We start from the raw sequence: 57,671 nt of genomic DNA on the forward strand, positions 1-57,671 counted from the left end.
TCCAGTCGCGCGCCTCGGTCACCAACGGCACGGTCGTCTTGCGGCGGCCACCGAAGAAGATCGCCGAGATCGGCACACCCTTGGGGTCGTAGTACTCGTCGGCGAGGATGTCGCACTGCTCGATGGGGGTGCAGTAGCGGCTGTTCGCGTGGCTCGACAGCTCCTCGGAGTCCGGCGTCCAGTCCTGGCCCTTCCAGCTGGTGGCGTGGGCCGGGGTGTTCTCCAGGCCCTCCCACCAGATGTCGTTGTCGTCGGTGAGCGCCACGTTGGTGAAGACGGAGTTGCCCTTGTTGATGGTCTTCATCGCGTTGGGGTTGGTGTGCTCGTTGGTGCCGGGGGCGACGCCGAAGAACCCGAACTCGGGGTTCACGGCATACAGGCGACCGTCCTCGCCGAAGCGCATCCAGGCGATGTCGTCGCCGAGGGTCTCGACCTTCCAGCCCGGGATGGTCGGGGCGAGCATGGCGAGGTTGGTCTTGCCGCAGGCGCTCGGGAACGCGGCGGCGACGTAGTAGACCTGCTGCTCGGGCGAGATCAGCTTGAGGATGAGCATGTGCTCGGCGAGCCAGCCCTCGTCGCGGGCCATCACGGAGGCGATCCGCAGCGAGTAGCACTTCTTGCCCAGCAGGGCGTTGCCGCCGTAGCCCGAGCCGTAGGACCAGATCATCCGCTCCTCGGGGAACTGGACGATGTACTTCTCCGGGTTGCACGGCCACTTCACGTCGGCCTGGCCCGGCTCGAGCGGGGCCCCGACGGAGTGCAGGGCCGGGACGTACTTGGCGTTCTCACCGAGCTCCTCGATGCGGCGCAGCACGTTGACGCCGGTGCGGGCCATCACGCGCATCGAGACCACGACGTACTCGGAGTCGGTGATCTCGACGCCGAACATCGGGTTCTCGGCCTCGACGTGACCCATCACGAACGGGATGACGTACATCGTGCGGCCCTTCATGCAGCCGGCGTAGAGCCCGCGCATGAGGTCCTTCATCTCGTGCGGGTCCATCCAGTTGTTGGTGGGCCCGGCATCCTTCTCGTCCACGGAGCAGATGTAGGTGCGGTCCTCGACCCGGGCGACGTCGGTCGGGTCGGAGGCGGCGTAGAAGCTGTTCGGCTTCTTCTCCTCGTTGAGGCGCACGAAGGTGCCGGCCTCGACGAGCTTGTCGGTCAGTCGGGTCCACTCGGCTGCGGAGCCGGTGACCCACTCGATGTGGTCGGGGGTGGTCATCGCTGCCACCTCGTCGACCCATGCCTGCAGGCCGGCGTGCGTGGTGCCCCCTGCGCGCTGGTCGGTGTGCGTCGCCTCGGTCGTCATGTGATCGGCCGTCCCTTTCGTCCGGGGCGGTGCTCCCCCGGATCATGAGGTGATGCGTCCACGCCGACCCGGGTCATCCGACCGCGTGTCCACATGGTGAACGCTCCTGATCTGGCCAAGGTACGCCCCCCTACGCGCCAGTAGATACCGCGCACGGTCTAGACCGCTCGTGAAAAGCCTCACAACCGGGCAGTAGGAATCGATCGCTTGCAATCTTCTTGCAAGGGTTGCAAGAAGACGGCGGATTCCGTTGCGTTTCTTGCCTTTCGGCTCCGCCGCCCTGGGCCGACCAACCCTGGGCCGGGTCGCCTCGGCGCCGTGCTCGACCCGCCACGGCGAGAGGTATGCCGCGCGGCCGGCTGCGCCGGGCGGCATACCGATTTCGTGGGCGCGGGGTCGAGCCGGTAGTCTTTCCCGTCGTTGCTCTGGGCGATCCCACAAGGAATCTCAGGGCGACATTCGCGCCCGTAGCTCAACGGATAGAGCATCTGACTACGGATCAGAAGGTTAGGGGTTCGAATCCCTTCGGGCGCACTCTGTGTTGAGACAGACGTTTGGGGCCCTGACCTGCGGAGACGCGGTTAGGGCCTTACTCGTCCCTGGCATCGCTCGGGCTGCCTTGGTCGTCCGATGGGCCCAAGAATGGGCTCAACAATGAGACCTCGGCGGCTCCGGTCGCTTCGGGAGACTGGTGGTGTGCACCAGTCCTCGGGGGTCCTAGACGCGGGATCTGTCGTGCCCTCCCGTGACCACCAGACGGCTCCGGTCTGGCGTATTTCGGCATGAACACTGCAACTGCCCAGCGGGCCACCGAAGACACCCAGCCCACACTTCTGTTGACGCTTGGCGAGGTCGCATCGCATCTGCGGTGTACGCGGCGCAGCGTCGAGCGTGAAGTAGCACGCCATCACATCCACGTTGTTCGCATCGGCCGTTCCGTCCGAGTCGAGCGACGCGAGCTGAACCGCTACCTTCAATCCCTGAGGGACCCCGATGAAGGGTAGACGGCGACTCTCCGCCGAAGAGACCACCTCGTCCAAGTACCGGGGAAAGGACGGTCGGTGGCACGCGCGGGTGACCATGGGGACGCGGTTGGATGGCCGTCCTGATCGCAAGCACATCAGTCGAAGCGCCAAGGGCGAACTCGACCGGGCCGTCCGCGCGATGGAACGGTCACGGGACACCGGCCAGTACACATGGACCGAGTCCGACCCCACACTTGGTCAGTGGCTCGAGCACTGGCTCGAGAACGTCCTGCCCTCCACCGTCCGATGGAAGACGCTGTCGACGTACCGAAGTCAGATGGGAGTGCACATCGTTCCTGCGTTGGGTTCCGTTCGACTCAGCTCGTTGCGACCGGAAACCCTGGAACAGCACTATCGGCGAATGCTGGACGCCGACCATTCGGCCAGCCTCGTCCACGCCGTCCATCGTGTGCTCCGATCCGGGCTGAATGAAGCGGTACGGCGGCAGCGTCTTTCGTCGAACCCAGCCATGATCGCTCGACCACCCCGCATTCCCAGGCGCGAGGTCCAACCGCTCACCAGGGACGAGTGCGTGGCGATCCTTGACGTCGCTCGCACTCGCAGAAACGCTGCACGCTGGTCAGTCGCGCTGTCTCTTGGTCTACGACAGGGCGAGGCCCTCGGGATCCAGTGGCGTGACATCGACTGGGACAAGGGCACCTTGCGCATCCAGCGAGCGGTGCAGCGTCAAACCTGGGAGCACGGGTGCCGCCTGGCAGCTGGCGGTTCCCAGCCCTCGTGTGGCCGGAAACGGGGGGCTGACTGTCCAAGTCGGCGAAACGGTGGCATCCGCTTGGTAGAGACGAAGACCAACGCCTCCAGGCGCTCCATTTCCCTTCCCCCACCCCTGATCGAAGAACTGCGGCTTCACCGTCGTCTCCAAGTAGAGGAAAGCCTTCGCGTCGGCTCAGCGTGGGAGCGGGACCTCGATTTGGTGTTCCCGGACGAAACTGGTCGTCCTATGGACCCGGCCAGAGACTGGCGCGAGTGGAAGGCAATTCTGGGGGTCGCGGAGGTTCGCGATGCGCGACTGCACGACGCCCGCCATACGGCAGCGACCTTGCTCCTGGTGCAGGGCGTGGACCTTCGAACTGTCATGGCCATCATGGGATGGACGGAGATGGCGACTGCTCAGCGCTACGCGCACGCGGTCGACGAACTGCGGATCGAGGCGGCGCGCAGAATGGGGGCGGCCTTATGGGCCCAAACGCCGAGCGACGCCCTCGAGCCAGGTCGCGACGCGTTCGGACAGCGGGACGTCCGGACCTCGGAACGCTAGAACGCCGTCTGCGCCACTCGGGACCACCCGGCAATAGGGTGTGCATCGATGCCCGCAGACCCTCTTGTCGATCCCACGGCTTTGCGTGCCGCCCGTGAGAGGGCTGGACTTACTCAGCATGAGCTCGCGCGGTTGATCGGCGTGGCTGGCGGGGAGCGGGTCTCGCGTTGGGAGAGAGGCGCCTCGGAGCCGCGTCCGGAGGTCCTGCAACGGATCGCGGGCGTCCTGAAGGTGCGGACAGTGAATCTGCTTGCGGCGCCTGACGGGGCTGCAGACCTGAGGCGGTTGCGGGTTGTCGCCGGCCTCAGCGCGCGCCAAGTGGCTGAGCGTTCCCATGTGTCACTTCCGACCTATGCGCGGTGGGAATCGGGCCAGACGATGGCTTTGCCCCCGGCGTCGTCGTTGGACGCGCTGGCCGAGATCTTGGGCGTTAGGCCTGCTGAGGTGGCGGCCGCGCTCATGGCTGCTCGGCGCGTCGCAGAGTGAACAGGCCGGCGGTCGTGTGCTGGTCGAGGAGCACGATGTTCGCGACTATCCCTACCGTCATCCAGCCGCCGCCTTCTGCGGCGAACCGTAGTTGCCCGGTAGTGCGACCGGTGCGCATTGAGTCCGAGAGCATCTGAGCTGCCTGCTGGTCCTCGGGGTGGATCCACCTGGAGTCCGGGTGGGCCGGGTCGAGGGTCCAATGAAGGTCCGGAAGTGGGTCGTCGAGCCAGCGCAGGATGCGAAGGGTCTTCAGGTTGAACAGGGCGCGGTGCTCGCCTGGTTGGGCGATGCTTTCGAGTACACGGTGTTCGAGGACGACAGGGGGAGGGGCGGCCGGGGTCGTTTCCGCCGGGCCAATGTCATGGGTTATGCCGCGCAACACCACCTCGCTCTCGCCTTCGCGGCTTTCTGCCACTGCCCGGCAGGACAGGTGACCCGCTCGCATCTCCCCGTCATCGCGTCGGATTGCCCATACGGCCTGGTGCTCATCGCCGGGACGAGATCGGATGAGCAGGGCCAGCGCAGCGGCGCCATCGGTGTTCGGTACTAGGCGGGTGAATGCCTCCGCCGTAGCCCTCTCGGTCTGACGCTGCTCCGGCTGGACGCCGTATAGATCGAGCAGGTCGTCGCTGCCGCCGATCGTGTCGGTGGTGAGGTTGAAATGCCACGCACCTGCCAGGTCGCGTGGGGGCGGCTCTTCGTCCACTCGACCAACCCACGCCCAGACCCCGTGAACGTCACCCCGGTAGGAAATCAATGGGTCCGCTACCACGCGACGCCGCTCATCTCTGGCATGGAACACTTCCGGCGAGCCCGTTGTGATCACCTTGGCCACTGCTGCCTCTACGGCCTGCAGCGATCGGCCGCGGCCAAGAATCGTGCGAAGCGGCACCATGCGTTTTGGCGTCGCACCCACGCCGATGACGCTCGGCGGCTGGTCCCCGCCGAACGTTTCGATCAACAGCCAACGATCCGACATCGGAGGCCCTCCAGCCGCGGTGCGTTCCGGCAAGAGTCTAGGCGGGCCCGGTCCCAAGCCGCCGAGTCAGAGCTTGGTATCGGGCGCCGGTGAGCCGAGCCAAGGCGTCGGCGGCTCGCGCGTCGGCGCCGACCATGATGCGGCGCCGGCCCTTGGCCGAGCCGCGCAGTATCGCCGCCGAGGTCGCCTCGGGCGAGGTTCGCGCGATCAGGTCGTCGAACCGTTGCTGGATCCCCGCCCGATCCGCCGTCGAGGCGTAGAGGCCATTGCGCATGATGTCGGTGCGGACGCCACCGGGGTAGGCGCAGCTGACTCTGACGTGCCGGGGCACCTCCTGTTGCAGGGCTTCGGTGAAGCCCCTGACGGCGAACTTGGCGGCGTTGTAGGCGCTGTAGCCACTCACCCCCACTAGCCCGAAGGCGCTCGAGACGTTGACGATTCGCGCGCCGGGATTGCTGGCCAGTGCCGGCAGGAAGGCGTGGCAGCAGGCAATGGTTCCGAGCAGGTCGACCTCGACAACACGCCGGACGTCGTCCAGATCCGAGTCGATGAGCCGTCCGGCGTGGATCAGCCCAGCCAAGTTGAACAGTGCGTCCGGAGCGCCCAGCGTGTCGAGGACCTCCCGGGCCATTCTGGGCACGGCGCGCGTGTCGGCGACGTCGAGCTCCCACTGGGTGACAACGGCGCCTCGTGACTCGCACTGTGCCGCGGTGGCGGACAGGGAGGCTGGATCGTTGTCCACCAGCGCGAGAGCGCAGTCCGAGTCGGCGAGCTGGATAGCCAGGGCGCGGCCGATGCCTCCGCCGGCGCCGGTCACTACGGCGAGCTGGGGATGCCATCGCTTCAGTGCACTGGATACCGGCCGAAACATGGCATATCCTTTCCGCTACTGCGCCCGGGATGTTCTGCTCTCGGGATGGGCCTGCGCTCGGAGTCCATCGGCCTGGTCCCCTGCAACATAGCCGTGATCCGCGCCGCCTTCTCGTCGGCCGGACAGACGCCAGGGGACAGCACCTTGATTGCGCACATGGTCCGCTATCCAGATCCACGCCGCTGGGGCGGCGGTGTGTTTCGGGATGCGCTCGATGATACAAATGCACTAGTCTTACTGTATCGAGCGGGACACCACTGTCCACCACGGGGCCGCTACGGGCCTTAGTCCGATGACGTCGAGGAGAGACTGATGACGAACCGAAGCCGAGCGCGCGCAATCGGCCTGGCTGCGGCCACGGCCGCAGTGGTTCTGACCTCGGCCTGCAACGACCCCAAGCCGCCGGCAAGGACCTCGACCACTAGCACCACCGCCACGCCCACGTCGACGAGCAGTGTTACGTCGTCCCCGACGTCGCTCACTCCGGCTGAGAAGGACCTCAAGTCGGCGGAGGAGACAATCGGGCGCTATTGGGGAGTCCTCGACGAGCTGGCCGTCGATCCGAAGAAGAGCTTGAACGAAGTCACCACCGTGGCACGCGACCAGGCGGCGAACCAGTCGCGGATCGAACTGGGGACGCTACAGGCCAAGGGCTGGAGGCAGGTCGGCCAGGCAGTGGTGCGGTCATCGACCGCCACCACGAAGGACGGCAAGACCTTCTCGGTTTCGGCGTGCATCGACGTCAGCAAGGTCAACGTCGTTGACAAGGCGGGCAAGTCCGTCGTGCGACCGGGTCGCGCAGATCGTCAGCAGTACTCATACACCGTTGTGAAGGCGCCGCAGGGGTTCTTCGTCACCGTCGACACGCTCAAGGGGAAACCATGCTGAGAAGGTCGGTGGTCGTCCTGGCAGCCGTCGGAGTCTTGCTCGGGGGAGCCTTGCCGGCACTGGCGGCGGCCCCGCCGATCAGCTGCCCCCCAGGAACCGAACCATCGCCGAGGACGGGGGAGTGCATCATCGTCGTTACCGCCCCCGATGGCGGGGGCGGTGGAGGTGGGGGCCCCAGTCGTGACGCCGACCCCGTCTCCCTGCCAACGTGCGCGTGGACCTTGACCTCGCCGACGAAGGAGGTGCCCTGCTCCTCGTCGGATGGATGGTGGGTTCAGTCGCAGCAGTGCTACGCCAAGGTGTTGCAGCCGCAGCCACCGTTCAGCGACCCGGCCTGGGGTGGGCGCACGACCGGTCAGGTCTACGCCTGCACGAGGCCGGTGGGTACGGGTCCGGTTTCCGGGATCGCCTTCTGGCTCTGGCTGGCCACGCCACCGAACGGTGCGCCGCCGGACCCGCAGGTGCTGGCACGGCAGGCGGTCGCGCGGATGAACCTCCGCGCCATCAACATCGGCATCGTGCCGGAGCCGGGACCGGGGAGCGTCGGGATCATCGGCATGCCGACGTGGATGTGGGCCCAGAACCCCGGGGCGACGACGTGGGGGCCGCAGACGCAGTCCGCGTCGGCAGGTGGCTTCACGGTCACGGCCACCGCGAAGGCGGAGCGCACGGTCTGGACGATGGGCGACGGCGCCACGGTCACGTGCACCGGACCGGGCACACCGTATGACGACTCCTACGGCAAGCAGTCGTCCCCGACCTGCGGGCACACATACACCCGGCAAGGCACCTACACGGTGCGAGCCACCACCTACTGGGTCGTCACCTGGGCGGGCATCGGCCTGCGCGGCACGATCCCGTTGGACTTCACCGACACGACCACCATCACGATGGGCGAAGCCCAGGTGCTGAGCAGCTGAGCAGCTCGAGGGGGAACCGATGACGATGACCACCGAGACGGCCGACTCCGCCGCTGTGAGCGAGGGACGAGGCACGCGACCGGTCCGCCGGCGTCGATCCAAGGGCGGCGCCGACGGCGGTCAGGCGTCAGTGACGCCGGCGCCGAAGCTGCGTCGTCGACCGCTGTTAGTCGCCGCGTCGGTTGCGGCCGTCATCCTCGGCGCGCTGCTGGGGGCATGGACGTGGTCGTCGACGAGCAACACCCACGCGGTGGTGGCGCTGCGCCAAACCGTTACCCGCGGGGAGACGATCACCCATGGCGACCTGATGACGGTCCAGGTGGGGTTGGATCCCGCCTTGGAGAGCATTCCGGGCGAACGCCTGGGGAGCCTGGTGGGTCAACGCGCGGCGATGGACATGGCTGCCGGCAGCCTGGTCACGGCTGCAGAGGTGACCCCGGCGGTCCGGCCTGGGAAGGGCAGGTCGGTGGTGGGGGTCGCGTTGCCGCCCTCGCTGATGCCGGGGGAGACGTTGCTGGCCGGCGATCAGGTGAGGGTCGTGGCGACTCCGGGGCAGCAAGGCGAGGTGGGTCAGGAGCCGCCTGAGGCCATCTCCGCGACCGTGGTGGGGCTATACCCAAACGGTGAGAACGGGCAGACCGTGGTCTCCGTCGAGGTGCCGCAGGAGCAGGCCGCCGAGCTGGCGGCTCGGGCGGCGACCGGCAAGGTGGCGCTGGTCCTGGACAGCCGGGAGCGCTGAGCCATGGCCCTGATCGTGCTGTTCTCCGCCTCCGGGTCGCCAGGGGTCACAGCCTCGGCCCTGGGGCTGGCCCTGACCTGGGCGCGGCCGGTGCTGTTGGTCGAAGGCGACCCAACAGGCGGGTCGGCGGTTTTCGCCGGCTACCTGCGTGCCGAGTCGGCGCCGACGAACTCGCTGATCGATCTGGCGCTGGCGCAGCGCCACGGGCAGCTGAGCGAGGCGATCGCCGAGTCCACGCTGCGGATGCCAGGACCGCCCAACGCGGCGGTCACCCTGCTGCCCGGCACCCGCGCGCACGGGCAAGCGCGCAGCCTGATGCCGCTGTGGGAGAGCTTGGCGGCGGAGCTGAAGGCACTGGAGGCCACGGGCCAGGACGTCATCGTCGACGCGGGTCGGCTCGGCCTGGCCGGGAGCCCGGAACCACTGATCTACGCGGCGGATCTGGCCCTGCTGGTGACGAGGACCGACCTGGTGTCCCTGTCGGCGGCGCGGTCGTGGGCCGAGACCCTGCGAACCGGGTTCGAAGGCGTCGGCGGGACGTCGTCGTTGGGGTTGCTGCTAGTGGGGGAGGGGGAGCCCTACTCCGCCCGCGACGTTCAGAAGGTCCTGCAGATCCCGGTGATCGCCTCGCTGGCCTGGGACGTCGCGGCCGCCGACGTCTTCGCCAAGGGCGCCAAGGCGCCGCGCCGGTTCGACTCCTCCCGTCTCGTCCGCAGCCTCATCGCGGCGCGGACCTCGATCCAGTCAGCGGTGACCACCAACCGCGGCCAGCTCGCCACGCAGATCATCGGGGGGACGGCATGACCGACAACACCACGGTGAATCTCGAGCCGGGCAGTCACCCCGCGGACCCGGCATCCCTTCCGTTGTTCGCCACGCCACCGCCGGACCGCCCGGCCGCAGGCCCGGGCAGGGTGCGGGGATCGTTCTCGATGTCACCACCTGCCGACCCGGCACCGACCGTGCCGCGACCGCGATACCCGACCGAGCCCTACGGCGGCGGCGACCAGGACATGCCCCGCACCGACGTGCCCCGGATCCATCGGCACGGCGCCGACATCGACTGGGACCTGGTCACCGCCCTGCGGGGACAGGCCTCGGACCGTCTCAGTGCCGCCCTCGGGGACGATCGGGGCCGGCTGGGCTCGGCCGCGCAGCGTGAGCGCGGCCGAGCGATCATCCTCGACCTGCTCAACAACGAGCGCGACGAGCGGGTCAGCGCCGGCCAGGATGCCTGGAACGCCGCCGAACAGGACGCCTTGGCCAAGGCCGTCGACGACTCCCTGTTCGGGCTCGGGCGACTGCAACCGCTGGTGGACGACCACCGGGTCGAGAACATCCTGATCTTCGGCTGCGACTGCGTGTTCCTCGAGCTCACCGACGGCCGCCTGATCCCCGGGCCACCCGTGGCCGACTCGGATCAGGAGCTGATCGACTTCCTGGTCTTCCTGGCGTCCCGGTCGGAGGTCAACCCGCGGCCGTTCTCGGAGGGGCAGCCGCGCCTGCATCTGCGTCTGGACGGCGGTGCACGGCTGGCCGCGGCGGCATGGGTCACGCCGCGCCCGTCGGTGGTCATCCGGCGGCACCGGCTGCGCAGGGTCACCCTGGCCGACCTGGTCGACCGTGGGACGCTCACGGAGCTGGCGGCGTCGTTCTTGTCCGCGGCCGTGAAGGCCCGCCGCAGCGTCGTCGTGTCCGGCGCCCAGGGAGCAGGCAAGACCACCCTCGTCCGTGCTCTGTGCGCGGAGATCCCCCAGCACGAGATCATCGGCACCTTTGAGACCGAGTACGAGCTTCACCTGCACGAGCTCAAGGACCAGCACCCATATGTCTTCGCGTGGGAGGCGCGCCCCGGCTCGGGCGAGCGGGCCGCCGACGGCAGCCAGGCCGGCGAGTTCACCCTGAGCCAAGCCCTGTTCGATTCATTCCGGTTCGACCTCTCCCGCCAGATCGTGGGTGAGGTGCGAGGACCGGAGGTCCTGGCCATGCTCAAGGCCATGGAGTCCGGCGCCGGTTCGATCTCCACCACCCACGCCAAGAACGCGGAAGGCGCGATCGGCAAGCTGGTGACCTGCGCCATGGAGGCCGGGCCGCACATCACCCACGACTACGCGGTGCGGGCGATCGCGGCCAGCATCGACATCATCGTGCACGTCCACCTGGAGACCACCCCGCTGGCCGACGGCACCGCGCAACGCTCTCGCTGGGTCACCGAGATCCTCACCCTGACCCCCGGAGAGCGCGAGAAGGGGTACGCCGTCCAGCGGGTCTTCCTCGCACCGCCCGGCAGCCGGCAGGCCGAGCCTGCGGTCCTGCCCGATGAGTACCGGGAGCTCGCCGGGTGGGGATTCGCCCTCGAGGAGTTCTACGGGCGCAGCGAGGCCGCCTCATGACCCCGCTGGTACCGGCCGTGGCCGGGGCGCTGATCGTCGCCGGCTTGCTGGGCGTCGTCGTTGGGTTGCGGCCCCGCCCCGCTCCGCCCCCGGCGCCGAACCGCAGTGCCATAGGCAAAGGAGCCGCCCTGTTTCGGCTCGCGGGGCTGGACCGGCGCACCCGGCTGCTGCTGGCCGCAGGCGCCGCGGTGGGCGTGGTGGTCGCGCTCCTGACCGGCTGGATCATCGCGATCCCGCTCGTCCCTGCGGCGGCCGCAGGCGTGCCCGTCCTGCTGTCCGTCCCACCCTCGGCCAATAAGATCGACCGGCTGGAGGCGATGGAGGAGTGGACCCGTTCCCTGGCGGGCATCCTCACCGCCGGCGTCGGCCTCGAGCAGGCACTGGTCTCCACCCTGCGCTCAACCCCTGAGGCGATCCGGCCAGAGGTCACCCGCCTGGCGTCCCGGCTCCGCGCTCGGTGGGCCACCGAAGACGCCCTGCGCGCCTTCGCCGACGAGCTCGACGACGCGACCGGTGACCTGATCGCCGGCAACCTCATCCTCGCGGCCCGGCGCCGAGGGGCCGGGGTGGCCAGCGTCCTGGAAGCCCTGGCCGAGTCCACCGCAGCCGACGTCGCCGCCCGGCGAGAGATCGAGTCGGACCGGGCCAAGCCGCGGTCGACCGCGCGTTGGGTCACCCTGATCACGATCTCGGTCCTCGGTGTCTTGGCGTTGACCGGTGACTACGTCCGCCCCTACGGGACCCCAATCGGGCAGCTGCTGCTGGTGCTGCTGCTCGGCCTGTACGTCGCGACCTTGCTGTGGATGCGCACGATGTCGACCGGGAAGCCGCTGCCCCGGTTCATCGGGTCCGCCGCCAGGCAGGCAGCCCGATGATGGCCACCGGTCTGCAGCTGGCGCTGACCGCAGGCGCCCTGATCGGTCTCGGGGTGGCGCTGCTGGTCTGGCGCCTGGCCCCCGCCGACCCCGATCTGGGCGACGCGCTCGGGCGGTTGTCACCCGAGCACGCCAAGCGGCGCACGGTCGAGGCGGCGCACCCGGCCAGCGACACCCGCGAACGGTTGGGCGTCTGGGGGATGAAGACCCTGCCGGCGGGTGCCTGGGGTGCCATTCCGGTCCAGGAGCTGGCGATCCTGCGGACCCCGGTCAGCCGCTACTACGGCGAGAAGATCATGTTCGCCCTGCTCGGCCTGGCCATCCCGCCACTGCTGACCACCTTCTTCACCCTCCTCGGGGCCCGGTTGCCCATCGTCATCCCCGCCGTCGCGACGGTCGGTCTGGCCACCGTCATGCTCTTCCTGCCCAACTACAACGTCCGCGACGACGCCAAGAAGGCACGGGCCGAGTTCAGCCGCGCCCTCGGCGCATACATCGACTTCGTGGCGCTCGAGCGCAACTCCGGCGCGGGGCCCCGCCAGGCCATGGAGGTGGCCGCCGGTGTGGGCGACTCCTGGGTGTTCCGCCGCCTCGGCGAGGAGCTCGCCCGCACCCTGTGGTCCGGGCTGACCCCATGGGACGCCCTGCACGCCCTGGCCCTCGAGCTGGGGCTGCCCGAGCTCGACGACCTCGCCGACATCATGCGCCTGTCCGGGGAGGAGGGCGCCCAGATCTACCGCAGCCTGCGCGCCCGCTCCGCAGGGATGCGCAGCGCGATGCTCGCCACCGAGAAGGCCAGGGCCAACGAGGTCGGCGAAAAGATGTCCATCCCGATGAGCCTGCTGGGGGTGATCTTCTTGGCCATCCTCGTCGCACCGGCCCTGCTGCGCGTGATCGCAGGAAGCACCTGACCACCTCACCAGCCGCGCGTACCCACTGCTACACGAGCCAACCTCCGGGGCGCCGGGCCCCGACCAAACCACCGGACCGAACCAGGGGGAGGACCCTATGTACTACCTCGCCGCAACACTGCACACCCTCGGCGTCGCGATGCGCGACACCGCGATCCGCAGGGCGACCAAGGACCCCGAGCGTGGCTCGGTGACGATCGAGAACGTGATCTGGGCGGTGGCCGTCATCGCCATCGTCGGGATCGTCGTCCTGGCGATCACGAACTATGTGCGCACCAAGGCCGCAGAGATCAAGTAGCCAACCGTGCGCCGGCCACTGAGGTTCGTGTTCCTTGACCGCTGTTCGCCGGTCGAGCAACACGACCGTGGATCGACCTCGATCCAGATGGTGCTGCTGATGCCGGCGCTGTTCGCGGTGATGTTCCTCGGCATGCAAGGTGCCCTCATCTACCACGCACGGAACGTCGCACTGGCCGCCGCGCAAGAGGGCGTCCGGACCGCGGCTGCGGTGGGCGGGTCCGGCGCGGTCGGCGCCCACGACGCCTACGCCTTCGTCACCGCCGCGGGCGGTGACGACGTGCTCAAGGCGCCCCGGGTCGCCAGCTCCCGCGGCACCACCAACGCCACCGTGACTGTCACCGGCCGCTCGCTCAGCGTGATCCCCGGGTGGACACCCACGGTCACCCAGAGCGCCAGCGCCCCCGTCGAGAGGATCACCCAGTGAGCCACCCACGGCGCCAGCGACACCTCTGGGCCACTGGGCGCGAGGCAGGATCGGCCGTCATCGAGGCCACCATCGGGGTGCCTGCCTTCATGCTCTTCGTCGGGCTCATCGTCTTCGCCGGCCGGGTCGCCGTCGCCAACCAGGCTGTGGGCTCCGCGGCCACCGAAGCCGCCCGCTCCGCCTCGATCTCGCGGACCCAGGCCCAAGCCGCGGACACCGCCAAGGCCGCAGCTACACAGGCCCTGAGCAACCAGAAGCTCAACTGCCTGCAGATGACCATCAGCGTCGACACCAGCGGCTTCGCTTCGCCGGTCGGCACCCCCGCCAGCGTGCGGGCCACCGTCACCTGCGTGGTCAACCTCTCCGACCTGGCCGTGCCCGGAGTCCCAGGCACACGAACCGTGTCAGCGAGCATGTCCTCGCCGCTGGACACCTACCGAGAGCGGTGAGGCCATGCACCACACGGACCCCCAGCTCGTCAGCTCGACCCGCCGTCCCACAGCCCGGCTGCGCGGCACGCTCGGCCGCGGACGCAGGGTCGCCGTCGCGACCGAGCGCGGTTCCATCACCCTCTGGATCGTGACCACCGGCTTCGTCATGATCGTCCTGGTCGGGATGGCCGTGGACCTGGGTGGCCAGGTGTACGCCCAACAGCACGCCCGAGACGTCGCCCGCCAGGCAGCCCGGGTCGGCGGCCAGCAACTCCAGGCCGCACCGGCCATCCGCGGTGAAGCCGCCATCGCGGACACCTCTCGAGCAGTCCGGGCCGCCCGCACCTACCTCGCCGCCGGCGACGTCGCCGGCACCGCCCGCATCACCGGCGGCGACACCATCGAGGTCACCACCAGCGCGGTCTACACCACCAAGTTCCTGTCCATCATCGGGATCAGCCACCTCACCGTGACCGGCCACGGCCAGGCAACCATCACCCGAACACTGCAAGGGGTGCAGCAGCGATGACACTACGAACCCGGCTCACCGCACTGATCGCAGCCCTGACCATCGTGGCCATCGTGATCGCCCTGCCGATCACCCTCCTGGCCGTCGGCGCCAACCCGCTACCCGACACCTGGCCCACCCTCGACCAGGTCCGGACCGCGCTGACCAGCCCCGACGACGGAACACTGGCCCTGGGTGCGCTCACGGTTCTCGGGTGGGCGGCCTGGCTGTTCCTGGCCGGGTCTATCGTGCTGGAGATCCTGGCCAGGGCACGCGGCGTCCGCGCGCCGCGGCTGCCGGGCCTGCACATCCCACAGGCGGCTGCCCAGGGCCTGGTCGGCGCGGCGATCCTGCTGTTCGTGGCCGCCCCCCTGACCGGCACACCCGCTCAGGCCGCCCCAATGACGACCCAGACCCTCACCACCGCGGCCGCCCGCGCAGCCACCCCCGTCACCGGCGCCCATCACGGCATCCACACCCCCGAGCCCGCGGGCAGCACAGCCCGTCACACCCAGGCGCAGACCACACCAGCGCGCCCCGCTCCGGCGACCGTGGAACACGTCGTCCAGCGCGGCGAAACGCTCTGGTCCCTCGCGGAGCAGTACCTGGGGGCGGGAAACCGCTACACCGAACTGGCGGACCTGAACCGCGACGTCCTCGGACCCAACCCGGGATTCCTCACCGTCGGGCAGATACTCCAGGTACCCGCCGCGACGCCGACCACCAGCGCCCACTCACACAAACACATGGCGGAACACGTGGTTACCGTCCACCGCGGCGACACCCTGTCGCAGATCGCCGAGCAGGAGCTCGGCGACGGCGACAAGTACCCCGAGATCTTCAAGGCATCCAAGGACACCGTGCAGCCCGACGGTCGCCACCTGAGCCACCCCGACCTGATTGTGCCCGGCTGGAAGCTGTCCATCCCGGCCATAAGGGCAGCCGCCCCTACGACGCCCGACACGCACAGCGAGCCGATCGGCACCGAGCACCCCGAACCCAGCCCCTCCGAGCCGGCCGGCACAGCCCAGCCCACCCCGCAGACTGCTGCCTCACAGCCGGCACCGGGGGCGCCGGCCACACCACCGGCGGACGCGCCGTCAGCCCGGCAACCAAGTCCCACCACCGCGGCCACCAGCGGTGCCGCCCACCACGACTCCCGCGACGACTCTGATCCCCAGCTTGCGCCGTGGATGCTGGCCGGTCTGACCGGTGGGGGAGCGATGCTGGCCGGGGCCATGCTGCTGGCACTGCGCGGCCGCCGCAAAGCCCAGTTCCGGGCCCGGCGCCCGGGGCGCACCATCGCCTCCCCAGAGCCAATGCTCGCACCCGTGGAGAAGACACTCACCGCGGCCGGCGCCCCCGCCAGCGTCGACGTGCAGGTCATGGACGAGGCCCTGCGGCGCCTGGCCGCGGCGACCGCGGCCTCGCCCGCGCCCATGCCGGAGCTGGCGGCCGTGGAGCTGGCCCAGCGTGCACTGACCCTGCACCTGTCGACGCCGTCCACACTGAAACCGCCGTGGGTCGGGAGCACCGACCAGCTGCATTGGACGCTGCCCGCTGGGGCCGACCTGCGCGACGTCGGTCCGCTCACCCCCGACCAGCCGGCACCATACCCGTTGCTGGTCACCATCGGTGCCGGCGACGACGGCAGCGTGTGGCTGCTCAACATCGAGGACCTTGACCTGAGCATCACCGGGGACGCCACGTTCGGGCGCGACTTCGCCCGGTATCTGGTTGCCGAGATCGCCTGCAACCCCTGGTCGCACGGGGTTCGCGTCGACCTGGTCGGCGTCGCACACGAGGTCGCGGCCATGAACACCGACCGCATCCACGTCCACGCCGGCGGTGAAGCAGATCCGGCGGCGCAGGCCCTGGCCGACGCGAGCACCATGATCGACCGCAGCGCCGAAGCCGACGCCGACATCGCCACCGCCCGGGCACGCCAAGCCGGCGCCGACGCCTGGCCGGCGCGGCTCCTGCTGGTCGACGCAGCCGTGCAGCACCCGATGCCGTCAGCCCTGCAGCAGCTGCTCGAAACCGTCTACCGGCACGCCGGTCAGACCGGTACCTCCGTGGTCGTGTGCGGCGAGCGGGAGTGCGCCCCGGGGCTGGTCCTGCGCGTCACCGGCAACGGCCGGGTCAGCCTGCCTCATGCCGGCCTCGAGCTGGTGGCAGTTGGCTTGACCAGCGATGAAGCTCAAGGCTGTGCGGCCCTTCTGGCGCAGAGCGAGGACCTCGTCGACGCGCCGGTGCCCGTCGACCAGCACGCCCGCGACGGGTGGCGGGTCTGGTCGGACGAGGCCGGCGCATTGCGTGAGGAACACACCACAGCCCGACATGCTCCGGCCGACCACGACGGGGCGGTCTCGCTCCTGGAGCACGACGACGAGGACTACCTGCGCCAGGGCGCCACCACGCCGGACGACCTCGAGGCCCTCGCGCCCCAGGTACCGCAGCGGGTGCGCGACGCGGTGGCCGACGCTGACCCCACCCTGGATGACGACCTGGCCATGTGGTGGTCTCAGGACTGCCCACTGCCCCGGCTGACGCTGCTCGGACCGGTCGCCGCCCGGACCCGCGGCACCCCGGTCACCAAGCGCAAGCCGTACTACACCGAGATGCTCGCGTACCTGGCCACCCGGGCTCACGGCGCGACCCCGGAAGAGCTGGCCGACGCCTTCAGCATCACCTCGGCCAAGGCCCGGGACTACGTCCGCATCGTCCGCGACTGGCTCGGCATCAACCCGCGAACTGGCCAGGCCCACCTGCCCGACGCACGAAAGGCACCAGCGGCGATCGCCAGAGGTGTGGGCGTGTACCAGGTTCTCGACCTGCTCGTCGACGCGGACCTGTTCCGCAGGCTCCGCGTTCGGGGAGAGTCGCGCGGACCGGACGGCGTCGAGGACCTCCGTAAGGCGCTTCGACTCGTTCAGGGCCGGCCTTTCGATCGGCTCCGCGACGGCGGATGGTCCTTCCTGTCCGAGGGCGACCGCCTCGACCAGCACATGATCTGCGCCATCGTCGACGTGGCGCACCTCGTCACCACCTACAGCCTCCAGGCCGGAGATACCCGCCAAGCCCGGCTGGCCGCAGAGACGGCGGCCCTCGCAGCCCCGGACGAGGAGATCCCCAGACTGGACCTCGCCGCAGTCGCCGACGCCGAAGGTCACCCCGGCGAGGCAGATCGGATCCTGCGCGACGAGGTATGCAATCGCACCGACGACGAGGGCGCCCCGCCCGAACTCTCAGACCGAACCAAACGGGTCATCGCCACACGCGAATGGCACGAGCGAACCCGAAAGGCCGGCTGACTCTGGCGAGAGTGTCAGCAGCCCCAAAGCCCGTCCCGCAGTGGCAAACGGGTCGCGTGCGGACCTGTGTCGAACCGCCCACTATGGGCGCGGCGCCCGCCACCATCGACGGTGCCTGGAGGCGAACCAGGAATGCTGTGGGGGCGATACCCGAACGTGCCCTTCGAGAGCCAAACGTGAACAATTCGCGTCAGCACGCGACGGGTCGGCGGCTCGGCCTGGCGCGACTCCTGCGCACTGTCCACGTAACGATCTACAGCTGCGTCCGGCTCAGTGAATGGCCCGCCAAGTGCGGGCATCTCGTCATCCATGCAGGTGAGAGCGCCTGGGCCCGCCCGCGCTGTCAGTGCCAACCCCCATGATTGAAGCATTCACGGAGACGAGCCTCGGCTCCCCCAACAGTTAGGAAGGACGCCGCATGGCTAACCCCGACCACCCGGAGCACCCGGAGCACCCGGAGCACCCGGAGCACCCGGAGCACCCGGAGCACCCGGAGCACCCGGAGCACCCGGAGCACCCGAACCCGCCGGGACCGCCCGGACCTCCGGTGCCGCCTCCAGGTCGACCCGTCGGATGACCGACGCTTCACTGGAGCCGTCCCTGCCCCCTCCCTGGTGGGAGCGGTGGCCGGGGCGGCTCGAAGCAGAACTCGCGAGGTTCGAGCATCACGGACTTCCCGTCACGTTGATTGAGGACCCAAACGCCGGGGACGGCCGGCTGGTGGTGGAGACCTTTGTCGACCTGCCGGTGCGTGGGCGCACGCGGCTCCTAGTTCTCTACCCCGATGGATTCCCTCAGCGGCGATTCTCTATTGCTGCGCCGGACGTGCGCCTTTCCCGCCATCAAGCCTTTGGAGGGGATCTCTGCGTAATTCCGCGCGGGGCGGAGCACTGGCACCCCAAGTTCATGGGCGCCGACTTCGTGATCCATCGTGTCCCGCGACTCGTGGCGCTGGTGGATGCTGGTGGTGACGCGCTGCGGGCTGAGGAGGACCCGCAAGGTGAGCCGCTGACCACCTACTACAACTCCCCACTGTTGGGCGGGGTCATCGTTGAGGACCGCTGCTTGGTGCCCGACTTCGCTTCAGGCGTTGAGGGATGGATGCGAATCCACTTCACGCCGGGAGCTGGCTGGCTGAGCTGGCCCGAGGATCCGCCAGACGACTGGCGGCCAGGAATAGGTCAAGGACTCTTGATCTCGGTCAAAGACAGCTCCGGACAGGAACTCCTCGAAGGCGCGAGTCCTGACGCTCTCCTGGCTCGCTTCCCCGACGTCGCTGAGGGACGTTGGGTCTTTGTCTCCGAGCCGCCATATGCCGAGTCGCCTACCGACCTCTGGAACGCGGCCTGTGGCGCGAGCACGTCGGTGCGGCATTGGGCCCAGACAACTAACGGTCGCCAGATCATTGGCCTGTGCACTCGAGAAGAGGTTCGCCACGGCGAATACCAAACCGCATGGGTCTTCGTCACCCGTGAGGTGACAGTCGTTCAGGACCGTCGGGCACAGAAGAAGGGCAACCCGCAGAACCGGGGCCCTCGGCGGATCGAGGGTGAGCTCGTGTTCCTACGCGCGCTTCGCTGGGGAGACGAGGACCTAGGTGTTCGGATACCCGAACTTGCACCCCTGAGGGAACGCACGGTCACCGTATTCGGGCTTGGGAGTCTCGGAGCGCCCTTCGTGCAGGAAATGGCAAAGTCCCGCATCGGGTCCCTACGCATGGCCGACCATGACCACATCGACGCGGGCACGTCTGTTCGCTACCCGCTCGGGCTGGAGCAGGCGGGCATCGGAAAATGGTTTGCCCTCGCCCGGTGGGTGCAACTGCACAATCCGGAGGTTCGGGTCGACACCATCCCTATGCAGGTGGGCAGCGTGACGATGCAGACCCCTGAAGTCTCGGAGCGGTCGGCACTGCATCGGCTCATGAGCGGCGCCGATTTATTGGTCAGCGCCACGGCTGAGGACGACGTCAACCGCCAACTCGACGAGGTGGGCCTGGCCTACGGGGTTCCCCGTCTGTTCATGTGGAGCCAGTCCGGCTACGGCGGCGTCGTCGCGCTGCTCGAAGGAGGACGGACTGGCTGCTTCCACTGCCTGTCGCTCTTAGTCAGCGAGAAGGCACAGAGTGGAACTCCAGCGGTTGAGGTGCCGATGCCTGTCGACGGAGTTACGGTGGGCACCATCCAAGGTCGAGGTTGTGCCGACAAGACGTTCACAGCAACGCATGCCGATCTGTTGCCCATCGCGATCCAGGCGGCACGTGTTGCTTACGGACGGCTGTGTGGACCGGCGGGCGGGTACCCAGCCATGCAGGGGGACGTGTTTACGGTCCAGATTCGCCGTCCGGACGGTCAGCCGATACCGCCCTCATGGAGCACCTTCGACCTTCCCCCGCGCCCAGATTGCCCGCTGTGCAATCCTTCCTAAGCGGAACCCGCGCGTCCCTACACATCCCCGCGCTCGTCCTGTCACATGTCCAATACGCCGCTTGGCGAACATGGCCCTATGAGACCGGTGGCGTCCTCTTGGGACACGCCAACGAAGGTGGGGCCACGGTGACCGTTGCAGTCGGCCCCGGTCCTGACGCCCAACACTCTCGGTACGGATTCACACCCGATGCCGACTGGCAAGCGACCCAGGTGGCCGAAGCGTGGAATGTCGACGGGAAGATCGAATATTTGGGCGATTGGCACACGCATCCAGGTGGTACTACGCGGTTCAGCGATCTGGACCGGAGGGCCGCTGTGACGATCAGCGAGGCCCCTGCTGCAAGGCAACCGCGTCCCGTGATGCTGGTCCTCGCCCTAAAGCGGAATGGTCATACGAATCTGGCCGCCGCATATCTGGTGGGCGGCAGCCTGCGGACAGCGAATGTATTCGTCGAAGGGCGCACTTAGATTTTGCAAATCTAAGTGCGCCCCCGCCCGCGCCAGAGGCGAGCGAGCGACCTCAACAAGACAGACCACGGCGGCTCGGTCTTATCGGGGCCGCAATTGCCGTGATTCCACATAGGCGTGACAGCGTCCAGGGCTAGTCTGGGCCGTTCGGTCACAGCCGCTGCGGGGAGTGCACGTCATGGGTTTGTTCAGCAGGTCGAAAGACTCCGCCGTCCCTTCGCCGGCCGCTTGGCATCCGGCGCCTGACCGCCCGGGCTTCCTGCGTTGGTGGGACGGGCAGGCATGGACCGACAACTACCACCCCCTCCAGCAAGCGGGGCAGGTCGCGCGAGCTCAACCGGAGGCGGCTTCCTTCACCCGACGGGCAGATCCCGCTCAGACCAAACCGGCTCGCGGGGTGGCCTATCGAACGGCCAGCCCAACGGGCCGGTCGGTTGAGCCTTGGGCCAAGGCGAACTCATGGCAGAACGTGGCCGGGGAGTCGCACTACGACAACGCGTTCCGTGCCCTCCTCAGGCGCAACCGGCCACCACGCGGTGACTACGGGGCCGAGATGAATGGCCTCCCCGCGGCGATCGTCGCTGACCCCGGCAACCCGCACGACCCATGTGCGGTTGCCGTCTGGGTCCAGGGGGAGCACGTCGGCTTCCTGCCGCGGGACGCGGCGGCGGCCTACCACCCGGCCCTGGCCGATCTGGCGGAGCGGGGCGAGTACCTGCGGGTCGACGCCAGAGTTTGGGCGTACGACGAGGATGGCGATGTCCGAGGCAGCGTAACGGTGATCCTGCCGCCGTCCGATGGCGTCCAGTCATTCAACGAGCCGCCTGAGGAGGCCTATCAGACGTTGCCGCATGGCGGTGCGATGCAGGTGACCTGCGAAGAGCAGCACATGGAGGTGCTCGGACCTTTCGTCTCCGATCGGGACCGCCATGTCGCCGTCACCTTGCATGCCATTGACGTGCAGAAGACGCCTCGATCGACGGCATACCGCGCGGTGGAGGTGCGGCTCGGAGGAAAGCGGGTGGGGGAACTGACCAAGGGTATGTCGGAGAAAATCCTCGACATGGTCGACTTCATCGCCAGCAAGGGTCGCTTGCCGCTGTGCCGGGCGGTTCTCAAGGGTTCACCACTACGTGCCGAGCTCACGTTGCAGGTCGCCAAGGCCCACGAGGTGACCAGACGGTGGCTCGATGCCATAGAGGAGGTGTAGCGGTCGGGTGAAAGTCCCTGTCCCGATCCCGCTGGCGAGCCTCAAGATTGACCCCTCCGGGGCCGTTCAGGCCTCGAGGGAGAAGCCGCGCTCTGCGTAGCTGCGAGTGAGTGACCACCAGTCCATGTGCCGCTCATAGTTCCGGATCACCTCGTCACTGACCCCGATCAGCTTCATTAGGTGAAGTCGAACGATCAGGATGAATGTGTGGGCGACCAGCAGAGACTCCTGCGGGTCAGCCAAGTCCCTGTCGGCGTGCTTCACGGCCCGATAGGCACTGTTGGCCTTGGTCACCCAGGTGTCTAGATCGCCGACCATGGTCGTCAAGTCGATTGGAAGGCTGGTCGCTACCGTGCGAATGCGCTCTGGGAATGTCACCTCGCGGGCCGTGCGCCGAGAGATTCCCGACTTGACAGCGGTCAGGAACGCGAGGGCCTCGATAGAGACTCCCGCCTGCAAGAGGGCCACTTCAATGGCCGAGCTGCCGGCGAAGAGCAGTCGGAGCAGCGGTCGCGTAACGCGCTTCCACTCCGGGTCGAGATTGAGCCAGGCCGCCACCGCTGTGGGCTCGATTGCCTTCAGGTGGAAGGGGCAGGCAATGGGAAACATATCCACGCTAGATCTAGAATCCGGCGGGTGTGCGCGCAGGGTTGTCGTCGTGTAGATCCTTCGCCACACCGGACCTGCAGGATCCCCGCTCATAACTCGCTCGGGATTGTCCGTGCGCTGGACCATGTGCTCGGAGAAGTCGAGGGTTGCCCAGCCGGCCAATGCGATTAGGTCCCTGGCGTGGCGGTGCACCGCCAAGTGCTCCTCGATCGGGAGGGTCGCGGGGCTGTCGGTTTGAAAGTAGGTGCCTTCAGACAGCGTTGTCTGATGGCGATGTGGATAGTCGTTTCGCCAATCGGGTACCAAGCTGGCCCGAAGGCGGCCGACTTGACCGAGCTCCAGAGGAGGAGGCGTGGACGTCCGGATGACGGCTTCGGCTAGCGTGCCGTCAGCGTTCGGCTCAAAATTCACGTCACTCAGGCGCCAACCCGTGAAGTCATGCAATCCAGCAACGCGGGATCTAAGTGCGTGAAAGGTGGCGAAATCCTCGTCTGGGCTCTTCGCCTCGATGGCAAAGTCAGCCGCCAGAATCCCGGTCGCGACGCCGCCCTTGATGTGCCCCCGGTACCCAGCATTGCGGCAGTTGACCAAGTGGAGGGTTCCGCCGGTGTCAACGAACTTTAGATAGGAAGGGCATCCATCCTTGGTCGTGAACCAATGGGAGTACTCACTCCCGTAGCCCGGCGATAAGGGCAGTCGCAGTCGGATCCCTGTGCTGGTTGCGAAATCTATCGAAGCCGGAATGTGTGGCGTCGATTCGTCTTCGTCGAATAGAAAGCCCACACGCGGGAAGCCCTCATCATCCATGCGTGAACCTGCCCCTCATTCCGCGAGAATAGCGAGTCCTCCTCGGCGTAGGCCGTCGCCGAATCGCAACGGCTCCACAAGGCTGTGACCAGTTGGCGCGCCGAGGCAGAACTCAGCGTTCGGCGCGCCCCTGCCGTCATGGAGGAACCCTCGTCACTGCGGTCCCGGCGGCGCATCTTCCGCTGCCTCGTCCGTTCGGTGTGAAGACCTGTCGCTCCATCCCCCCTACCTAAGCGGGCACCCCGCGATCCATGGGTCAGGGCCGAGTTGGCCGCCGCCGGTCACTCGGTGTGTCCATGCCCGCACGCCGCTGCAGCCTGTGATCGTGGTGGCATGAAGCCTCACGTGATCTGGCCGATAAGTGGCACCGGGAAAGACCTCGCGGATGCGCTCGCCTGGGCGGCAACAGATGGCACGAACCGACTGTCAGGTACTGCTGGCGACATCGTCAACGGTTATCTGACGTGGGTGTCGAATCAGGTCAGGATGCTGCAAACGCGGCTAACAGCCGCCGACCTCGACCGGCTGCTCACGTCGCCCCGATATTGGGCGACGCTTGCCAACCCACTCGCTGTCCCCCCGACCGTCTCCGCAGTGATGGACGAGGTCCAGTACCGCGCTCGACTGATGGACGAGGCCGTCGTCGAGCTGACTCAAGCGACTGAGGCGTGGCGACCCGTAGATGGCGCATATACCAACCTGGTCGCAATGGACACCAACTTCTGGGTGGAGCAAGTGAACTCGTTCGATAACACCGACTGGCATGAGGTCGTAAACAGTGCCGACGGCCCAAGTGCTCCTGCGATGCAGGACGAGCTCCGCCTTGTCGTTCCCATGGTCGTCATCGATGAGCTCGACTCGCTTACCCACAAAAGCAATCTCCGCCCCAAGGTCACTGGCGCAACACGGTGGCTGTACAAGCATCTTGGCAACGCACCCGCCCGACCCGCGACGCTCACCGCAGCAACCGACACGCGAGGTGTTGTCACCGCCCAACTTGTTTTTGAGCCGCACGCTCACACCCGGCTACCGAACAACGACGACGAGATAGTTGAGACTGCTGTGCGACTCCGTGACTTTCTCGGCCACCCGAAGGAGCAGGTCTTCTTTGTGACCTACGACGCTGGTGCGGCCTTTCGAGCAGGACAGGCAGGGCTGATGCCTCGGCTGCTGACCAAATAGCCTCGCCGCGTCTTTTCGCCGCCTGACGGGCTTTGTCAGTGCCTCTACGTACGCTCGTGACACTGGTCCAAGGTCTCTAGGGGGAACTCAATGCAACCGAATCATGTCCTTGTGCGGCTGCGATGCAACGTAAGTCGCCAGGAGTTGACCTTCTGCGTTCGGGTTAACCGCGGTGTTCCGGATGAGCTGCGTTGCACGCCGTCTGGCGGCGGTGGGTCTGGCGGCGGCGCACCCTTCTGCGGGGATTGTTCAGCGCTATTGCAGGGCGATCGTCTCTCACGACGAGTCGACGAGCTCGTCCGGCGCGGTTGGTCAGACCATGTAAGAGCAGGCGCTGTAATCGTCACCTGCTGATCTCAGCGACGAGTCATTCCGCCGCAACAGGAGCGGCCTCCCGTACGGTCACGCGTCGGGGCGCGTGGAAGGACAGCAGGTTCACCATCGGTGGTTCGCGTTCGACCAAGGTGAGGCCGGGGAGCGCAGCCGAAGCGGCCGCGACCACGACACGCGTCTCCATGGTGGCTAGGCTCGCCCCGAGGCACCGATGGCTCCCAAGTCCGAACGCCAGGCCGGCGGTGCCTCCAGTCCCGGTGAGCCGCAACAGAATCGGTGCTCCTGCGGGCAGGCGCACATCCCCGATGGACGACGAACCTTGCGACTCTCGTCGCCACGTCGGAACGGACGATTCGTGCCGAAGCAGGTCGTCGACCGCGGCCGCCGCACGGCCGCCGTCTCCGCCGACCTGATGCCAGCGCTGGGGGTCGCCGATCAGCCTGAGGAAGGCCGTGGCGATGAGCTGGGACGTGGTCTCGTGTCCCGCAACGAGCAGGAAGTACGCTGCGGCGCAGGCTTCTCGCGTGGACAAGGAGGAGGCGGCAAGCTGCCCGAACAGGTCCGAACCGCCCACTTGTCTTGCTTGAGCGTCCTGTGCGCGAAGCCAGGTGTAGAACTCGGCGGCACTGTCGGCCAGCTCCTCCTGTCGCTCCGGGGTGGGCCACCCCCAGAACAGCTCGAGCGAGTCACGGCTCCAGCGCTTGAGGGCCCCAAGCTCCAGACCTCGCTTGTGCAGGCCAAGCATCTCCAACAGCACGGTGGCGGGGACCACGTCGGCCAACAGCGCGACCAGGTCGGCGCACCCGTCACGGTCCAGCCACTCCGCGACGACAGCCAGGCGCGCCTCGGCAAGGGCTTTGATCCTCGGCTCAGCGGCGGCGACGCGGGCAGGGCTGAAGAAGCCGGCCACGAGGCGGCGGGTCGGACGGTGGCTCGGCCCGGCATTGTTGGCCAACGCGGAAGGCAGGCTGAACCCCACCGACGCGAGCGTCCGCATCGCCACTGGGCTGATGGGCGTGTGCGCCGACAGGGCGCTGTTCGGCGGGAACGCCACCGGGTCGAGGAGCACTGCCCGGACGTCAGCAGGATCCTCGACCACCCAAGAGCCCAACGACGGGTCGAACCGGGCAGGGCAACTCATCCGCGCCGTCCCAGGGACGCGTCGAACCACTCCACGGGGGATGCGCAATTGACGTCCTGAGTCATGAGTGCCAACCAGCTCAAAGCCCGCCCCCACGCCCGCCTAGCCGACACGGGGCAGTGGCCTACTGTCGGCGCGCGCGATGGTGACGCTGCTCAATAGAACTCCCAAGTTCGACGATGAATTCGTGACGGTAGGGAATAGGCGGTGACCGTTCTCTGGCGTCTCAGTCTTCGGAAGCCATCACCTCGTCGAGGCGAAGTCACTCCAAGTTCGCGAGCGTCATTCTGCCGCCAAACGCGGTGCAAGAGGCGCAGTTGGGGCGTCAGCATCACCAGCCAGAGCAGCACGAGAGGCGCCCAACTGACGCTGGCCGCTAACTACACCAAGCGGATAGCCGATCGTATCGTCGGCGGAGTCCCGCGCGCTCCACAATGTGGACTTTCTGTTCCTTTACCTTTCCCTACCGCAATCATTACCTTCGCCAGTGCGGCAACGCTGTTCGTCGCGGGGCCAGAATCGCTGGCCGGGCGCTGGTGTCGTAGGGCCCCGATCGGCGTGTGCCAACACGGAAATGGAGAGACGCGTTGTCAGTTCAGGCGGGTGCTCGCGCCCTCGGCTCGCCTCGCGCCATGAGTCCAATCTTTGAGGCGTCGAGGGGCCTGCTGCGCGACGAGGCAATGCCGGTCGCGGACTTGTTCGCCGCACTGGCTGAGCGCGGCGCCGCGCTGGTGGACCGCCAGCATGAAGTGCTGGAAGCGCTGCAGCAGCGCGAGGAGGACCCTCAACGACTCGCCGGTCTGTTCAGACTCGACCACCTCGCCGCCCAGCTGCGCCGCAACAGCAACGCCGCGCTCGTCCTGGCCGGACTGCCAACCATCCGAAGCATTCAGGTGCCAACCATGCTAAGCGAACTAGCGTGCGCAGCGGTCTCAGAGGTCAATGGGTACCAACGCGTAACCATGGGTGCCTTCCCCGTCCGCCGCGCGCAGGCACACGTCGCATCCGATCTCGTCCACTTGCTGGGTGACCTCCTCGAGAACGCGCTGGCCGCGTCGCCACGGGCGGGTGGGGTGTGGGTTCGGGGTGAAGGGCCCGCATCGGCAGGAGCCGATGCGGCGGCCGTGATCAGGATCGGCGACAGCGGAAAGGGTATGCCGGATGCTGCTCTGCAAGACCTCAACGAGATCCTGGCTGGGCGAGCTTCCCCGGTCGGAACCGGGCCCGGGGTCGGACTGGTCGTCACCCGTGAGATCGCCCACCGGCACGGGGTGACTGTCCGATTCGGGCGGCTGGTGAGCGGGGGGCTGGTCGCGACCGTGGCGCTGCCCGATGCTCTTTTCGAGCCCACGCGTCGAAAGGACCCAGCCCCAACCAGGACCGACGACACGATCCCTTCGATGGGTGCGCTCTCACCACGTCTTCGTCTCGGACTCGGTGACGTTTCAGCCGCCAGTTCGCACGCCCGCTGAAGGGCAGGGCACGGGCCAAGGCTGCCCAGTCTTACAAACCTGTTGGCCCGCAAGACTTTCGGTCTTGGTTCGTCGGGACCTCGGCGCAGGGCGGGAAGCAGCCGTCGAAGCGGCCTGGTCGCCTTCGCGCCCGCGCCGTCGGAACGCAATCGAGTTTCCGTTGAACTTGGAGATCGGATGCGAGACGTGCCCGTTTCAGTCAGCTCACCGCCGTACGTCGCAGGCTGCTCGCTGATGGCGACGCAGCTCGTAGTACTCGCCGCGCGAGCCGGGTAGCCGCAACGACGTACCCGCTTCGCCAGCTCTACGGCGACTGACATCAACGGCACACCCAACCCAGCGGGGTCTTCGTTCCGCGTTGATGTTCGAGTGCCCTGCGACTCAACGGCCGCTATGGCCCACGCGGTAGTGCGTGAGCCACGTCACACCCAAGTCGCCGAGATACCCGACGGTAGCTTGGCCGTTCTGCTGTCTAATCCACATAGTCACAATCTGACGCCTTCGAGCCAGGCCATGACGCAGCAACGGACAGTCGTACAACGACATCCGGGTTGCCGCGGGTGATGTGAAGTCGGTTTGGGGACCATCGATTGTGAATGCGCTGGGGCCGCATCTTCGTGGGCGGACTGCACAAGGGCTGAACGGCGCCGTTGCCGTTGATGGCCCATGACCCGCCCTGACGCCGTGCGACCGGGCGGGGCCCGGACGCCGCACCACCCCGCCCGGCCTTGCGCCTTGATCGCCGACGAAGATGCGAACGTGCGCGCCGCACTGTCCGCGGCTGTGGGCCTGGTTGGTCTTGCATCCGTCACGGTGGAGGACGGACGACAGGCCATCCAAATGCTGGCCGACCTGCACCCGAGCGTGGTCCTGCTTGACGTGCAGCTGCCCAGTCTCAGTGGGATCGAAGTGTGTTGGTGGATCCGACGCCAGCGCCACCTTGCGGACGTTCCGGTGATCCTGCTCGGTGCGCGTACTTCACAGTTCGAGATCGATGCGGGCCTGCTGGCCGGAGCCAACCACTACGTGAGGAAGCCGATCACGAGTGCCCACATCACGGCCCTCGTCGCGCACCACCTCGTTGGCCGCCCCCCATTACCGCCCCCGGCCCGCGTGATCATTGCCGACTCGGCGGACTGAGCGGGCAAAGTTCATCGCCCACCCGTCCGACATACTTCTCGTCGAAACCCATTGACGTTGAAGCGGCTCGGGCCGCTTTGGAGGTTTCGGGGTGTGAGACCCATCCGCAGCCAAGTCACCGCTGCGCCAGACTCGCGCTCATGACTGCTGAGGCAACCGTCAGTGCCGACATCCTCCAGGTCGCTCGCGCGCAGGTCCTTGAACGCGGCGAGCCCCTGACCTACGAGCAGATCCTGGACGTGCTGCGGACACCGGACGACCAGCTCGAAGAGCTGCTGGCGCTGGCCCACGAGGTCCGGCTGCAGTTCAACGGCCCGGAGGTCGAGGTCGAGGGCATCGTCTCCATCAAGACGGGCGGTTGCCCGGAGGACTGCCAATTCTGCAGCCAGTCCGGCCAGTTCAGCTCCCCGGTGCGGTCGGTGTGGCTCGATATCCCCGAGCTGGTCCGCGCGGCGCGCCAGACCCGTGAGACCGGCGCGAGCGAGTTCTGCATCGTCGCCGCGGTCCGTGGTCCCGACGCTCGGTTGATGGCGCAGATGCGCGAGGGCGTCGCGGCGATCAGGGCGGAGGTCGACATCCAGGTGGCCGCCTCGCTGGGCATGCTCAGCCAGGACCAGGTCGACGACCTGGTCGACATGGGCGTGCACCGGTACAACCACAACCTCGAAGCCGGCCGCTCGTTCTTCCCGCAGGTCGTGACCACCCACTCGTTCGAGGAACGGTGGGACACCTGCCTGATGGTGAAGGAGTCCGGGATGGAGCTGTGCTGCGGCGGCCTGGTCGGGATGGGCGAGACGCTCGAGCAGCGGGCCGAGCTGGCCGCCCAGCTGGGCGAGCTGGCCCCGCACGAGGTGCCGCTCAACTTCCTCAACCCGCGTCCGGGGACTCCCTTCGGTGACCTGCCGGTCATGGACTCCAAGGACGCCCTGCGCACGATTGCCGCGTTCCGTCTCGCGCTGCCCCGCACGATCCTGCGGTACGCGGGCGGACGCGAGCTCACCCTCGGCGACCTGGGCACCCGTGACGGACTGCGCGGCGGGATCAACGCCGTCATCGTCGGCAACTACCTCACCACGCTTGGCCGGGACCCGAAGGAAGACCTCAGCCTGCTCGCCGACCTCGGGATGCCGATCAAGGCGCTCAGCGAGACGTTCTGAGAGCGGGACGGGTATGCCGGACGAGGACCAGTGGTGCGGCCGCTGCGGTCAGGCCCGGGAGGGGACCGACCACCCAGCGTGCGACCGTGCCCTCGCGCTGGAGCCGCCTCGGTTCTGCGGCCAGTGCTGTCGGCGGATGAAGGTGCAGGTCCTGCCGCGGGGCTGGTCCGCGCAGTGTGCCGTCCACGGAGAGACCCGCGGTGATGGCTGACCCGATGGCTGACGCGATGGCTGACTTCGACCGCTTGATGGCCTTCGACCGGGACCATGTCTGGCACCCGTACTCGTCCGCCGGAACGGCCTCCGCGGCATACCTCGTGGAGTCGGCGTCGGGCGTCCGGCTGTCCCTGCGTATGCCGGACGGCTCAGGTCTGGACGCCATCGATGCGATGTCGTCGTGGTGGTGTGCCGTCCACGGCTACGCCGTGCCACAGCTCGACGAGGCAGCCCGGGCCCAGCTGGACCGGATGAGCCACGTGATGTTCGGTGGCCTGACCCATGAGCCGGCGATCACCCTGGCCGAGCGGCTCGTGGAGCTGACGCCATCCGCTCTGCGGCGCGTGCTCTTCGCGGACTCTGGCTCGGTGTCCGTCGAGGTGGCGATGAAGATGGCCCTGCAGTTCCACGTCGGCACTGGCACACGGCGTACTCGCTTCTTCACGATCCGCGGCGGGTACCACGGTGACACGTTCTCCCCGATGTCGGTGACGGACCCGGTCGGGGGCATGCACTCGCTGTTCACCGGCATACTCCCGCAGCATGTCTTCGCGCCCATCCCCCCGGCCGGCATCGACGTCGCGGCTGACGATCCGGCCATGGCGGCCTGGGAGCGCGAGACCCGCAGCCTCTACGCGGAGCACGCGCACGAGGTTGCCGCCGTCATCATGGAGCCGCTGCTCCAAGGCGCCGGGGGGATGCGGTTCCACAGCCCCCACGTGGTGCAGGTCCTTGCCGAGCTGGCGCGCGAGCACGGTGCGTTGGTGATCTTCGACGAGATCGCCACCGGGTTCGGGCGCACAGGCACGATGTTCGCGCTGGATCGTGCCGCGGTCGTCCCGGACATCCTGTGCGTCGGCAAGGCGCTGACGGGGGGCTATCTCTCCCTGGCGGCGGTGTTGTGCACTGACGAGGTGGCCGTAGGCGTGAGCAGCGCACGGGCCGGAGGGGCGCTGATGCACGGGCCGACCTTCATGGCCAACCCGTTGGCCTGTTCGGTCGCGCTGGCCAGTCTGAACCTGTTGCAGGACCACGACTTCGGCACCCAGGTGCGCGATCTCGAGACGGGACTCACCAACGGCCTGAGGCCTGCGGAGGACCTCGACGCCGTGGCCGACGTCCGCGTCCTCGGCGGAGTCGGCGTGATCCAGCTGCGAGAACAGGCGCGCGTCGCCGAGCTCACCGCGGCCGCCTTGGAGCGAGGGGTGTGGATCAGGCCGTTCCGCGACCTCGTCTACACGATGCCGCCCTACGTCACGACTCCCGAAGACCTGGGCACCATCTGCGACGCCATGGTGCAGGCCGTTGCCACGGTCCACGGCTGAGAGGATGCACCGGTGAGCACGTTCCTGGACTGGCTGGCCGACCGGGCCGCCGATCGAGACCACCACGGACTGCGCCGTGAGGTCAGGCCGTTCAAGTCCGGTGAGCTGGTCGATCTGGCGGGCAACGACTACCTCGGACTCCGCCGCCACCCGGTCGTGATCGCGGGTGCCGTCGCTGCCGCCGAGACCTACGGCGGCGGGGCCGGGGCATCCCGGCTCGTGACGGGCACGCTCGAGATCCACGAGGAGCTGGAGCGCGCCCTCTGCCTCCTCACCGGCGCACCCTCGGCCCTCGTCCTGTCGACGGGGTACCACGCCAACCTCGCAGTCCTCACCTCGCTGGCCGACACCGACACCCTCATCGTCTCCGACGCCCACGCCCACGCCTCCCTCATCGACGGCGCCCGCCTGAGCCGAGGCACCGTGGCCGTCAGCCGCCACAACGACCTCGGCCACGTTCGGGAACTGCTTGCAGGACGCACGCAGCCACGGGCCATCGTCGTCGTGGAGTCGGTCTACTCGGTCCTCGGCGACGCCGCACCGTTGCGGGAACTCGCTGACCTCGCCGAGGAGTTCGACGCCGTCCTCCTCGCTGACGACGCCCACGGTCTCGGCGTCGTGGGCGACCGCGGTGAGGGCGGACCCGCACAGGCCGGCATCGCTGCCCGCAACCATGTCGTGGTGACGGTGACGTTGTCGAAATCGCTTGCAGCCCAAGGCGGGGCGGTACTGGCCAACCAGGCCGCACGCGAACACCTGATCAACACGGCACGCCCCTTCATCTACGACACCGGGCTCGCTCCTGCCGCCGCTGGCGCCGCGCTGGGCGCCCTCGACGTCCTGGCCCGGGACACCCACCTACCCGCCGTCGCACGAGCCAACTCGGCACTCCTCGCCGCAGCCTGCGGTGTCGCCAGACCGGCCGGAGCGGTCCTGTCGGTCGTCATGCCGGGACCTGACGAGGCACTCGCGGCGGTCGCACACGCCGAGGAACGAGGCCTTCGCATCGGCTGCTTCCGGCCACCCTCCACGCCGGACGGCAGCTCACGACTGCGCCTGACCGCCCACGCAGACCATGGTCCCGACGAGCTCGACCACGCCCTCGAGGTCCTTCGCGGACTGGTCGCACATGTCTGAACCGATCCCCCTACCCAAGGTCGTCCTCGTCACGGGCACCAGCACCGGTGTCGGAAAGACCGTGGTGACGGCCGCTCTCACCGTGATGCTGCGCCGACGCGGTGCAACCGTCGCCGTGGTGAAACCGCTGCAGACCGGTGTGACCGACGACGAGGACGGCGACATCCAGGTCGTCCAGCAACTCCTCGGCGACGATCCAGGCGTCACGTTCCACGAGTTCGTCCGGCTGCGTGCCCCACTCGCACCGGACACCGCCGCACGAATGCACGAGATCACCCTGCCCCCACTTGCTGAGCACGCCCGGACCATTGCTGCCATCGCGAACGAGGTCGACGTCGTACTGGTCGAAGGCGCAGGCGGGCTGCTCGTCCACCTCGACAGCAGTGGGGGGACCTTGGCCGACATCGGAACCGCGCTGCGCTCCAAGGGAATCAGCATCGGGTACATCCTCGTAGCCAGTCCAAGCCTCGGCACCCTGAACCACACCGCCCTCACCGCCGAAGCCCTCGCCACCCGAGACCTGCCACTGCTCGGGGTCGTTGTGGGGTCCTACCCAGCAGAGCCAGGTCTCGCCGAGAAGTTGAACCTGGTCGACCTTCCGCGCGTGGCCAGAGCGACGCTCCTAGGGCTGCTGCCGGAGGGAGCTGGCAATCTCGCTAGCCACCAATTTGTCCGCCACGCATCGGATTGGCTGTGAGGCCCCTTCGTCTCGTACGCAACGGTCGACGACAACCCGATCACGGGCCAGGACGCGGGCTGCGAACGCGGGCTGCCACCAGTGTTCCCCGCGCCCTGCTGACAGCGGACGGGTACTCCACCTTCACGTCGCGGCTGGCTTGAACGAGGACGATTCAACGGCCATCCTCCGCATCAGTGCCAAGCGCGCAGCGGTTGGGTACCCCATGCCGAAGTGTGGAATCCGCCTTGCATCGCGGACATTCACACGTGGAGAGCGGGCAGGGGTCGACCTGGTCACCGAGCCCCCTCGTGACCAGATCGACCTCTCAGAAGAGCGAGGACCCCCCTTGCTCCACTGCCCTGCCTCGAACCAAACACTATGGGAACAGTCAGCACGAGGTAAAAGAACGGTAAGAAGTCGTGACTGGTGGGGCCAGGCACCCTCAATGCCCGATTCATAGAACCCGGCTGTTCCATCTTGTGAGACGGCGTGAGGTGAGTCTGTCAGCGTGGCGGCACCCCCGCCTCGGAGGCAGGGGTTCACTTGAGACGGGGGGCCGTGCCCGAAAATTAGTGAGCCCCAGTTGGGGACCCGAACGCTCTGTGACCCGTATCACGAGACATACGTGGCCAAAGGGGCGAGTCCCCACGGCCGTATCGATGGGTGGACGCCCGGAGGCCAGACGCACGCCACGATCAAGCCCATCGACCGCAGTTTGTCCTCGACGTCTTGCCCGAATACGCAATTCACCTTCGAGAGCCACTGCGCGAACCACTCACCAGCCAGTTCCTGCTCAGTGGCGGCAGGACCTTCCAGGCCGCGCTGCCGGTCGTCACTCAACATCGCTTGGCCGCCACCATGATCGGCCGCCGGGGGAGCTTCCATCACGCTGATCCGGTGCCGACGCGTCATCGGCGAACCCGGAGGAGCGGCTAGGCCACGGCCGTGGCCTGCGGGGACGCTCGCCTTACGAGCAGCGCTTCGGCGCCCGCACCTCTCTGGCCCGCAAAGTGCACTCGATAGTGCAGTATGCTGCACCTATGGACGATGATGCGACTGCCCTCTCGCTCACGATCGGAGCGCGCGTGAAGGACTTGCGGCATGCCCGTCGCTGGACGCTGGACCAGCTCGCCACCGCAACTGGCGTCAGCCGTCGGATGCTGGTGAACGTCGAGCAGGGGACCGCGAACCCCAGCGTCGGGACGTTGCTGCGGATCAGCGACGCGCTGGGTGTCGGGCTGCCTGCGCTGGTCGAGCAGCCGGACCCCCAGCGGGTGAAGGTGACTCGCCGTGGCGCCGGCGCCGCCCTGTGGACCGGAGCCGCCGGGGGCCGCGGTGTGCTGGTTGCAGGCACCGCGCCACCGGACGTGCTGGAACTGTGGGACTGGACTCTGGGTCCTGGTGACCAGCACGGCAGCGAGGCGCACAGCCCCGGGACCAAGGAGCTCCTTCAGGTGTTGGACGGTGCCATCACTCTCACGGTCGCGGGCGAGTCCATCGTCCTGCAGTCCGGTGACGCGGTCTCGTTTCCCGGCGACGTCGCGCACGGCTACGCCAACCCCGAAACGGAAGCAGCCAGGTTCTCGCTGACTGTGTTCGAGCCCGGTGTCGGATCGCCCTCTGGGGCGGAGGCCAAAGGGTGACTGACCGCCACGACTTCAGGGCCTCCTCGAATGAACATGCCTCGACGGCCACGTCCCACCAGCTTCTCAGCAGCCATCTCCCAACCACCAACAACCCGCACCCCTGAAGGACACTGACATGCTCATCCACCCCTGGGACGCCGCCCTCGACACGACCGAGTGGCAGCGGTGGCTCGCCGGTACCGATCGGTTCGGGGTGCTCGCGGTCAACCACCTGGACCCGGGCCAGGCGCCGTTCGTGCTGCCCACCCACTTCACGTTGGCGGGTGATCAGCTGCTCCTGCACCTGGCACGGCCCAACCCGGTCTGGGAGCACCTCGAAGCCGCCACGCAGGTGCGGCTCGCCGTGGTCGGCGACTACGCCTACATCCCGACGGACTGGCGTGCCAGGGCCGGCGGGCCCGACGAGGACGGCGTCCCCACCAGCTACTACACCTCGGTGCAGTTCGTGTGCCGCCCCACCATCGTCGACGACCCTCACGACAAGGTGGCCATCCTCAACGCCCAGCTGGCCGACCTGCAACCCGAGGGCGGCCACGCCGCCGTGTCCGCCGACGCGCCGCCCTACGGACGCATGCTGGCCGGCATCCGAGGCATCCGACTACAGGTGCTCAGGGTCGACGCGAAGTTCAAGTACGACGACGCCAACCCCGTCGACCACCGTGTACGTGTCAGTGACCGCCTCGAGGAACGTGACCACGCGCTCGACAGGGGCGCCGCCGCCCAGCAGCGTCGCCGGTTGGACCGGATCGGGAACTGGAAGCCCCACCGGGACCCGGCATGACCACACGCGCTCGGTCTGTCGCGGGCCCGCCGTGGGCACTCGCCCTGACAGCAATGTTCTCCGTCCAGCTGGGCTCAGCCCTGTCAGTGGACCTGATCAACGCGGTCGGCGCGGCCGGGACCGCCTGGTTGCGGCTCAGCATGGGCGCCGTCGTCTTCCTGGTGCTGGCCCGCCCACCCCTGCGGCAGGTGCACCGCCGGGACGTACCAGCGCTGGTCGCCCTCGGTGTCACCACCGGGCTGGTCACCATCGCATTCCTCGCCGCCATCGAGCGCATCCCCTTGGGCACGGCGGTGGCTATCGAGTTCCTCGGCCCGTTGACGGTCGCGGCGGTCCGCACCCACCACCGCCGCTCCCTGGCGTGGCCCGCCCTGGCTCTGGCTGGAGTCGTCCTGCTCACCGAGCCATGGCACGGACACCTCAACCCCTCAGGCGTGGGCTTCGCAGCCCTGGCAGCCCTCGGCTGGGCCACCTACATTCTGCTCACCCAGCGCATCGGCGACCGATTCACCGGGCTCGGCGGACTGTCCATCACGGTTCCCATCGCCGCCCTCACCGCCGCAACCATCGGGATCCCCCAAGCGGCCGGACACATCACCCCGAGCATCCTGCTCGCCGCTGCCGGACTGGCACTCCTGCTGCCCGTCCTGCCGTTCGCCCTCGAACTGCTAGCCCTTCGACGGATGACCACAGCAGCATTCGGCACCCTGATGGCCCTCGAACCCGCCATCGGCGTCGTCCTCGGACTGCTCGTGCTGCACCAGGCACCGGCAGTCATCCACGTCGTCGGCATCACCCTCGTGGTGTGCGCCGGAGCCGCGGCACAGCGCCGCGGACGGCGCGGCACCGAAACGGACGAACACACGGAACACGAACCCGAACTCTTGGGTTCGAGCTAGCCACGACGCCCCCCGCGCGGCCTTTGACATCGGCCTACTGCCGCTTTGAGCGCATCCGCCGCCAATGCCCGGCAACCGATCTTGGGCCGATCCGTCCCGTTCGATCTCCATCTAGTGACCGAGAGGCCGCTCACTAGAATCGGGCAGTCGGAGCGGTAGCGGGTCTTCTAAGGCGTCGAGTCCGGTGACGGTCTCGGCCATGAGTTCGGGTGCGTCGAGGACCTCGGTCTTGGAGCCGAAGGGCAGCAGGTCCGTTGCTCTGTCGGTCGGGGTGCGCTCGAAGCGCCGGCCGAGCCGAGCCCAGCCGCGCTCGTCGCGCTCAACCGCGACGGCCGGGGCAGCTTGGGTGCCCGCTCGTGCAAGAGCGCGAGTCGCAGTTTGGCTGCCGGAGCGACGCGCACGGTCACGAGGAACTCGGGAGTGCCGACTCCGACAGGCGGCAGGCCACAGGTCGCCTCTCCCAAAGGGGGATCATCAGGCCGGCGGTGCTCTCGGGTGTGCCCTTCGCGAGCGACATTGCTGCACCCTCATTTGGCCGCCGCCAAGGGAGCGCAAGGCCTGTCGCACGAGAACGTCGGCGACTTGGGGTACAACGCATCGTTGCAGGTCACGCGGGGTCGTACCCCCCCATCGCGACACACGTACCCCCTCCTGATTGCCGAAGGACGGGGACGAGTCCGGGGACGCCTGACCGAGACCTTCCTGCCGTGTCCAAACGGCGGAAGGAATTCGAGATGAGTGTCGCAACACACCTGGGCCTGGCCGACCCCGACAGCGAGGTCCTGGCCGTGGCCCGGCAGCGCTGGTCGCGATGGCAGCTCTCCCATGAGGAGCTGCTCGTCGTCGACGAGCTGGCGGACCTCCCAGGCTGGCTGCGGGCCGCCGACTGGGCTGAAGCAGACCGTGTCCTGCTGGCCTTGGCCCAACTGTCGGCGCGGGACGGCGGCGACGACGTCGCCGCGACCGCAGCGCTGGCCTGGGTGCTCCTGCCCGGTGCCAGCCTGCTGGCGTTCCGTCTCGGGCGGCTCAGCCGTCGGATCGACGAGGTCCTTGCCGCCCAGCTGTGGGTCGAGGCCCGGACCTTCCCGTGGCAGCGCGGCCACAAGGTTGCCGCCAACATCCTGATGAACACGCGCAAGGGCGTGATGCGCGACCTCGGGATCGGCGAAGTGGGCGACCGCACCATCCCGTTCCCGCCCTCCGCGCAGTTGTGGACCGAGGCCGCCCACTGCGCCCACCCGGCCGGCCCCACGGCCGAACAGGAGCTGCTGGACATCCTCGAGCTCGCAATGAGCAAGGGTGCCCTGTCCGAGGACGACGGTGAGCTTCTGCTGGGCCTGGCCCACGCCGCGGACCGGGCCAGCCCCGCCCGCTCGGGTCGCGGCCATGCCGGCCTGATGGCGCCGGCAGCCTCCGAAGCCGTGGCCGCAGACCGCGGCGTCTCCGCCCGGACCATCCGCCGGCGCGCAGCCGGGTCGGTCTGCGCGCTGCGGACCGTGTGCAGCACCGACCAGCGGGCCTCGGCGTGAGTGGCCACCACCACGTCGCGGGCCGGCTTTGGGTCAGGAGGTGATGACCTTGACCGAGCAGACTGAAGTCAAAGGCCTGATCGCCGTGGCCACCAGCGACGGCGAGGCCCGTGCCGACCTGGGGGGATGCGTGGACCGGCTGCACCAGGGGCAGGCGGCGCGCGCCGCGCTGGCCCGACTGGACGCCCCCAGGCTGCGCGCCGTGCTCGACGCCACAGGGTCGGCGCTGGGGCAGGGGAGTGCCCAGTGACCTCCCTGACCACCCACCCGGCACCCCCGCGACCCGCAGTGAGCGTTGAGGAGCTCAAGCGCGCGTGGCAAGCCGTTCAGGTCGGCGACTTCCGCCGTCACGCGGACGCCAGCCCCCGACCGGCCGCACCGAGCAGCCATGAAACCGGCGGGCAACCGTGGGAACCCCACGAGGCCGTGCTCCCCGTCATCGGGTGCGCCGGATCGGTCGGCGCAACCACCCTGGCGTTGAGTCTCGCCACCGCGGCCGCAGCGGCCGCAGCTGCCACGGTGGGAAGCGCCCGCGTCGTGGAGTGCTGCACGGTGACGGCCTCCGGCCTGGCACCAGCCTCCACAGCAGAGCTGGGCCAGCACCCCACAGGTTGGCTCCATGGCACTCGAGGCGAGGTCCTCCTCGAGCGCAGCACGGACATGTACGTCAGCCCCGACGAAGTGCCGACACCCACCGACGCGGCACCGGCGGTCGGCCTGACCGTTCTGGACGTCGGATGGGAGCTGGGACAGGTGCTGGCCAGCCCGAGCTGGCTGTCCGACCGGGTGCTCCAAGCCGATCACGTGGTGGCCGTCACCACGGCCACCATCCCCGGTCTGAGGCGGCTGGAGGGGGCGCTGGCGCTGCTGGAGGGAACACCGGTCATCGGCGCCGTCCTCGGTCCACCGCGGCGCAAGTGGCCCCGGAGCCTGCAGCACGGCCTGGGCGCCTTGTCCCGGCAGCTCGACCAGCGCGGGGCCATCCACCTGATCCCGCTGGACCGCGGCCTCGCTGTGCGGGGCCTGGACTCGCAAGCCCTGCCCACACGGCTGCTCACCGCAGCGGACCATCTGCTCCGCGCCAGCGTCGCTGGAGCCACCCCGAAGGGACACCCGTCATGAGGACGCTCACCCGCGAGCTCGCCACCCTCGCGCAGGTCTGCCCCGTCGCCCCGCCTGGCGCGCAGCGCTACGCCGACCAGCTGATGGGCTACGTCCTGTGGGGCACGATCATCCTGTTCGTGCTCGGCGTCGTCGTGGGCATCGGCGCGATCGTCGCGGGCCGCATCTTCGGCATGCCGCACGCGTCCAAGGCCGGGATCGTCGGTGTGGTCGTCGTGTTCCTGGCGGTGATCGGCTACTTGGTGCTGCCGGGGATCGTGCGCGCGATGACCGGCAGTGGGTGTGTCTGATGAGCCGCGCCGGCCAGGACGGCGCCAGCGGCGGGTGGGGACGATCTCGCCTGCTGGCCACCCTCGCGGCCGGGGTGGCTGCGGCGACGTTGTTCGTGGCCGGCCTCGTCCTGGCGCTCTACTACGGCCTGCGGAGCGCAGAGGCGGCCTCGGCGCCCCATTCGGCGGCATGGTCGGCGTCGCCGAAGCCGGTGGCCTCCGGGAGCGGCCCGGCGTACCGCGACCGGGTGGCCGCGGCGCCGATGCTTAAGGTGGCTCCGGACGACGCTCGGCGGGGCGTCCCCGCCGCGGTCGCCGGCCCGGTCATCGACGTGCCGCCGGCCACCGGCGTGGGACCGGCGCAGGTGCCGACCGGCTTTCCTCGCACACCTGGCGGAGCGGTCGGCCAGTTGGGCGCCGTCGAGACGACCGTGCTGCAGGGGATGTCCATTCCCCAGGCGAACCAGGTCTACGAACAGTGGGCGCTACCCGGCGGGGCAGGCGTGGCCGACTGGGCAATGACCAAGAACGTCCAGAGCTTTCTCGCCAGCGCGGGGCAGGGGCAGAGCAAGGACCCCACGATCGCGGTGACCGCGACCCCCGCGGCCGGGCAGGTCAAAGGCACGGACGGGCGCGACTGGGTGCTGGCCTGTGTCCTGCTGGACGTGCGGGCCACCATCACCGTGCAGGCCCGCATCGGCTACGGCTACTGCGAACGCATGCAATGGCACGCCACGCCGACGGGGACGGCCGGGGACGGCGGGCGCTGGATGATCGCGCCCGGCGCTCCCGCTGCGGCCGCACCCTGCACGTGGCCGGGAACCGACATCGCCTTCAAGGCTGGGTGGCGGACCTGGGTTCTCAATGACCTGGCCAGCAGCGACGAGACCGGCGCGGCCGACACCCCGACCAGCAACCCGACCAGCACCGAGTAGACGCCATGGACTTCCTCAACCCCTTCACCTATCTCGGTTCAGCCGCCGGCAAGGTCGTCGCCGACGGGTGGACCGCGGCAATGCTCGGCCTGTGGAACGCCGGGCTCTGGCTGCTGAAGCTGGTCCTGACCATCGTCGACGCTTTCACCGTCCCCGACCTGAGTGAGGGCGGCCCCGGCGCGCAGGTGTACCAGATGACCTTCTGGATCGCCGGAGCCCTCATGCTCCTGCTGGCCATGGTCCAGCTGGGTCTGACCGCCGCGCGGCGGGACGGCAAGTCCATGGCGCGGGTCCTGATCGGGACGGGCCAGTTCGTGATGGTGTGGGCCGGCTGGATCGCCTTGGCGGTGCTGGTCGTCGCCGCCTGCGGAGGGCTCACCCGCGCCCTGATGTCCACGCTGCTGCACATCGACACGTGGGCCGAGTTCGACCCGCTCGGCACCCAGATCTCGACGCAGGACATCAGCGACGGGACCGTGGCCACCGTCCTGGGCTTCATGGGGATCTTCATGGTGTTCGCCGCGATCGGGCACCTGCTGGTCATGCTTACCCGTGCCGGCGCCCTGATGGTGCTGGCCGCGACCACCCCCATCGCCGCGTCGGGCCTGGTCAGTGACGCCGGGCAGAGCTGGTTCTGGAAGAGTCTGCGCTGGTTCATCGCCGCCGCGTTCACCCCCGTGGTGATGGTGCTGGTGCTGGGCATCGGGGTGCAGATGACCTCCGGGGTCGCCACCGGAATGAGCGACAATTTGCAGAAGGCCATCGGGACTGCCGTGCCCGGCGTGGTCCTGATCTGCATCGGCTGCTTCAGCCCCCTCGCCCTGTTCAAGCTCCTGGCGTTCGTCGACCCCGGCACCAGCTCCGGGTCCGCGCTGCGGGCCGGTCTGGCCGCCCAAGGCGGCCTCAGCGGTGTCCTCGCCGGCCAGGGTCAGGCCCAGGGCGGGTCCTCGGCCGCGTCGACGACCGACGCAAACGGCCGCTCCCAGGGCGAGAGCTCCGGGCAGGACTCCACCAGCGCGCGCTTCAGTTCCGGTGCGCGTGGGCTGATGCGCCAGGTCGGAGGCGGGCTCGGGCAAGCCGCCGGCGCAGGCATGGCAGCCATGGAGAGCATCGGACCGCGCGGGGCGGCCGTGGCCGCCGACGTGACCAACCAGATGGGTGTCGGCCACAACAACTACGTCCCGGACTTCAGCAACACCAAGCAGCGGTCGAGCCACAGGAGCGGCGGCACGCAGGCAGACGACGACAACCCCGAGATCAACGGCGCCGGCCCCCACACCACGCCGGGCCCCGGCATCACAGCCCCCGCAGCACCTGGGGGCGGGGCGCCGCCCGCGCCACCACACATCCCGGGCGCAGTGGCCGGTCCGGGTGGTGGTGCCGGTGGCGCGGGCGCCGCGGGGGGCGAGGCCGCGGGTGCCGCAGCGGCCGTACCAATCGTCCCCGTCTGATCACCCCAAACCGAAACCCTTGTTCGAAAAGCAGAGGAAGCTCTCGTGGCGGTCATCTACAGCGACTACAGCCGGGCCCGGATCGGGTGGTTCTTCGGGCTGTCCGGATGGCAACTGGCAGTAGTGGCCGGCTCGACGATGCCCGTGTTTTGGTCCGTCCAGGCCGGCGCGTGGATCTCGGCGGTGCTGTTCCTGGCACTGTGGGCCACGATCACCGTGGTCACCGTGACCCCCGTCCGGGGCCGGTCCACCTTCGGCTGGGTGGCCGCCTGTCTGGCCTTCGCCATCGGCGGACTTGTGGGGTGGACTCGCTTTCGTTCCAAGGCAACCCGGGGCCAGGTGGACGCCCTGCAGAAGGCCGACCTGCCCGGAGCGCTGCACGCCGTGCAGATCCACGACGGACCACCGCACGGGGCCTCGTTCTCCCGGGTGGCGATCATCCAGAACCACGCCACCCGAACGTGGGCGGTGACCGCGGCCGTCGTCCACCCGGGGATCGGGCTGCGCGAGATCGAGGAGCGGCAGCGGCAGGGTCGGGGCCTGAGCGAGCTGCTGGACATGGCCTCCCAGACCGGGCTGGTCGAGGAGATCCTGCTCCTGGTGCGCACCGTCCCCGAGGACGGCGCCGAACGGGACCAATGGCTGGCACGCCACCGCCGGCCCGGCGGTTCCCCGGGGGCCCGCCAGGTCAACGACGAGCTGCAGCAGACCCTCACGCGGGCCAGCGTGCGCACCGAGTCCTTCGTGACGGTCGTCATCCCCGAGGGACGGCTGGGCAAGGCGGCCAAGGAGTCCGGGCGCGGCCTCGAAGGACGCGCCCGCGTCATCTACGGCGTGCTGGGCGAGATCGAGGCCCAGCTGCGCGGCGGGCTGGGCATGACCAGCGTCACGTGGCTGACCAGCCCCGAGCTCGCGCTGGCCTCCCGGACCGGGTTCGCCCCAGGGGATCGGGCCGGGATCATTGACGCCCTCGGCGCCCGCCACGCCGACCCGGGCGTGAACGCCGACGTCCCGTGGGCGATGGCCGGACCGTCAGGAGCGGACCCGGTGGCCCGGCACTACAGCCACGACGCGTGGAACAGCGTCAGCTCCACCCTCAAGCTCCCGGTGAAGGGTGCCGCGATGGGTGCGTTGCTTCCGGTGCTGACCCCCACCGAGCCGGGGGAGCGTCGCTCCTTCCTGGTGGCCTACCCGATCCTGAGCCAGTCGGCGGCCGGCCGGCAGAGCGCCACCAGCGAGTGGGCCGCCGACATCGGCGAGGAGCTGCGCGCCAAGGCGAAGGTGAAGCAGAACGCCAAGGCCAGGGACGAGGCCGAGAAGGTGCGCCGGCTGGACACCAAGCTCGCGCGCGGCAACTCCCTGATCCGCCCATACGCCGTCTGCACGGTCACCGTCCCCAAGACCGTGAGGGCGTCGGAGTTCGGACGGCGGCTCGATGCGTCCGTGCGCCGAGCCGGGTTCGCGCCGCTGCGCCTGGACTTGGCCCAGGACGTCGCATTCGCCGCGTCGACCGTCCCGCTAGGGGTCAGCCTCACCCGGAAGGCGGACTGAACGATGAGCAGACCACCCCGCACGCCGCGCCGCCAGGAAGCGGGGCGCACCGTCTCGCGGCTGCTTGCCGACTTCGGCCACGATCTGCCCTGCGTGCCGCCCGTGCAGCAGGACGCTAGGGAGGCGCGGCTGTTCCGGCACGCGTCACGCCGCGGGCCGCGCCGGCCCGGCAGTGGTTGGGCGCCGGCATCGGCACCTGTCTCGAGCTGGCGTATGACCTCGGACCAGGCGCCGGTGCTCTGGCCGTTCATCTCAACCCCCGGGCTCCCACCGACCGGCGCCCAGATGGGCATCGACATGCTCTCCGGCGGTGCGTTCTACGCCGACCCCCACGGGTGGGTCCTGGACGACGATGTCCCGGTCACCAACCCCAATATCTTCAGCTTCGGTAAGCCTGGCCGCGGCAAGTCGGCAACCACGAAGGCGTTCTGCCTGAGGATGACCGACTTCGGCTACCGCATCCTGGTGCTCGGCGACCCCAAGGATGAGTACGAGGGGCTGTGCCGGTTCTTCGGGGTCGAACCCTTCGCGATCGGGCACGGCCTACCCACCCGCATCAACCCCTTGGCCTTCGGGCCCCTGCTCCAGGGCTGGGACGAGTTGGATGCCGCGCAGGCGCAAGGCCGCGCTGCGGTCGTCTTCGGGCGCTGGCTCACCCTGGTCCGCGGCCTCGTCGGGAGCCAGCGGATCGGGGAGCAGCGGGTCCCGTTCGGACCCACCGACGAGGTCGTCGTCAAGGCGGCACTGCAAACCCTCACCGGGTACACCCACGGCCAGTCCCACCTGACCGAGACCACCATCCCTGCGCTGTGGCATCTGCTTCATAACCCCACCGGTGACCTGATCGCAACCTGCCGGTACGCCGACGAGCGGCACTTCCTCGACGACACCAGGCTCCTGCGCGACGCCCTGGGCCAGCTCGTCAATGGCGCCCTGGCCGGCCTGTTTGACGACCACACCACCATCGACGTCGACTGGTCCGCCCCGATCCAGTCCCTGAGCCTGTCCCGCCTCGAGCCCCTGGGGGATGAGGCGATCGGGATCGCCCTGACCTGCCTCAACTCCTGGGGTCGAGGCATGCGAGAGATGGCAGCACCGGGGGACCTGCGGGTGGTCGTGCGCGACGAGTCGTGGAAGCAGCTGCGGCTCGGCCCGGAGGCGGTCAAGTCCTTCGACGCCGACTTGCGACTGTCCCGACGTGACGGGGACGTCCAGTTCGCCGTCGCGCACAAGCCCTCCGACCTGCTCTCAGCCGGTGACACCGGCTCTCAGGCCGTCGCCATCGCCAAGGACCTGCTGCACCTGGCCGACGTGAAGATCCTGCACGGCCAGGATCTGGGGGTGGCCCGCGAGCTGGAGAACATGCTCGGACTGGGCCCGATGGCGCGCGACTTGGTGACCGGGTGGGCCATGCAGGGCAAGGGCAGGGCTCTGTGGTGTGTGGGGGAGCAGCACTACAAGGTGCAGACCGTGCTGCACCCGGTCGAACGCGAGCTCACGTTCACCAACCAGGCCATCGCCGGCGCCGCCTGACCACGGCGGACCGGAGCCGACCTCATGAAGAAGATCGCGCTGGTCCTCATCCCGGCCTTGCTGCTGGTGGCGGGGCTGCCGGTGGCCGTTGCCCTGGTCGTGATGACGGTGAGCGCCCCGGCGGCCGCGCAGGAGCTGCGCACGATCGCCTGCGGAGGCGTCACACCGGTCGCCGGCACCTGGCGGCCCCCGTTCGCGCAGGGCTACACCGTGGGCCAGCGCGGCTTCGGCCGCGAGTTCCACCCGATCTACCGCCAGTGGCGCCCGCACACGGGGCAGGACCTGGTGTCGCAACCGGGACCCGGACCGGTGGTGGCGATCGGGGCCGGGCGAATCACCTTCGCCGGCGCCGTGGGAGGGTATGGCAACGTCGTCGATGTCGCGCATGTCGACGACGCAACAGGGGCGGCGGTGGTCAGCCGCTACGCCCATCTCGCCTCCGTGAGCGTGAGCACCGGCGCGACCGTCGTCGGCGGCCAGCAGCTGGGGGTCGAGGGCTCAACCGGCACCAGCACCGGCAACCACCTGCACTTCGAGATCCGCCTCGGCGGGACGCCGACCGACCCCGTGCCGTGGATGGTGGCCCACGGCGCACCACTCAACGGCCAAGCCGTGGCCAGCTGGACACCACCACCTGGAGAGGCTGTCCAAGAAGGTGGGGTCGGCTTCCCTTTGCCCCCACCGGGCACACCTCGGCAGGCGTCGCTGCGCACCCCGGCGCAACCGATCCCCGCCCAGGTCAAGGCGGTCTACCTCGAGGCCGCGGCCCGGTACAAGATCCCGTGGACGCTGCTCGCCGGGATCGGCATGGAGGAGGCCGCCCACGGCCGCAACGCCGGCACCAGCTCGGCCGGTGCGCGAGGCCTGATGCAGTTCATGCCCGCCACCTGGTCCACGATGGGGGTCGACGGCGACGGCGACGGCCGCGCGGACATCAGCAACGACGCCGACAGCGCCATGTCGGCCGCGAATTACCTCACCCAGTCCGGCGTCACCAACGGCCCGGCGGGAGTGCGGGCGGCCATCTTCGCCTACAACCACGCCGACTGGTACGTCAACGACGTCCTGTACTACGCCGCGACATACGGCAGCGGCACCGTGCTGGGAAGCACCACCGAGTGCGGGCCAGGACAAGGGAACCCTGACCTGCCACCGCTGACCAGCGACCGACTGCGAGTCGTCCTCACCTGGGCCACCAGCCACGTCGGGGACCGGTATGTCATGGGCGCCCACGGACCCCACGCGTGGGACTGCTCCTCGTTCACCCAGACCGCCTACGCCCAGATCGGCATCAGCGCGCCCAGAACAGCCCAAGCTCAACGCGACTGGCTCTCCGCCGGGAACGGCTTCCGGGTCGACCCCCAAAAGGCCAGGCCGGGCGATCTGATCTTCTACGACTCCTACCTCGGACCCAACACCATCGGGCACGTCGCCATGGTCTTCGACCCCAGCAAGCAGTCCACCGTGGAGGCGATGGACAGCCGACACGGGGTCACCTACGGCAGCTACGCCGGCAAGGCGACCACCAAGCACATCTTTCAGATCTGGCGGGTCGGCAATGTCTCCGACCAGCCGACCCGGGCGGCCGCGTGAGCGCGAACGTCCCCGTGGGCGGGCGTCGCGGCGGCATAGCGCAGGCCTGACCACCCAGCACCACTACTTGGCATTGGGGAGGCAGGAAGGGAGAGCCCATGCAGCGAGCACGTCGAACCAACCCCTACCCGTTAACTTGGGAGATCCCCGTGGTGGCCGTCGTCGCCACGGTCCTCCTGCTGGTCCTCGGGGTCCATGCCGGGCGAGCGTGCGCCAACCTCGTCGCCGGAGGAGGCCTCACCCTGCCTTCACGGGAGACGCTGTTCACCAGCGTGCCTGGAGTGCTCGGTGGCGACCCCGGCGCAGGCCTGGGCGGCGGCGCCGCCCACCTGGCCGGGCCGGTGGCAGTCAGGATGTGGATCGGCATCGTCGAGACGCTGATCCTCGCCCTGATCACTTGGGCCGGGAAGGTCAGTTTCGACCGGTGGGGGCCCGGACGGATCCAAGGTATGGCCACTCGGGAGGAAGCCGGGCGGCTGCTCGGCCGGAGCCGGCTGCGCAAGGTCGGGTCCGTCGTCCGGCCGGATCTGTATGGGAAGGGACGCTGAGGTGGCGTTCCGGGGCGACCACCGGCGGGGACCGTTCCGACCCGAACAGGTCGGCTGGCGCCTGGGCAAGGGGCAGCAGCCGCGCGGCGGGCAGCTGTGGGTGCCGTGGGACCGCACCGCCGGGGTGATCGGGCCGCAGGGCAGCGGCAAAACACTCGACCTGCTGATCCCTGCTCTGCTGCGGGCGCCCGGAGCCGCCCTGGTGACGCTCACCAAGGTCGACGACCTTCTGCTGAGCTTCACCTCCAGGCATGCGCCACGAGCGGGGGAGGATGAGCAGCGCCCGTGCGTGGTGCTCGACCCGTTCGGTCTAGCGATCGGTCTCCCGGAACTGGTGTGGGACCCGATCGACGGCTGTGTCGACCCCATGGTCGCCGAGCGGCGAGCCAAGGCCTTCACCGCGGGCACCGTGAAGGGCGCCGTGGCCGGCGGGCACGGCGACGACGCGGCCCGGTTCTACGCCGCAGAGGCGGCCAAGGTCATCCAGGCGTACTTTCACGCCGCGGCGCTGACCGGCCGGGACCTGGAGGACGTGCTCCGGTGGGTGGCCAACCCGCTCAGCGCCACCGACCCCAACGAGATCCTGCGCGAGCACCCGCACGCTGCCCCGTTCTGGCACGGGCTGCTCCACGGGGCGCTGCACGGGGATGACCGGACCGCGGGTAACACGGTCACCACGGTGCAGCAGGCGCTGAGCCTGTTCTTCCAAGAGCCGATCCGGCGTCGGTGCGTCCCCGGGCCGGGGCGCGCCGCAACCGACATCGCCGAGGTGATCCGCCGGGGCGGCACCATCTACCTGCTCGGCCGGGAGGACCCGTACGCCAGCGCGTCACCGCTGATGACCGCCGTGGCGGAGCATGTCCTGGACACTGCACTGGTCGAGGCACAGACGTCGCGGTGGGGTCGGCTGTGCCCGCCCATGCTGGCCTGTCTGGACGAGCTGCCCTCCACCGCGCCGCTGCCGACGCTGCGCACCCGGATGGCCAACGAGCGGGCCCTGGGCATCTCGTTCATTTGGGCCGCGCAGACCCGGCCGCAGCTGTCCGCCATCTTCGGGGACCAGGAGGCCCGCACCCTGCTCGGCCTGACGAACAACCTGATCCTGTTCGGCGGCTCCAAGGACGTCGCGTTCAACCAGGAGATCTCCGATCTGCTGGGTCCGGTGCGGATCTCGCGGACCAGCTGGCAGACCGGCCAGATGGGGGGCCGGACCACCACCGCCGAAGACATCCCCATCCTCACCGCCGCCGAGGTCCGGCAACTCAAGGAACGCCACGCCCTGGTCGTGTCAGAGAACGGCAAACCAATGATCGCCCGGCTCACCCGATGCATCGACGGACGAGCCGGGCGCACCCTGCTTGCGCAGCAGGAGCAGGCGAGGACCCTCCTCGGGCAGAGCCGGCACGCCGCCACCGTGTCGGTCGACGTCCGCCGCACCGCCGCACTCGTCGAGGCCCGCCGACGAGGCCTAACCAACCACAGCAGCTGAGCACGGAGATAAGCATGAAGCCGATGAGCAGCCCGGACCCGACATCCGGCCCCATGGTGGCCACGTTCCCGCACCCGGGACGCCAGCTCGAGCAGGCATACCGGGAGCTCGACCTCGCACTCAACGGGACCGACGAGCAGCGCAAAGCGTTGGGCAGCCTCAGAACGCTGCCACGGCCCTGGGACCCGGACAGCCTCACCCGTCCGCAGCTGCGCCGCGAGCTGTGGGACTGGCTCGAGGCCTTCACGATCTGGCTCAACAGCGAGTACGTATGGGACGTCGCCGGTGTCGTCCCATATTGCTGGCCGCAACACCCGCACCTGGTGCGTGAACTAGCCGTCCTGGCCGACCAACGTCGACGAGCCGCGCTGGCCCTCGGCAGCGACGCCCTCGAGGAGTGGCACCGCTACGCCCTCCCAGCGTTCACCGACCGGACGCGTCAGCGGGTCAAGGACCACTGCGAAGACGGACACCAGCAGTGGCCAGCCAAAGGCCGCCACTCGCGGCACCTGGGCGAAGCCGCCACGACCCAACGCGTGCACGCATTCGACCGGGACGTCGCCGCTCGCCAAAGCCGGCCTGCGGCGAGCGAGGACAGCGCCGGCCCACGGCTTCGGGTCGTCGACGGCCAGACCATCGACACCGGCACTGGCGAGATCGTCGACTTTTAGCAGCAACCTGCTCGGGCTCTGGAAATGGAGAGGACCGCTGCGGCCCTTTCCCCACCGGATTCGCAACTGGCCATCAGATGGGGAACGTCCGGGTCACTCAAAGATCGGTGGGCGGATTATGGCGGCGTTATGCCGATGCTCTGCCCCGCCCATCAGCCTCTTTGCCTCACGGGCTACTGAGCCGTGTCGTACGCCTTCAGAACATCCGCACTGATCCGGCCACGGTCGCTCACCTGATGACCATTGTTCTTCGCCCAATCCCGCACCGCCGCAAGATCAGTACGTGACTTTGCTCGAGAGGACGAGCGAACTGCCTTGCCACGACGGCTGCCGCGGCCTTGCTCAGTCGCCTTAGCGATGTAGGGCTTAAGCACCTTCTCCAGGGCGGCGCGGTTCTTCGCACTGAGGTCGATCACCCAGCTCCTGCCATCAAGGCTGAACGAGACCTCTTTCGCGTTGGTCGAACCGTCGAGGTCATCGGTGATGGTTACCGTCGTCTGCTTGGCCATGAGGAGAATGATTGCGCCTATAGCCTGAGATTGCTAATCAACCACGATGACTGCTGCCTTGTCCGGCATTTCGTAGCGGCTTCGAGACGTCACCAACGCGTCCGCTCCAAGTAGGACCAATTACCGCGATCCGTGCCCACGATGCCATTTCACTCGTCGAAGACCCTCCTCGCCCGGACCGAGCTGTAAGGCGGCGGTGTGACGCGGCCCCGAGCTAGGCCCGCTGACCGCCAGCTCACCGCCGGTCGGCCCGTTCTAGTCCGGTGAACGAGGAACGTGGGCTCGGAGCCGGTGAGCGGTTCGAGTTCACCCGGGGTTTCAGGCGGTACCCGGGGTGGCGGCAGACAGAATCTCGCGGATCACTTGGGTCTTCCAAACGAACCCGAGGTCAGACTGCTCGTTGATGCGGCCGGAGTACACCCCAAGGAGCTTCGTAACCGGCCCGCTGTACATGGCGGATCCACCATCACGCATCGGCACGAGCCCCGCTGCCGAATGGAACAGAACCGGTGATCCTGACTGGCCAGGCCGGGTTCGGCTATCGATGAGGAAGCACGGAAGTCCACCAAAGTCGACCTCTGGTTCCGTTGCGATTGCCCCTCTGGTCCACACGCCAAAAGAGCCGCCACCAGTGATCCCAAATGGAAACCCGACGATACTGACGTCTTGGGAAGCCACTACGGCGACGTCTTGGCTTTCGTCCCATGGGTCGTACTCGTACGTAGTCACGCCTGCTCGATTCGTCAGCCGGAGGGCGACGACGTCCACGGCCTTGCCATGCACAGGATGCTCAAGCCAGAGGGGTTCTTCACTTGTCGAGACGAGTGGCTCCTTCACGGCAATCCAGGTTCCGAGCTGCGCACCGTTATGCACGATAGTGACAGCATCTGGTGTCACCCCTCGGGAACTCAGCAGGCTGTCGTTGTCGCTCCGGCGACCGCTGAGGTTGTGGCGGTTGGTGATCAGGTATGGCGTGCCGGATGCGAGGACAACAAACCCAGTGCCGGTCGCCAGTTCGTTGTCGTTCCACGACATCTGTATGAGGACTGAAGCTACCGAGGGACGCTGAATGGTCATCACGGCTACGACCTTATGATTCGGTTCATCCATGGACCAATGACTGCTTGATGCGCGCATGTCTCGCGGCGATATGACGCGCCGTCTAGAGGCGCTACAACGTACAGGAGGGCGACAACACGCGACTCCCTCGTAGCGTCTTCGCTTCGAACGCCCAAGGCTCTCCCTCGAAGGCAAATCCAGTATCGGTGGCGCAAAGACCGGGCAATTCAACGTCCCGTAGCGTGCGTTAAAGCATCGATTGTGTTCTGGATGAGCTCTTTCGTTGTCAGGGTCTCTACAAACCAGTACAGGCCGGCCTCGGACCCAACCCCTGGCCCACCTCCCAGGATTCGGTTAGGCACTTCCCCAGCGCGGGGCACGGGCAACGACAGACCCTCTGGCGCTGGATATTTGAGTTCTGATCGCCGGTAGGAGGTGGCGGTTAACCACATGCCCGACGCGTTCTGGAGCGGCCCCAATCGGGCGTTATCCCGCATAGACCCAGAGGCATTTGGCCAATGAGGCTCGCCGTATGACACGACAAGATCGATGTCAGCCGCGTCGTTGGGCCCCAAAGCCTTTGACATCGCGGCCCCGGATTGATGCGGTAGCAGCGGGGTAGTCACGCCAGTCAGCGCTGCCTCACGGAAGCGAGCACGCTGCAGGTGCCATGTCCATCGGATGCGAGCCACCAGGTATGCCCGATCTGCGACTTTTATGCCATCGAGTGCTTGCCCCCTTCGCGGGATGGCGTGCGCAACCAGGTCTCCACGCGCTCTCATGGCCTCGGCGCTCTTGCGATCAACCTTGATGTGAAAGCGGTGGCCAGGCTGCTCATCGTTGGGGCCATGCGCAGACAAGTGCAGAGCGTCATGGCTCGCAAGTGGCTCAAGGTAAAAGTCAGTGTTCTTTGCTGTTATCCGCCAGACATTGCCCAAAGACGACGTTCCACCATCGGTCAATGCAACTAGGATTTCTTGCTTCGCCACGGCCAAGAGTATGTCAGGGGCGATCGCTCATGGGCCGGCGGCGAAGTGGGGCGTTGCTGTCCAAGGCTAAGACCATCAGGTCGAGTGAGCCGACTGGAACGTTGGGTTAGGGCCTGCCGTCGTAGCAGGGATGTGCTTCGAGGTCTTAACCATGGCTCGCGCACCGGGAAATCGCGGCGTCGCCCACTCCTGGCCGTCGGCATCCCCACTAGAAGGCAATCAGCGCTAATGTCACGATTCGTGAAGCTCGAGCGATCGCTTGCGCACGGCTACTTCCCGTCAGAGATGCCTCCGTCATACTCAACGAGAACTTTCGCCGTTGTCGCCGCAGGGCTCACGCCCTTGACGGGCCGGCCTTGGACCAGCCCCGTGCGGTTTAGTCTCGCGCGCACTGGTGGCCTGCGGCGGGCGACCGAGCTACCGAACCCCCTCGCTCAGCTGAAACTTGCCGGCTTGTGCTGCAACAACTGGCGCGAACTCCAGCGACATACTGCACGAAGTCCAATCTCGTTGAGTAGGCCTGTGGTGGGCAGGCAAGGGTCGCTTAGATACAAGACGACCTTTGCCAAAAGGCCCCAGATCGCAGCATCTAGGATGCCAGGCGGATCCGGCACCCTCCGGACAGACGTCAGTCAGTTTTATCCATCGGTCTACACACACGCCGTTGACTGGGCGATACGCGGCAAGGCGACCGCCAAGAGGCACCTGCGGACGCGACATCTGGGCGCCCTTCTGGACGAGGCACTTAGAGAGTCTCGATCTGGACAAACGGTCGGCCTATCGATCGGGCCCGAGACGTCATGGCTCGCATCTGAGGTCCTTCTGGCTCGCGTAGACGAAGCCATGTGTAAGGATTTTCCTCAAATCGCGAAGCGGGGCTTTAGGTTCGTGGACGACATGACTTTCTACTCGTCGTCTGCTGGGGAAGCCTACGAAGTCCTCGCGAGGTATGAAAAGTTGCTTGCCGACTTTGAACTGATACTCAACCCTACGAAGGTTCGCGTGCTCGACGGCTTGGAGCCCCCCGAGGCGCCATGGGTGACCCCGCTGCGACAAGTCCGCTATCGAGATGACAACGACGCGCATCTCGTCAACGACTTGGTAGATCTATTCAGTTTGGCGATGGATGCTGCTGTCCGACATCCGACCGAGGCTGTGCTCAGCTATGCGATCAAGCGCTGCGATCCCTTCCCAGGGGGGACTGAGAGTTGGCCCATCTACCGAGATTTGACGTTGGCTTCAATCTCGCGCGACGCAAGTACTCTGCGCCACGTTCACCCGATTTTGGTCTTTGCGAAGTCACGTGGACTTGACGTCGGAAACGATCGACTCGTGGAGGTACTCAACGAAGCGTGTGAGTCACACGCCGCGTTGGACCATGGGTTCGAGGTTGCATGGATACTCACGATTCTGCGCGACCTAGGGCTTCCTCTCGAGACATCAACGGCGCAGCGTGTCGCCACCATGGACGACAACTGTTCCCTTGTTTTGCTCATGGACATGCTCCAGTCGAGTGCAGGTCTTCGTTCCGTAGTGGACATGACGGGTGCACTACGGAGAGCCGAGGCACCGGAAGCCCTGTCGAGTGCCGATTGGTTGCTGGCCTACGAGTTTCGAGTGGCGAGATGGTGCGCACCGAAGAAGTGGGACAGCATCCCTCAGTGGAAGGAACTGAACACCGCGAAGGTTCGCTTCCTGGTCCCGCATTCACAGGCGATTCAAGGCGGTCGGCTCCGTCGGCGACGGCCTGCCTTTATGCCGAGCTGGTCATACCCCTAGGAACGGCGCCCCAACTGGGCGAGCTGACGTGGCGGTTAGACGCGCCTCAAGCAGGTCCATATCGCAATCGACCTGTTGCGTCTTTCCCTAGGCGGCGGGGAGCGCGGCGGCAGCGGCGGCAACCTTCGCCGCAATGAGGTCGAGCGACGACTCCTTCGTGCTTAGGCCAGCGTGCGAGGCGAGCATGGGGCTGACGTTGTTGAGGTCGTCGAAACTGACTCCGTGCAGTACGGGGATGACGCGACGAGTCGAGAGCAATACGGCGAGTTCCTTTTCCGCCACGCCCTCGCCCTCGATGCTCTTGAGCAGCGCTGGCGTGACAAGCACTATCCCTACGCGGGAGTTCCGTAGTCCCTTGTCAATCTCGCGGATCATGAGCGAACCAAGGGGAAGGTCTTCTTCGCTGAACCACACGGACGCGCCATTCGCCTTTAGGTGGCCGTGCAACTCTTTCGCGCTACCTTCTCGGTCGTCCCAGGCGTGGCACAAAAAGAGGTCGCGACGTTCGGGGTGCGCCTGAGCCTGCTCACTGGCCTTCTCCGTGAAGGGCTTGACGGTGCGCCATTCGGTCGGGGTGTACGACACCGACCGGCCGGTCCTAGTCCGACGCGAGCCTCCGCCACTACCGCCGGACGAACTGCTGTAACTCGATCCACCCCTGCCGCCGTACGACGACCCGCCGCTGTACGGGTACGACGAGTAAGACGAGCGGCCGTACCCCCTACCACCGCACGCAGGGCAATTTGCGCGCCCACTTGCGGTCCGGTGACCTCTATTCGGTGCTGTGCATTGCGCCATATGGGGATCGTAAACGAGCCGTCTGACGCTACGACGCACCACCGAGCTCTGATGTTGGTCGCCGACCCCCCAACGCTGGGGCTCGTTGGCTCGCGTTACTCGTCGAGGCGGCGCAGCATGTTCGCGAGCAAGATCACGGCGTCGGCGGCTATCCCGACCTCGGTTCGAGTAGGCGTTCCCCGGTGCTTCATAGCCTGAGCAGCCTCGATCGTCGTCTTGGCGAGTCGTCGCAGCTCTTCGTTCCCCTTGCCAGGCAACTTGGCACCGACGTATGAGCCGAGCCGCTTCTTAGTGTCGGAGACTTTCGGCTCTTCCTCTCCAGGGGCGCCGTGGACGGCGTGCACATAGACCTTCCGGCTCAAGGCTTCGGTCACACGAACCGCGACGAGGCCGACGGCTGCGCAGTCCTGAGGCGTCGTGGCCCGGCTGAACTGACGGCGGAGCTCGTTTATCTCGGCGTCCACATCCGGCCAACCAAGAGTGCGGTGGGGGGAGATCGCCTCGACCAACGTGGCGTCAAGCACTTGGTCCTGTGCTGCGATTAAGCGAGCGTAGGTCTCGTCGAATAGACCGCCGAGCAAATCGCGACGTGCCTGCCACGAGCCGTATCCGTCGTTCCGGTTCCACCAAGCACGCCAACTCGTGTGATCGCGAAAAGGCAGTTTGAATTCGTACCCCGCACGATCCGCGACGCGGCTCAGGACCCGTATCGCGAGGCGCATGTCCTGGTCGCTTAGCGACTCGCCCCCTCCGGTTCCCGAGGCTGTGAGGTCGTCTCGGACGAGATCCATCAAGGCGAGTGCGACGTCGAGGTCGGGCTCGACCCGGTCTGCTGCTTCGAGGAGCCTCGTCAACCTGTCGCGGTCGAGCTCCTCCGGATCGACCGGCTCCGACCAGTCACCGCCCGATCCGCTCGTGAAGAAGTCGCTGCTCATGATCGCCACGATCGGAGCCTAGAGCTTGCATCATCCGTGGGTTCGAACGACGGTCTTAGTGGGCGCTGTGGGGCGCATCGCAGGACAGCAGGAGCAGCCCGGCAACCGCGACTGCGCTGGCCTTGTCAACGGAGCTGGGTCTGCTGCGGACGCGGAGAGGGTTTGCCGGGCGTGCGGCGCTCTTGCGCTCGCGCGGCCCTGGAAGGTTGGTCCGCGATTGGGCTCCGTGGGGCTGCCGCGATGTCGAGTGGTAGGGCGGCGACAAGTCGGTATCGCAGGTCCTGGGCGGGCAGGTCCGATAGCGGTTCGTTCTCGACGAGCCGTCGCACGGTGGCCGCCACGTTGTGGCCGTCCTGGTGGGCCAGCTGCATCATGGCGGCAAGGGCCGGCCAGTCTGCCTCGGAGGCAAGTCGAGGATCGATTTCGGATGCCAGCGCAGCCCAGCGGTCGACGGCGATCGCCGGGATAGCAGCCGTGAGCCGAGCCTTGACGTCGGAGACCTCGTCGAGTCGGGCCTGCGCCGCGGCGCGCGGGTCGCGGTTCCACGCTTGGAGGCTGGCTCCTAGGCGGGCTCGGGCTTGGGCTTGGGAGAACCGCAGTCGCGCGGCGACTGTGTCGATGAGGGCAGTCCAGTGCTCTGCAGGCCTGGCCGCGAGGACCTGCACGGCGTCTTGCAGGGCAGCCGCGCCGGTCAGGTTGGTGAGCCGCTCGTCGAGCAGCAGCTCGCCGAGTGGCCGCGCAGTGGCCAGTGCTCGCTCAAGGGCGGGAGCGCCATCCCGGTTGAGCACGTCGGCCGGGTCCAGCCCGTCGGGGAAGGTGGCGGCCGTCGGGTCCAGTCCGTGCTGGGTGAGCAGCCAGTAGTCCCGTTCGGCGGCGACCCGTCCGGGCAGGTCCGCGTCGGTGGCGACGATGAGCGGGCGGCACAGGCCAGCGATCTGGCTGGCCTGCTCGTCGGTGAGAGACGTACCCAGTGGGGCGATCCCCACATGGCTCCCGCCGGTGGCGATGGTGACGGCCCACGCATCCAAAGGACCTTCGACGAGGACAAGTGTCGCGTTGGCGGGGTTCAGCTCGGGCACAAGGCCGAACACCTGCGCGCCCTTGTGGAACAGGGGGGTGTCGGCGGTGTTGAGGTACTTGGGTCCAGCCTTGTCGTCGTCGCCCAGGTCGGGGTCTCGCCGGGCCACAAATGCGAGCACCTGGCTCTCGTGCACGATCGGCATGACGGCGCGGTCGCGGAACCGGTCGATAAGCCGACCCGTGCGTGCGGGGGTGGCGACGCCGGCCTCGGTCATCTCCTCATCGGTGACACCGAGGCGGCGAAGGTGCCTGACCAGATTGGTCCACCCGGCGGGGGCGCAGCCCGGTCGCAGGCCCGGCGTGCGCGCGGGATCCTGTCCAAGTCGTTGGGCCAGATACCCCTGCGCCCAGCTGCCTTCGTAATGGTCGCAGTAGAAGTCGAGCGCCAGCTGGTTCACCTCGAGCATCCGCGCCGGAGGCACGGGCGCGAAGTCGAGCTCCGCGGCACGGGCAACCTGCAGCTCGACCTCGGCGTCGCTCGGTCGCAGCGGGCCCATGACCGATCGCTCGAGGGCTGCCAGCTGCAGCTGCGCGTCGACGGTGAGCTCCGTCTGGTCAAGCAGAGCCTGGTCCTCGAGCGCGCCATCGAGGAGCTCCAGCGGCGGGGGTGCCGTGCGCGCGGGTTCGGGGTCGGCGTCGAACGAGGCTGGCGCCGCCTCCCATACCTCGGGTGCCATCGGGTGCGGCGCATTCGCGCCCGGGTCGATGTCCCACATGTCTGGCGGGGCCTGGTCGTCGGGGTGGGAAAGGTCGAGTTCTTCGGCCGAGGGGGGCGGGTCGGTCAGCACGGACAGGCGCCAGACCATGGCCTGGGCGGGGTCGACGTCGCTGTCGGCGACGACCGCCACGTCCATCAGGTCCTTCAGGGGCCAGCCGCGCTGCAGGGCGTGGTCGACGGTGCTGACCAGCGCCGGCCACCAGCTGCCGGCCTGCAGCTGCTCGACACTGGCCGGCCCGATCTTGGTGGCCAGATCGGGTGCCCAGTCGGAGCTGAGGGTGTGCCCTCGGTCGATCTCTTGAGCCACGGCTGGGGCCACCTGCCGGCTCAGCCGCCACCAGAGTGCGGCGGCGGCGTGGTCGTCGGGCATCGGGCCCTGGTGCAGGGCACTGGCCAGGAGCTGTCGTGTGGGCAGGCCGGCGCGGGACATGGCGGCCAGTCGTTCGGCCAGCAGCGGGGCGAAGTCGTCGCGGGAGGCTGCCGGTGCGGTCCGGCGGAGAAGGTCGCCCCACTCCTGCAGGGCTGGGGTGCGGTCGCCTGCCACTGCGGTGTTCAGCCGCTGCTGCCACCGGGACGGCGCCTTCTGCAGCTGGGGTGCGCCGGTGGGTCGGCGGTCTTCGTCGTTCACTTGCATGGCGGCGCGCCACACGGTGACGTCGCCGAGGGTTGCCGGGTTCGGGCGGGCTGCCCCTTGCTGTGCCCATGCCGGAGTCGGGGCCGACTGGGCGCCGGCCCTGACGTGCGCGACGAGGTCGCTGACCAGTTCGGCGCGCTGGCGCAGGTAGGGGCCCCACTGCGGGTGCTGGGCCAGGCGTGAGGGGATGGCG

52 protein-coding genes, 1 tRNA gene and 1 pseudogene (1 of these 54 running past the window's edge) are annotated in these 57,671 nt (G+C 68.1%); 44 read left to right on the forward strand and 10 right to left on the reverse strand.

From position 1 onward, the window contains the following. Positions 1-1,312 (reverse strand): phosphoenolpyruvate carboxykinase (GTP) (locus tag ACXJKD_RS17110; RefSeq protein ID WP_457255888.1); only part of this gene is annotated, 1,312 nt, incomplete at its 3' end. A 461-nt stretch (positions 1,313-1,773) separates the two neighbouring features. Between ACXJKD_RS17110 and ACXJKD_RS17115 the strand changes: the two genes are divergently transcribed. The 4 genes from ACXJKD_RS17115 to ACXJKD_RS17130 all read left to right on the forward strand — a co-directional run bounded on the left by ACXJKD_RS17115 (position 1,774) and on the right by ACXJKD_RS17130 (position 4,102). Further along, positions 1,774-1,846, forward strand: a tRNA-Arg gene (locus tag ACXJKD_RS17115). 248 nt (positions 1,847-2,094) lie between these two features. After that, complete coding sequence (locus ACXJKD_RS17120) at positions 2,095-2,316, forward strand: helix-turn-helix domain-containing protein (protein WP_457255889.1); 222 nt, start codon at positions 2,095-2,097, stop codon at positions 2,314-2,316. Positions 2,317-2,392: 76 nt separating this feature from the next. Further along, positions 2,393-3,616 carry a tyrosine-type recombinase/integrase gene (locus ACXJKD_RS17125; protein ID WP_457256406.1) on the forward strand — a complete coding sequence of 408 codons (1,224 nt, stop codon included), beginning with the start codon at positions 2,393-2,395 and terminating at the stop codon, positions 3,614-3,616. Positions 3,617-3,664: 48 nt separating this feature from the next. Next, a complete protein-coding gene (locus ACXJKD_RS17130) occupies positions 3,665-4,102 on the forward strand; it encodes a helix-turn-helix transcriptional regulator (RefSeq protein ID WP_457255891.1) in 438 nt (145 codons plus the stop codon). On the opposite strand, the gene ACXJKD_RS17135 is transcribed toward ACXJKD_RS17130, so the two are convergent. Further along, positions 4,074-5,063, reverse strand: a complete 990-nt coding sequence (locus ACXJKD_RS17135) for a GAF domain-containing protein (protein ID WP_457255893.1) — start codon at positions 5,061-5,063, stop codon at positions 4,074-4,076. The two genes, ACXJKD_RS17130 and ACXJKD_RS17135, sit on opposite strands and share 29 nt — an antisense overlap. Before the next feature lie 55 nt (positions 5,064-5,118). Then, a complete protein-coding gene (locus ACXJKD_RS17140; protein ID WP_457255894.1) occupies positions 5,119-5,898 on the reverse strand; it encodes an SDR family NAD(P)-dependent oxidoreductase in 780 nt (259 codons plus the stop codon). Between the two features lie 366 nt (positions 5,899-6,264). On the opposite strand from ACXJKD_RS17140, the gene ACXJKD_RS17145 reads away from it, so the two are divergent. The 16 genes and pseudogenes from ACXJKD_RS17145 (at position 6,265) to ACXJKD_RS17220 (ending at position 21,762) form a co-directional block, all read left to right on the forward strand. After that, positions 6,265-6,840, forward strand: a complete 576-nt coding sequence (locus tag ACXJKD_RS17145) for a hypothetical protein (protein WP_457255895.1) — start codon at positions 6,265-6,267, stop codon at positions 6,838-6,840. Between the two features lie 302 nt (positions 6,841-7,142). After that, positions 7,143-7,760 (forward strand): hypothetical protein, encoded by a 618-nt coding sequence (locus ACXJKD_RS17150; protein WP_457255896.1) that lies wholly within the window; start codon positions 7,143-7,145, stop codon positions 7,758-7,760. A gap of 19 nt (positions 7,761-7,779) precedes the next feature. Continuing rightward, entirely contained in the window at positions 7,780-8,499 is a 720-nt protein-coding gene (locus ACXJKD_RS17155; protein ID WP_457255898.1) for an SAF domain-containing protein, read from the forward strand. Positions 8,500-8,502: 3 nt separating this feature from the next. Further along, a complete protein-coding gene (locus tag ACXJKD_RS17160) occupies positions 8,503-9,303 on the forward strand; it encodes a hypothetical protein (RefSeq protein WP_457255900.1) in 801 nt (266 codons plus the stop codon). After that, entirely contained in the window at positions 9,300-10,892 is a 1,593-nt protein-coding gene (locus ACXJKD_RS17165) for a CpaF family protein (RefSeq protein WP_457255901.1), read from the forward strand. The genes ACXJKD_RS17160 and ACXJKD_RS17165 overlap by 4 nt, the downstream gene beginning before the upstream one ends. Beyond that, the gene (locus ACXJKD_RS17170) at positions 10,889-11,767 is read left to right on the forward strand and encodes a type II secretion system F family protein (RefSeq protein ID WP_457255903.1); all 879 of its coding nucleotides are present in this window, start codon (positions 10,889-10,891) and stop codon (positions 11,765-11,767) included. The genes ACXJKD_RS17165 and ACXJKD_RS17170 overlap by 4 nt, the downstream gene beginning before the upstream one ends. Then, entirely contained in the window at positions 11,764-12,678 is a 915-nt protein-coding gene (locus ACXJKD_RS17175) for a type II secretion system F family protein (protein WP_457255905.1), read from the forward strand. The genes ACXJKD_RS17170 and ACXJKD_RS17175 overlap by 4 nt, the downstream gene beginning before the upstream one ends. 97 nt (positions 12,679-12,775) lie before the next feature. Continuing rightward, positions 12,776-12,976: a hypothetical protein gene (locus tag ACXJKD_RS17180; RefSeq protein WP_457255907.1), complete on the forward strand. Its 201-nt coding sequence runs from the start codon at positions 12,776-12,778 to the stop codon at positions 12,974-12,976. A gap of 27 nt (positions 12,977-13,003) precedes the next feature. Then, positions 13,004-13,402, forward strand: a complete 399-nt coding sequence (locus tag ACXJKD_RS17185) for a TadE family protein (protein WP_457255908.1) — start codon at positions 13,004-13,006, stop codon at positions 13,400-13,402. Continuing rightward, positions 13,399-13,851, forward strand: a complete 453-nt coding sequence (locus tag ACXJKD_RS17190; protein ID WP_457255910.1) for a TadE/TadG family type IV pilus assembly protein — start codon at positions 13,399-13,401, stop codon at positions 13,849-13,851. The genes ACXJKD_RS17185 and ACXJKD_RS17190 overlap by 4 nt, the downstream gene beginning before the upstream one ends. 4 nt (positions 13,852-13,855) lie before the next feature. Beyond that, complete coding sequence (locus tag ACXJKD_RS17195; protein WP_457255912.1) at positions 13,856-14,362, forward strand: pilus assembly protein TadG-related protein; 507 nt, start codon at positions 13,856-13,858, stop codon at positions 14,360-14,362. Beyond that, positions 14,359-17,655: a LysM peptidoglycan-binding domain-containing protein gene (locus ACXJKD_RS17200; RefSeq protein ID WP_457255914.1), complete on the forward strand. Its 3,297-nt coding sequence runs from the start codon at positions 14,359-14,361 to the stop codon at positions 17,653-17,655. Before ACXJKD_RS17195 ends, ACXJKD_RS17200 begins: the two co-directional genes overlap by 4 nt. A 573-nt stretch (positions 17,656-18,228) precedes the next feature. Further along, positions 18,229-20,082, forward strand: a complete 1,854-nt coding sequence (locus ACXJKD_RS17205; RefSeq protein WP_457255916.1) for a ThiF family adenylyltransferase — start codon at positions 18,229-18,231, stop codon at positions 20,080-20,082. Further along, positions 20,025-20,552, forward strand: a complete 528-nt coding sequence (locus ACXJKD_RS17210; RefSeq protein ID WP_457255917.1) for a Mov34/MPN/PAD-1 family protein — start codon at positions 20,025-20,027, stop codon at positions 20,550-20,552. The genes ACXJKD_RS17205 and ACXJKD_RS17210 overlap by 58 nt, the downstream gene beginning before the upstream one ends. Before the next feature lie 178 nt (positions 20,553-20,730). After that, a pseudogene (locus ACXJKD_RS17215) lies at positions 20,731-20,859 on the forward strand (DUF2510 domain-containing protein); the annotation flags it as partial. A gap of 246 nt (positions 20,860-21,105) precedes the next feature. Next, complete coding sequence (locus tag ACXJKD_RS17220; protein ID WP_457256428.1) at positions 21,106-21,762, forward strand: hypothetical protein; 657 nt, start codon at positions 21,106-21,108, stop codon at positions 21,760-21,762. A 66-nt stretch (positions 21,763-21,828) separates the two neighbouring features. Here ACXJKD_RS17220 and ACXJKD_RS17225 read toward each other — a convergent pair whose 3' ends face one another. Next, the gene (locus tag ACXJKD_RS17225) at positions 21,829-23,178 is read right to left on the reverse strand and encodes an ApeA N-terminal domain 1-containing protein (protein ID WP_457255919.1); all 1,350 of its coding nucleotides are present in this window, start codon (positions 23,176-23,178) and stop codon (positions 21,829-21,831) included. 333 nt (positions 23,179-23,511) lie between these two features. On the opposite strand from ACXJKD_RS17225, the gene ACXJKD_RS17230 reads away from it, so the two are divergent. Next, on the forward strand, positions 23,512-24,360 hold the full coding sequence (locus tag ACXJKD_RS17230) for a PIN domain-containing protein (protein WP_457255921.1): 849 nt from the start codon (positions 23,512-23,514) through the stop codon (positions 24,358-24,360). A gap of 367 nt (positions 24,361-24,727) precedes the next feature. Here the strand turns inward: ACXJKD_RS17230 and ACXJKD_RS17235 are convergent, their stop codons facing one another. Continuing rightward, the gene (locus ACXJKD_RS17235; RefSeq protein WP_457255922.1) at positions 24,728-25,762 is read right to left on the reverse strand and encodes a cytochrome P450; all 1,035 of its coding nucleotides are present in this window, start codon (positions 25,760-25,762) and stop codon (positions 24,728-24,730) included. A gap of 704 nt (positions 25,763-26,466) precedes the next feature. Here ACXJKD_RS17235 and ACXJKD_RS17240 point away from each other — a divergent pair. From ACXJKD_RS17240 to ACXJKD_RS17345, 22 genes are all read left to right on the forward strand, one after another. Then, entirely contained in the window at positions 26,467-27,306 is an 840-nt protein-coding gene (locus tag ACXJKD_RS17240; protein WP_457255924.1) for an ATP-binding protein, read from the forward strand. Positions 27,307-28,041: 735 nt separating this feature from the next. After that, positions 28,042-28,446 (forward strand): response regulator, encoded by a 405-nt coding sequence (locus tag ACXJKD_RS17245; protein WP_457255925.1) that lies wholly within the window; start codon positions 28,042-28,044, stop codon positions 28,444-28,446. A gap of 140 nt (positions 28,447-28,586) precedes the next feature. Beyond that, positions 28,587-29,603: a biotin synthase BioB gene (gene bioB / locus ACXJKD_RS17250; RefSeq protein ID WP_457255927.1), complete on the forward strand. Its 1,017-nt coding sequence runs from the start codon at positions 28,587-28,589 to the stop codon at positions 29,601-29,603. Between the two features lie 13 nt (positions 29,604-29,616). Further along, positions 29,617-29,814, forward strand: a complete 198-nt coding sequence (gene bsaP, locus ACXJKD_RS17255; RefSeq protein ID WP_457255928.1) for a biotin synthase auxiliary protein BsaP — start codon at positions 29,617-29,619, stop codon at positions 29,812-29,814. After that, positions 29,807-31,144 carry an adenosylmethionine--8-amino-7-oxononanoate transaminase gene (locus ACXJKD_RS17260; protein ID WP_457255930.1) on the forward strand — a complete coding sequence of 446 codons (1,338 nt, stop codon included), beginning with the start codon at positions 29,807-29,809 and terminating at the stop codon, positions 31,142-31,144. The genes bsaP and ACXJKD_RS17260 overlap by 8 nt, the downstream gene beginning before the upstream one ends. A gap of 12 nt (positions 31,145-31,156) precedes the next feature. Next, on the forward strand, positions 31,157-32,281 hold the full coding sequence (locus ACXJKD_RS17265; RefSeq protein ID WP_457255932.1) for an 8-amino-7-oxononanoate synthase: 1,125 nt from the start codon (positions 31,157-31,159) through the stop codon (positions 32,279-32,281). Beyond that, entirely contained in the window at positions 32,274-32,978 is a 705-nt protein-coding gene (gene bioD / locus ACXJKD_RS17270) for a dethiobiotin synthase (protein ID WP_457255933.1), read from the forward strand. The genes ACXJKD_RS17265 and bioD overlap by 8 nt, the downstream gene beginning before the upstream one ends. A gap of 1,022 nt (positions 32,979-34,000) precedes the next feature. Then, the gene (locus ACXJKD_RS17275; RefSeq protein ID WP_457255935.1) at positions 34,001-34,603 is read left to right on the forward strand and encodes a helix-turn-helix domain-containing protein; all 603 of its coding nucleotides are present in this window, start codon (positions 34,001-34,003) and stop codon (positions 34,601-34,603) included. Between the two features lie 118 nt (positions 34,604-34,721). Beyond that, complete coding sequence (locus ACXJKD_RS17280) at positions 34,722-35,387, forward strand: FMN-binding negative transcriptional regulator (RefSeq protein WP_457255936.1); 666 nt, start codon at positions 34,722-34,724, stop codon at positions 35,385-35,387. Between the two features lie 53 nt (positions 35,388-35,440). Next, on the forward strand, positions 35,441-36,286 hold the full coding sequence (locus ACXJKD_RS17285) for an EamA family transporter (protein WP_457255938.1): 846 nt from the start codon (positions 35,441-35,443) through the stop codon (positions 36,284-36,286). A 734-nt stretch (positions 36,287-37,020) separates the two neighbouring features. Continuing rightward, on the forward strand, positions 37,021-37,815 hold the full coding sequence (locus tag ACXJKD_RS17290; protein ID WP_457255940.1) for a hypothetical protein: 795 nt from the start codon (positions 37,021-37,023) through the stop codon (positions 37,813-37,815). A 49-nt stretch (positions 37,816-37,864) separates the two neighbouring features. Then, on the forward strand, positions 37,865-38,065 hold the full coding sequence (locus ACXJKD_RS17295; RefSeq protein ID WP_457255942.1) for a hypothetical protein: 201 nt from the start codon (positions 37,865-37,867) through the stop codon (positions 38,063-38,065). After that, positions 38,062-38,937: a hypothetical protein gene (locus ACXJKD_RS17300; protein ID WP_457255944.1), complete on the forward strand. Its 876-nt coding sequence runs from the start codon at positions 38,062-38,064 to the stop codon at positions 38,935-38,937. Before ACXJKD_RS17295 ends, ACXJKD_RS17300 begins: the two co-directional genes overlap by 4 nt. Next, complete coding sequence (locus ACXJKD_RS17305) at positions 38,934-39,227, forward strand: hypothetical protein (RefSeq protein WP_457255945.1); 294 nt, start codon at positions 38,934-38,936, stop codon at positions 39,225-39,227. The genes ACXJKD_RS17300 and ACXJKD_RS17305 overlap by 4 nt, the downstream gene beginning before the upstream one ends. Further along, on the forward strand, positions 39,227-40,141 hold the full coding sequence (locus ACXJKD_RS17310; RefSeq protein ID WP_457255947.1) for a hypothetical protein: 915 nt from the start codon (positions 39,227-39,229) through the stop codon (positions 40,139-40,141). The genes ACXJKD_RS17305 and ACXJKD_RS17310 overlap by 1 nt, the downstream gene beginning before the upstream one ends. A 5-nt stretch (positions 40,142-40,146) precedes the next feature. Then, the gene (locus ACXJKD_RS17315) at positions 40,147-41,592 is read left to right on the forward strand and encodes a hypothetical protein (protein WP_457255948.1); all 1,446 of its coding nucleotides are present in this window, start codon (positions 40,147-40,149) and stop codon (positions 41,590-41,592) included. A gap of 45 nt (positions 41,593-41,637) precedes the next feature. Continuing rightward, positions 41,638-43,143, forward strand: a complete 1,506-nt coding sequence (locus ACXJKD_RS17320) for an SCO6880 family protein (RefSeq protein WP_457255949.1) — start codon at positions 41,638-41,640, stop codon at positions 43,141-43,143. 213 nt (positions 43,144-43,356) lie between these two features. Next, entirely contained in the window at positions 43,357-44,676 is a 1,320-nt protein-coding gene (locus ACXJKD_RS17325) for an ATP-binding protein (protein ID WP_457255951.1), read from the forward strand. 24 nt (positions 44,677-44,700) lie between these two features. Then, positions 44,701-46,269 (forward strand): peptidoglycan DD-metalloendopeptidase family protein, encoded by a 1,569-nt coding sequence (locus ACXJKD_RS17330; protein ID WP_457255953.1) that lies wholly within the window; start codon positions 44,701-44,703, stop codon positions 46,267-46,269. A 98-nt stretch (positions 46,270-46,367) separates the two neighbouring features. Beyond that, on the forward strand, positions 46,368-46,817 hold the full coding sequence (locus ACXJKD_RS17335; protein WP_457255954.1) for a hypothetical protein: 450 nt from the start codon (positions 46,368-46,370) through the stop codon (positions 46,815-46,817). Between the two features lies 1 nt (position 46,818). Next, positions 46,819-48,306 carry a type IV secretory system conjugative DNA transfer family protein gene (locus tag ACXJKD_RS17340; protein ID WP_457255956.1) on the forward strand — a complete coding sequence of 496 codons (1,488 nt, stop codon included), beginning with the start codon at positions 46,819-46,821 and terminating at the stop codon, positions 48,304-48,306. Between the two features lie 23 nt (positions 48,307-48,329). Then, positions 48,330-48,977 (forward strand): hypothetical protein, encoded by a 648-nt coding sequence (locus ACXJKD_RS17345; protein WP_457255957.1) that lies wholly within the window; start codon positions 48,330-48,332, stop codon positions 48,975-48,977. A gap of 173 nt (positions 48,978-49,150) precedes the next feature. Here the strand turns inward: ACXJKD_RS17345 and ACXJKD_RS17350 are convergent, their stop codons facing one another. Both ACXJKD_RS17350 and ACXJKD_RS17355 read right to left on the reverse strand, forming a co-directional pair. Further along, positions 49,151-49,486, reverse strand: coding sequence for a histone-like nucleoid-structuring protein Lsr2 (locus ACXJKD_RS17350; RefSeq protein WP_091787533.1), 336 nt, complete (start codon positions 49,484-49,486; stop codon positions 49,151-49,153). 318 nt (positions 49,487-49,804) lie between these two features. Continuing rightward, complete coding sequence (locus tag ACXJKD_RS17355; RefSeq protein WP_457256407.1) at positions 49,805-50,563, reverse strand: trypsin-like peptidase domain-containing protein; 759 nt, start codon at positions 50,561-50,563, stop codon at positions 49,805-49,807. A 1,868-nt stretch (positions 50,564-52,431) separates the two neighbouring features. Here ACXJKD_RS17355 and ACXJKD_RS17360 point away from each other — a divergent pair. Continuing rightward, positions 52,432-53,313, forward strand: a complete 882-nt coding sequence (locus ACXJKD_RS17360; protein ID WP_457255958.1) for a hypothetical protein — start codon at positions 52,432-52,434, stop codon at positions 53,311-53,313. A gap of 87 nt (positions 53,314-53,400) precedes the next feature. Here ACXJKD_RS17360 and ACXJKD_RS17365 read toward each other — a convergent pair whose 3' ends face one another. The 3 genes from ACXJKD_RS17365 to mobF form a co-directional block, all read right to left on the reverse strand. After that, positions 53,401-54,111, reverse strand: a complete 711-nt coding sequence (locus ACXJKD_RS17365) for a toll/interleukin-1 receptor domain-containing protein (RefSeq protein WP_457255960.1) — start codon at positions 54,109-54,111, stop codon at positions 53,401-53,403. Positions 54,112-54,206: 95 nt separating this feature from the next. Next, complete coding sequence (locus ACXJKD_RS17370) at positions 54,207-55,055, reverse strand: hypothetical protein (protein ID WP_457255962.1); 849 nt, start codon at positions 55,053-55,055, stop codon at positions 54,207-54,209. A 116-nt stretch (positions 55,056-55,171) separates the two neighbouring features. Next, positions 55,172-57,671, reverse strand: partial view of a MobF family relaxase gene (gene mobF / locus ACXJKD_RS17375; protein WP_457255964.1) — the 3' end only. Its footprint extends 3,344 nt past the window's final position; 2,500 of the gene's 5,844 nt are visible here — the last part of the coding sequence; the start codon falls outside the window, past its right edge — the gene reads right to left on this strand; it ends in the stop codon at positions 55,172-55,174.

This window comes from Pedococcus sp. P5_B7 (assembly GCF_054049895.1).

What these genes read in the sequence shown, in the direction of transcription:
- ACXJKD_RS17120 (WP_457255889.1), top strand. Translation starts at nt 2,095, where the DNA reads ATGAACACTGCAACTGCCCAGCGGGCCACCGAAGACACCCAGCCCACA.
- ACXJKD_RS17125 (WP_457256406.1), top strand. Translation starts at nt 2,393, where the DNA reads ATGGGGACGCGGTTGGATGGCCGTCCTGATCGCAAGCACATCAGTCGA.
- ACXJKD_RS17130 (WP_457255891.1), top strand. Translation starts at nt 3,665, where the DNA reads ATGCCCGCAGACCCTCTTGTCGATCCCACGGCTTTGCGTGCCGCCCGT.
- ACXJKD_RS17145 (WP_457255895.1), top strand. Translation starts at nt 6,265, where the DNA reads ATGACGAACCGAAGCCGAGCGCGCGCAATCGGCCTGGCTGCGGCCACG.
- ACXJKD_RS17155 (WP_457255898.1), top strand. Translation starts at nt 7,780, where the DNA reads ATGACGATGACCACCGAGACGGCCGACTCCGCCGCTGTGAGCGAGGGA.
- ACXJKD_RS17160 (WP_457255900.1), top strand. Translation starts at nt 8,503, where the DNA reads ATGGCCCTGATCGTGCTGTTCTCCGCCTCCGGGTCGCCAGGGGTCACA.
- ACXJKD_RS17165 (WP_457255901.1), top strand. Translation starts at nt 9,300, where the DNA reads ATGACCGACAACACCACGGTGAATCTCGAGCCGGGCAGTCACCCCGCG.
- ACXJKD_RS17170 (WP_457255903.1), top strand. Translation starts at nt 10,889, where the DNA reads ATGACCCCGCTGGTACCGGCCGTGGCCGGGGCGCTGATCGTCGCCGGC.
- ACXJKD_RS17175 (WP_457255905.1), top strand. Translation starts at nt 11,764, where the DNA reads ATGATGGCCACCGGTCTGCAGCTGGCGCTGACCGCAGGCGCCCTGATC.
- ACXJKD_RS17180 (WP_457255907.1), top strand. Translation starts at nt 12,776, where the DNA reads ATGTACTACCTCGCCGCAACACTGCACACCCTCGGCGTCGCGATGCGC.
- ACXJKD_RS17195 (WP_457255912.1), top strand. Translation starts at nt 13,856, where the DNA reads ATGCACCACACGGACCCCCAGCTCGTCAGCTCGACCCGCCGTCCCACA.
- ACXJKD_RS17200 (WP_457255914.1), top strand. Translation starts at nt 14,359, where the DNA reads ATGACACTACGAACCCGGCTCACCGCACTGATCGCAGCCCTGACCATC.
- ACXJKD_RS17205 (WP_457255916.1), top strand. Translation starts at nt 18,229, where the DNA reads ATGACCGACGCTTCACTGGAGCCGTCCCTGCCCCCTCCCTGGTGGGAG.
- ACXJKD_RS17210 (WP_457255917.1), top strand. Translation starts at nt 20,025, where the DNA reads ATGGAGCACCTTCGACCTTCCCCCGCGCCCAGATTGCCCGCTGTGCAA.
- ACXJKD_RS17220 (WP_457256428.1), top strand. Translation starts at nt 21,106, where the DNA reads ATGAATGGCCTCCCCGCGGCGATCGTCGCTGACCCCGGCAACCCGCAC.
- ACXJKD_RS17225 (WP_457255919.1), bottom strand. Translation starts at nt 23,178, where the DNA reads ATGGATGATGAGGGCTTCCCGCGTGTGGGCTTTCTATTCGACGAAGAC.
- ACXJKD_RS17230 (WP_457255921.1), top strand. Translation starts at nt 23,512, where the DNA reads ATGAAGCCTCACGTGATCTGGCCGATAAGTGGCACCGGGAAAGACCTC.
- ACXJKD_RS17240 (WP_457255924.1), top strand. Translation starts at nt 26,467, where the DNA reads ATGAGTCCAATCTTTGAGGCGTCGAGGGGCCTGCTGCGCGACGAGGCA.
- bioB (WP_457255927.1), top strand. Translation starts at nt 28,587, where the DNA reads ATGACTGCTGAGGCAACCGTCAGTGCCGACATCCTCCAGGTCGCTCGC.
- bsaP (WP_457255928.1), top strand. Translation starts at nt 29,617, where the DNA reads ATGCCGGACGAGGACCAGTGGTGCGGCCGCTGCGGTCAGGCCCGGGAG.
- ACXJKD_RS17260 (WP_457255930.1), top strand. Translation starts at nt 29,807, where the DNA reads ATGGCTGACCCGATGGCTGACGCGATGGCTGACTTCGACCGCTTGATG.
- bioD (WP_457255933.1), top strand. Translation starts at nt 32,274, where the DNA reads ATGTCTGAACCGATCCCCCTACCCAAGGTCGTCCTCGTCACGGGCACC.
- ACXJKD_RS17275 (WP_457255935.1), top strand. Translation starts at nt 34,001, where the DNA reads ATGGACGATGATGCGACTGCCCTCTCGCTCACGATCGGAGCGCGCGTG.
- ACXJKD_RS17280 (WP_457255936.1), top strand. Translation starts at nt 34,722, where the DNA reads ATGCTCATCCACCCCTGGGACGCCGCCCTCGACACGACCGAGTGGCAG.
- ACXJKD_RS17285 (WP_457255938.1), top strand. Translation starts at nt 35,441, where the DNA reads ATGTTCTCCGTCCAGCTGGGCTCAGCCCTGTCAGTGGACCTGATCAAC.
- ACXJKD_RS17290 (WP_457255940.1), top strand. Translation starts at nt 37,021, where the DNA reads ATGAGTGTCGCAACACACCTGGGCCTGGCCGACCCCGACAGCGAGGTC.
- ACXJKD_RS17305 (WP_457255945.1), top strand. Translation starts at nt 38,934, where the DNA reads ATGAGGACGCTCACCCGCGAGCTCGCCACCCTCGCGCAGGTCTGCCCC.
- ACXJKD_RS17310 (WP_457255947.1), top strand. Translation starts at nt 39,227, where the DNA reads ATGAGCCGCGCCGGCCAGGACGGCGCCAGCGGCGGGTGGGGACGATCT.
- ACXJKD_RS17315 (WP_457255948.1), top strand. Translation starts at nt 40,147, where the DNA reads ATGGACTTCCTCAACCCCTTCACCTATCTCGGTTCAGCCGCCGGCAAG.
- ACXJKD_RS17325 (WP_457255951.1), top strand. Translation starts at nt 43,357, where the DNA reads ATGACCTCGGACCAGGCGCCGGTGCTCTGGCCGTTCATCTCAACCCCC.
- ACXJKD_RS17330 (WP_457255953.1), top strand. Translation starts at nt 44,701, where the DNA reads ATGAAGAAGATCGCGCTGGTCCTCATCCCGGCCTTGCTGCTGGTGGCG.
- ACXJKD_RS17335 (WP_457255954.1), top strand. Translation starts at nt 46,368, where the DNA reads ATGCAGCGAGCACGTCGAACCAACCCCTACCCGTTAACTTGGGAGATC.
- ACXJKD_RS17345 (WP_457255957.1), top strand. Translation starts at nt 48,330, where the DNA reads ATGAGCAGCCCGGACCCGACATCCGGCCCCATGGTGGCCACGTTCCCG.
- ACXJKD_RS17350 (WP_091787533.1), bottom strand. Translation starts at nt 49,486, where the DNA reads ATGGCCAAGCAGACGACGGTAACCATCACCGATGACCTCGACGGTTCG.
- ACXJKD_RS17355 (WP_457256407.1), bottom strand. Translation starts at nt 50,563, where the DNA reads ATGACCATTCAGCGTCCCTCGGTAGCTTCAGTCCTCATACAGATGTCG.
- ACXJKD_RS17360 (WP_457255958.1), top strand. Translation starts at nt 52,432, where the DNA reads ATGACTTTCTACTCGTCGTCTGCTGGGGAAGCCTACGAAGTCCTCGCG.
- ACXJKD_RS17365 (WP_457255960.1), bottom strand. Translation starts at nt 54,111, where the DNA reads ATGGCGCAATGCACAGCACCGAATAGAGGTCACCGGACCGCAAGTGGG.